The sequence below is a fragment of the Bradyrhizobium yuanmingense genome (assembly GCF_900094575.1).
In the GTDB taxonomy this organism is placed as follows: domain Bacteria; phylum Pseudomonadota; class Alphaproteobacteria; order Rhizobiales; family Xanthobacteraceae; genus Bradyrhizobium; species Bradyrhizobium yuanmingense.
Window position 1 is genome coordinate 286860 of sequence record NZ_FMAE01000001.1, and the last position, 57671, is coordinate 344530.

Annotated in this window: 51 protein-coding genes and 1 pseudogene (2 of these 52 cut by a window edge); 22 read left to right on the plus strand and 30 right to left on the minus strand. The window is 64.9% G+C overall.

Annotation, left to right across the window (positions count from 1 at the left end):
• The 3 genes from GA0061099_RS01235 to hpaR form a co-directional block, all read right to left on the minus strand.
• Positions 1–667: the start of a UxaA family hydrolase gene (locus tag GA0061099_RS01235; protein WP_036023043.1), read on the minus strand. The gene continues 857 nt to the left of window position 1, outside the view; 667 of the gene's 1524 nt are visible here — the first part of the coding sequence; it begins with the start codon at positions 665–667; its stop codon lies beyond the left edge, outside the window.
• A 97-nt stretch (positions 668–764) separates the two neighbouring features.
• A complete protein-coding gene (locus GA0061099_RS01240; RefSeq protein ID WP_036006167.1) occupies positions 765–1541 on the minus strand; it encodes an HpcH/HpaI aldolase family protein in 777 nt (258 codons plus the stop codon).
• Positions 1542–1657: 116 nt separating this feature from the next.
• Complete coding sequence (hpaR, locus tag GA0061099_RS01245; RefSeq protein WP_036023041.1) at positions 1658–2176, minus strand: homoprotocatechuate degradation operon regulator HpaR; 519 nt, start codon at positions 2174–2176, stop codon at positions 1658–1660.
• Between the two features lie 111 nt (positions 2177–2287).
• Here hpaR and hpaH point away from each other — a divergent pair, with 111 nt between their 5' ends.
• From hpaH to GA0061099_RS01275, 6 genes are all read left to right on the plus strand, one after another.
• Positions 2288–3094, plus strand: a complete 807-nt coding sequence (gene hpaH / locus GA0061099_RS01250) for a 2-oxo-hept-4-ene-1,7-dioate hydratase (RefSeq protein WP_036006171.1) — start codon at positions 2288–2290, stop codon at positions 3092–3094.
• A 20-nt stretch (positions 3095–3114) separates the two neighbouring features.
• The gene (locus GA0061099_RS01255) at positions 3115–3513 is read left to right on the plus strand and encodes a 5-carboxymethyl-2-hydroxymuconate Delta-isomerase (protein WP_036023039.1); all 399 of its coding nucleotides are present in this window, start codon (positions 3115–3117) and stop codon (positions 3511–3513) included.
• Positions 3506–5044: a 5-carboxymethyl-2-hydroxymuconate semialdehyde dehydrogenase gene (hpaE, locus tag GA0061099_RS01260; RefSeq protein WP_036023037.1), complete on the plus strand. Its 1539-nt coding sequence runs from the start codon at positions 3506–3508 to the stop codon at positions 5042–5044. Before GA0061099_RS01255 ends, hpaE begins: the two co-directional genes overlap by 8 nt.
• Positions 5045–5178: 134 nt before the next feature.
• Positions 5179–6162 (plus strand): 3,4-dihydroxyphenylacetate 2,3-dioxygenase, encoded by a 984-nt coding sequence (gene hpaD / locus GA0061099_RS01265; protein WP_036023035.1) that lies wholly within the window; start codon positions 5179–5181, stop codon positions 6160–6162.
• Positions 6162–7031 carry a fumarylacetoacetate hydrolase family protein gene (locus GA0061099_RS01270; protein WP_036023034.1) on the plus strand — a complete coding sequence of 290 codons (870 nt, stop codon included), beginning with the start codon at positions 6162–6164 and terminating at the stop codon, positions 7029–7031. Before hpaD ends, GA0061099_RS01270 begins: the two co-directional genes overlap by 1 nt.
• A gap of 25 nt (positions 7032–7056) precedes the next feature.
• The gene (locus tag GA0061099_RS01275) at positions 7057–8682 is read left to right on the plus strand and encodes a thiamine pyrophosphate-dependent enzyme (RefSeq protein ID WP_036023033.1); all 1626 of its coding nucleotides are present in this window, start codon (positions 7057–7059) and stop codon (positions 8680–8682) included.
• On the opposite strand, the gene GA0061099_RS01280 is transcribed toward GA0061099_RS01275, so the two are convergent.
• The 5 genes from GA0061099_RS01280 to GA0061099_RS01305 all read right to left on the minus strand — a co-directional run bounded on the left by GA0061099_RS01280 (position 8660) and on the right by GA0061099_RS01305 (position 13793).
• Complete coding sequence (locus GA0061099_RS01280) at positions 8660–9901, minus strand: MFS transporter (RefSeq protein WP_036023032.1); 1242 nt, start codon at positions 9899–9901, stop codon at positions 8660–8662. The two genes, GA0061099_RS01275 and GA0061099_RS01280, sit on opposite strands and share 23 nt — an antisense overlap.
• Before the next feature lie 53 nt (positions 9902–9954).
• Complete coding sequence (alkB, locus tag GA0061099_RS01285) at positions 9955–10608, minus strand: DNA oxidative demethylase AlkB (RefSeq protein ID WP_036023030.1); 654 nt, start codon at positions 10606–10608, stop codon at positions 9955–9957.
• Between the two features lie 9 nt (positions 10609–10617).
• Positions 10618–11364, minus strand: a complete 747-nt coding sequence (locus tag GA0061099_RS01290) for a 2OG-Fe(II) oxygenase (RefSeq protein WP_036023029.1) — start codon at positions 11362–11364, stop codon at positions 10618–10620.
• A gap of 400 nt (positions 11365–11764) precedes the next feature.
• The gene (locus GA0061099_RS01300; protein ID WP_036023028.1) at positions 11765–12451 is read right to left on the minus strand and encodes a DUF2848 domain-containing protein; all 687 of its coding nucleotides are present in this window, start codon (positions 12449–12451) and stop codon (positions 11765–11767) included.
• A complete protein-coding gene (locus GA0061099_RS01305) occupies positions 12444–13793 on the minus strand; it encodes an amidase (protein ID WP_074447499.1) in 1350 nt (449 codons plus the stop codon). The genes GA0061099_RS01300 and GA0061099_RS01305 overlap by 8 nt, the downstream gene beginning before the upstream one ends.
• Before the next feature lie 176 nt (positions 13794–13969).
• Between GA0061099_RS01305 and GA0061099_RS01310 the strand changes: the two genes are divergently transcribed.
• The 3 genes from GA0061099_RS01310 (at position 13970) to GA0061099_RS01320 (ending at position 16629) form a co-directional block, all read left to right on the plus strand.
• Entirely contained in the window at positions 13970–14383 is a 414-nt protein-coding gene (locus tag GA0061099_RS01310) for a Zn-ribbon domain-containing OB-fold protein (RefSeq protein ID WP_027558650.1), read from the plus strand.
• 4 nt (positions 14384–14387) lie between these two features.
• Entirely contained in the window at positions 14388–15527 is a 1140-nt protein-coding gene (locus tag GA0061099_RS01315) for a thiolase C-terminal domain-containing protein (protein WP_036023024.1), read from the plus strand.
• Positions 15528–15714: 187 nt separating this feature from the next.
• Entirely contained in the window at positions 15715–16629 is a 915-nt protein-coding gene (locus GA0061099_RS01320; protein ID WP_036023023.1) for an SDR family NAD(P)-dependent oxidoreductase, read from the plus strand.
• Between the two features lie 70 nt (positions 16630–16699).
• On the opposite strand, the gene ppc is transcribed toward GA0061099_RS01320, so the two are convergent.
• Complete coding sequence (gene ppc / locus GA0061099_RS01325; protein ID WP_074447500.1) at positions 16700–19498, minus strand: phosphoenolpyruvate carboxylase; 2799 nt, start codon at positions 19496–19498, stop codon at positions 16700–16702.
• A gap of 870 nt (positions 19499–20368) precedes the next feature.
• Entirely contained in the window at positions 20369–20566 is a 198-nt protein-coding gene (locus GA0061099_RS39710; RefSeq protein ID WP_141697546.1) for a hypothetical protein, read from the minus strand.
• 155 nt (positions 20567–20721) lie between these two features.
• Between GA0061099_RS39710 and GA0061099_RS01330 the strand changes: the two genes are divergently transcribed.
• The 3 genes from GA0061099_RS01330 to GA0061099_RS01340 all read left to right on the plus strand — a co-directional run bounded on the left by GA0061099_RS01330 (position 20722) and on the right by GA0061099_RS01340 (position 23907).
• Positions 20722–21828, plus strand: a complete 1107-nt coding sequence (locus GA0061099_RS01330) for a TRAP transporter substrate-binding protein (protein ID WP_081492898.1) — start codon at positions 20722–20724, stop codon at positions 21826–21828.
• Between the two features lie 94 nt (positions 21829–21922).
• Complete coding sequence (locus tag GA0061099_RS01335; RefSeq protein WP_085968941.1) at positions 21923–22486, plus strand: TRAP transporter small permease subunit; 564 nt, start codon at positions 21923–21925, stop codon at positions 22484–22486.
• 26 nt (positions 22487–22512) lie between these two features.
• Positions 22513–23907, plus strand: coding sequence for a TRAP transporter large permease (locus GA0061099_RS01340; protein WP_225127319.1), 1395 nt, complete (start codon positions 22513–22515; stop codon positions 23905–23907).
• A 73-nt stretch (positions 23908–23980) separates the two neighbouring features.
• Here the strand turns inward: GA0061099_RS01340 and GA0061099_RS01345 are convergent, their stop codons facing one another.
• The 3 genes from GA0061099_RS01345 to GA0061099_RS01355 form a co-directional block, all read right to left on the minus strand.
• Positions 23981–24385, minus strand: a complete 405-nt coding sequence (locus GA0061099_RS01345; RefSeq protein ID WP_036023017.1) for a YccF domain-containing protein — start codon at positions 24383–24385, stop codon at positions 23981–23983.
• Positions 24386–24556: 171 nt separating this feature from the next.
• Positions 24557–26101, minus strand: coding sequence for an acyl-CoA synthetase (locus GA0061099_RS01350; protein WP_036023015.1), 1545 nt, complete (start codon positions 26099–26101; stop codon positions 24557–24559).
• A gap of 140 nt (positions 26102–26241) precedes the next feature.
• Positions 26242–27051: a crotonase/enoyl-CoA hydratase family protein gene (locus GA0061099_RS01355; RefSeq protein WP_036023014.1), complete on the minus strand. Its 810-nt coding sequence runs from the start codon at positions 27049–27051 to the stop codon at positions 26242–26244.
• Positions 27052–27167: 116 nt separating this feature from the next.
• On the opposite strand from GA0061099_RS01355, the gene GA0061099_RS01360 reads away from it, so the two are divergent.
• Positions 27168–28040, plus strand: coding sequence for an SDR family oxidoreductase (locus GA0061099_RS01360; protein WP_036023013.1), 873 nt, complete (start codon positions 27168–27170; stop codon positions 28038–28040).
• 297 nt (positions 28041–28337) lie between these two features.
• Positions 28338–29915: a fatty acid--CoA ligase gene (locus tag GA0061099_RS01365; RefSeq protein ID WP_074447501.1), complete on the plus strand. Its 1578-nt coding sequence runs from the start codon at positions 28338–28340 to the stop codon at positions 29913–29915.
• A gap of 142 nt (positions 29916–30057) precedes the next feature.
• On the opposite strand, the gene GA0061099_RS01370 is transcribed toward GA0061099_RS01365, so the two are convergent.
• A complete protein-coding gene (locus GA0061099_RS01370; RefSeq protein WP_036023009.1) occupies positions 30058–31332 on the minus strand; it encodes an acyl-CoA dehydrogenase family protein in 1275 nt (424 codons plus the stop codon).
• A gap of 211 nt (positions 31333–31543) precedes the next feature.
• Between GA0061099_RS01370 and GA0061099_RS01375 the strand changes: the two genes are divergently transcribed.
• Complete coding sequence (locus GA0061099_RS01375) at positions 31544–32323, plus strand: enoyl-CoA hydratase-related protein (protein WP_036023008.1); 780 nt, start codon at positions 31544–31546, stop codon at positions 32321–32323.
• Positions 32324–32575: 252 nt separating this feature from the next.
• Here GA0061099_RS01375 and GA0061099_RS01380 read toward each other — a convergent pair whose 3' ends face one another.
• Genes GA0061099_RS01380 through GA0061099_RS01390 form a run of 3 tightly spaced genes read right to left on the minus strand, consistent with a single transcriptional unit; the run spans position 32576 to position 34728 of the window.
• A complete protein-coding gene (locus GA0061099_RS01380) occupies positions 32576–32953 on the minus strand; it encodes a DUF6285 domain-containing protein (RefSeq protein WP_036023007.1) in 378 nt (125 codons plus the stop codon).
• Positions 32954–32956: 3 nt separating this feature from the next.
• Positions 32957–33943 carry a phosphotransferase family protein gene (locus GA0061099_RS01385; protein WP_036023006.1) on the minus strand — a complete coding sequence of 329 codons (987 nt, stop codon included), beginning with the start codon at positions 33941–33943 and terminating at the stop codon, positions 32957–32959.
• Positions 33940–34728, minus strand: a complete 789-nt coding sequence (locus GA0061099_RS01390) for an enoyl-CoA hydratase/isomerase (RefSeq protein WP_036023010.1) — start codon at positions 34726–34728, stop codon at positions 33940–33942. Before GA0061099_RS01390 ends, GA0061099_RS01385 begins: the two co-directional genes overlap by 4 nt.
• Positions 34729–34896: 168 nt before the next feature.
• On the opposite strand from GA0061099_RS01390, the gene GA0061099_RS01395 reads away from it, so the two are divergent.
• From GA0061099_RS01395 to GA0061099_RS01410, 4 genes are all read left to right on the plus strand, one after another.
• Positions 34897–35676: an SDR family NAD(P)-dependent oxidoreductase gene (locus tag GA0061099_RS01395; RefSeq protein ID WP_036023005.1), complete on the plus strand. Its 780-nt coding sequence runs from the start codon at positions 34897–34899 to the stop codon at positions 35674–35676.
• A 105-nt stretch (positions 35677–35781) separates the two neighbouring features.
• Positions 35782–36162, plus strand: a complete 381-nt coding sequence (locus GA0061099_RS01400) for a VOC family protein (RefSeq protein WP_036023004.1) — start codon at positions 35782–35784, stop codon at positions 36160–36162.
• A gap of 311 nt (positions 36163–36473) precedes the next feature.
• Entirely contained in the window at positions 36474–37751 is a 1278-nt protein-coding gene (locus tag GA0061099_RS01405; RefSeq protein ID WP_036023003.1) for an acyl-CoA dehydrogenase family protein, read from the plus strand.
• Between the two features lie 69 nt (positions 37752–37820).
• Complete coding sequence (locus tag GA0061099_RS01410) at positions 37821–38435, plus strand: flavin reductase family protein (RefSeq protein ID WP_036023002.1); 615 nt, start codon at positions 37821–37823, stop codon at positions 38433–38435.
• Between the two features lie 188 nt (positions 38436–38623).
• Here the strand turns inward: GA0061099_RS01410 and yghU are convergent, their stop codons facing one another.
• A complete protein-coding gene (yghU, locus tag GA0061099_RS01415; protein WP_036023001.1) occupies positions 38624–39496 on the minus strand; it encodes a glutathione-dependent disulfide-bond oxidoreductase in 873 nt (290 codons plus the stop codon).
• Positions 39497–39778: 282 nt separating this feature from the next.
• On the opposite strand from yghU, the gene GA0061099_RS01420 reads away from it, so the two are divergent.
• Positions 39779–40912, plus strand: a complete 1134-nt coding sequence (locus GA0061099_RS01420; protein WP_036023000.1) for a nitronate monooxygenase — start codon at positions 39779–39781, stop codon at positions 40910–40912.
• Positions 40913–41035: 123 nt separating this feature from the next.
• Complete coding sequence (locus GA0061099_RS01425; RefSeq protein WP_036022999.1) at positions 41036–42544, plus strand: acetyl-CoA acetyltransferase; 1509 nt, start codon at positions 41036–41038, stop codon at positions 42542–42544.
• Positions 42545–42684: 140 nt separating this feature from the next.
• Here the strand turns inward: GA0061099_RS01425 and GA0061099_RS01430 are convergent, their stop codons facing one another.
• The 6 genes from GA0061099_RS01430 to ltnD form a co-directional block, all read right to left on the minus strand.
• On the minus strand, positions 42685–44379 hold the full coding sequence (locus tag GA0061099_RS01430; protein ID WP_036022998.1) for a methyl-accepting chemotaxis protein: 1695 nt from the start codon (positions 44377–44379) through the stop codon (positions 42685–42687).
• A gap of 229 nt (positions 44380–44608) precedes the next feature.
• A complete protein-coding gene (locus GA0061099_RS01435) occupies positions 44609–46297 on the minus strand; it encodes a methyl-accepting chemotaxis protein (protein ID WP_074447502.1) in 1689 nt (562 codons plus the stop codon).
• 244 nt (positions 46298–46541) lie between these two features.
• On the minus strand, positions 46542–48233 hold the full coding sequence (locus GA0061099_RS01440) for a methyl-accepting chemotaxis protein (RefSeq protein WP_074447503.1): 1692 nt from the start codon (positions 48231–48233) through the stop codon (positions 46542–46544).
• A 168-nt stretch (positions 48234–48401) separates the two neighbouring features.
• Positions 48402–49676 (minus strand): 3-oxo-tetronate kinase, encoded by a 1275-nt coding sequence (gene otnK, locus GA0061099_RS01445; RefSeq protein ID WP_036025695.1) that lies wholly within the window; start codon positions 49674–49676, stop codon positions 48402–48404.
• Positions 49673–50455, minus strand: a complete 783-nt coding sequence (gene otnI / locus GA0061099_RS01450; protein WP_036025697.1) for a 2-oxo-tetronate isomerase — start codon at positions 50453–50455, stop codon at positions 49673–49675. Before otnI ends, otnK begins: the two co-directional genes overlap by 4 nt.
• 13 nt (positions 50456–50468) lie before the next feature.
• A complete protein-coding gene (gene ltnD, locus GA0061099_RS01455) occupies positions 50469–51386 on the minus strand; it encodes an L-threonate dehydrogenase (RefSeq protein ID WP_036025711.1) in 918 nt (305 codons plus the stop codon).
• Positions 51387–51492: 106 nt separating this feature from the next.
• Between ltnD and otnC the strand changes: the two are divergent.
• Positions 51493–52164 (plus strand): annotated as a pseudogene (otnC, locus tag GA0061099_RS01460) (3-oxo-tetronate 4-phosphate decarboxylase); the annotation flags it as partial.
• A gap of 288 nt (positions 52165–52452) precedes the next feature.
• Here otnC and GA0061099_RS01465 read toward each other — a convergent pair.
• From GA0061099_RS01465 to GA0061099_RS01490, 6 genes are all read right to left on the minus strand, one after another.
• Positions 52453–53157 (minus strand): ABC transporter ATP-binding protein, encoded by a 705-nt coding sequence (locus tag GA0061099_RS01465; RefSeq protein ID WP_036025699.1) that lies wholly within the window; start codon positions 53155–53157, stop codon positions 52453–52455.
• Complete coding sequence (locus GA0061099_RS01470; protein ID WP_036025702.1) at positions 53141–53872, minus strand: ABC transporter ATP-binding protein; 732 nt, start codon at positions 53870–53872, stop codon at positions 53141–53143. Before GA0061099_RS01470 ends, GA0061099_RS01465 begins: the two co-directional genes overlap by 17 nt.
• Positions 53869–54852 carry a branched-chain amino acid ABC transporter permease gene (locus GA0061099_RS01475; RefSeq protein WP_036004933.1) on the minus strand — a complete coding sequence of 328 codons (984 nt, stop codon included), beginning with the start codon at positions 54850–54852 and terminating at the stop codon, positions 53869–53871. The genes GA0061099_RS01470 and GA0061099_RS01475 overlap by 4 nt, the downstream gene beginning before the upstream one ends.
• Positions 54852–55730, minus strand: a complete 879-nt coding sequence (locus GA0061099_RS01480; protein WP_036025705.1) for a branched-chain amino acid ABC transporter permease — start codon at positions 55728–55730, stop codon at positions 54852–54854. The genes GA0061099_RS01475 and GA0061099_RS01480 overlap by 1 nt, the downstream gene beginning before the upstream one ends.
• Positions 55731–55905: 175 nt before the next feature.
• Positions 55906–57150, minus strand: coding sequence for an ABC transporter substrate-binding protein (locus tag GA0061099_RS01485; RefSeq protein WP_036025707.1), 1245 nt, complete (start codon positions 57148–57150; stop codon positions 55906–55908).
• Between the two features lie 89 nt (positions 57151–57239).
• Positions 57240–57671 carry the 3' portion of a putative hydro-lyase gene (locus tag GA0061099_RS01490; RefSeq protein WP_036025709.1) on the minus strand. It continues 384 nt past the right edge of the window, so the window shows 432 of its 816 coding nt (coding positions 385–816); its start codon lies beyond the right edge, outside the window; it ends in the stop codon at positions 57240–57242.

Genomic DNA, 57671 nt, shown 5'->3' on the forward strand with positions numbered 1-57671 from the left:
GTCCGGCGAGCTTCTGCTCTTCCATCAGGCCGCCGATCTGGTTCACCTCGCAGCCGAGGCCGAGCACGATGACGTGGGAGAAATTGACGTGCCTTGCATAGCCGCCGAGTGTGCGGCGGAGCAGTGCCAGCGGCTCGTTTTGTGTCATGCCGCAGCCGGTCTTGTGGGTCAGCGCAACCACGCCGTCGACGTTGGGGAAGTCAGCGAGCGGATTGTCGCCGGTGAACGGATTCTTCTTGAAGACGTCGGCGACGAGGCTGGCGACATGCGCGCTGCAATTCACCGAGGTGAGGATGCCGATATAGTTGCGCGTGGCGACGCGGCCGTCCGGGCGGCGGATGCCTTCGAAGGTCGCCGGCAGGTCGAAATTCGGCGTCGGCTTGACGTCGACGCAATAGGCGTAGTCCTTGGCGAAATCGCCCATGCCGCAGTTCTGCGTGTGCACGTGCTGGCCCAGCGCGATCGCCTGGGTGGCAAAGCCGATGATCTGGCCGTAGCGCCTGACGGGCTCGCCCACCGCGATCGGCTTGATCGCGACCTTGTGGCCGGAGGGAATGCGCTCGACCGTGGTCACGCCGTCGGCGACCAATGTTCCCGGCGGCAGGCTCGCGCGCGCGATCAGCACGCCATCATCGGGATGCAGGCGGATGACGGGGCTGATGGTCATGGCGGGTCTCCTTTGGAGGCGAATAGCGAATAGCGAGTGGCGAATGGAAAAGGGAGTAGCCCTATTCGCTACTCCCCATTCGCCATTCGCGAGTTTCTCAGGCCTTGCCGCCCGAATCCTTGCGGGTCGCGTTGACCTGCATCTTGGCGTAGGTGGTCATCAGGCCGACTTCGTTGGACAGCGTCACCAGCTTGAAGCCCATGTTGATGGCGCGCGCTGCGCCTTCGGCGCCGCTGCAATGGATGCCGGGGTTGAGGCCGCGCTTGCCGCACTCCTTGATGATCTTCTCGTAGATCGCGAGAATCTCGGGCTCGCTGCGGTCGAGCTTGGGCTCGAGGCCATAGGAGAAGCCGAGATCGGACGGGCCGATATAGACGCCGTCGATGCCTTCGACGTCGAGGATCGCTTCCATGTTCTCGACGGCGGTCCGCGTCTCCATCATCGGCAGCAGCACGATCTCGTCGTTGGCCGTCTTCTGATAGGAGCCGGCGGTGCCGTACATGCCGGCGCGGATCGGGCCGTTGGAGCGCACGCCCTTGGGCGGATATTTCGAATAGGAGACCAGGTTCCTGGCTTCCTGCGGCGTGTTGACCATCGGGCAGATCACGCCATAGGCGCCGCCATCGAGCACCTTGCCGATGATGCCGGGCTCGTTCCAGGGCACGCGGACCATCGGGGTGACCGGATGCTTGTCCATGGCCTGGAAGCACTGCACCATCGAGAGATAGTCCTGCACGCCGTGCTGCATGTCGACGGTGACGCTGTCGAAGCCGCACTGCGCGATCATCTCGGCCGAGAAGCCGGAGGGGATGGCGAGCCACGCGTTGACGACCGCCTTGCCCGACTTCCAGATCTCTTTGACTTTATTGGCCACGTTGCCTTTCCTTCCCTGTTGCTCTCACTTCGCCGCGGATCGGGTTGGGCCGCACTTTGAGCGAAAAAAAGCGTCAATGTCCATGGCTCTCGCCGCGCACGCACGCATATCTGGTTTCACTCCCCGGCTATTGTCTCGTCCGCGCCGCCGAGCCCCGCAAGGCTCCGTTCGAGCTCGCCGAGCATCTCCTGCAATTCGGCGAGCTTGCGTGCGCCGAAGCGCCGCGTGATCTCGGCATAGATCGCCTCTGACGTCGGCGCGACAGAGGCCATCAGCTTCAGCCCCTCCTTCGAGATGGAGACCATGCTGCGGCGCTGATCCGCTTTCGCCGTCTTGCGCTCGATCAGGTTGCGCGCCTCGAGGTCTCGCAAGATGCGCGACAGGCTCGGCCCGAGCAGGAACGCGGTGCGCGCGAGTTCCGTGACCTCGACCGCCTCGATCGCCGCCAGTGCGCGCAGGATGCGCCATTGCTGCTCGGTCAGGCCGTGCTCGCGCAGCGAGGGACGAAACTGCCGCATCACAGCTTCCCGGGCCCGCAGCAGCGACATCGGCAGCGAACGCGAGAAATCGCGCATCGGCACCTGGCGCGTAGCAGGCGGGTGACCGTTGACGGGATCGGCGGATTTCTTCGTCATGACGCCCTTTCAAGCCGCAAAACGTTTGCAGTGCAGCAAGCCGAATTTGTGTTTGACGCATTCACTTAACATGTTAAGTATCTCGCGGCACCACGATTTGTAAGATCACAAATGGCGCTTTCCAACGACGATATCCAAGCTTGTGCGAGGCGTCTGCACCAGGCGGAGAAGACCCGCACGCAGATCCGGCAGCTCTCGCAGGACTTCCCGGACATCAGCATCGCGGAGGCCTACGCGATTCAGAAGGCCTGGGTCGACGTCAAGATCGCCGAGGGGCGCGTGGTCAAAGGCCACAAGATCGGCCTGACCTCGAAGGCGATGCAGAGCGCGCTTGGCATCGACGAGCCGGATTCCGGCGTGCTGCTCGACGACATGTTCTTCGCCGATGGCGGATTGGTGCCGACCGAGCGCTTCATCGCGACGCGCGTCGAGGCCGAGCTCGCCTTCGTCATGAGCAAGCGCCTTTCTGGGCCCGACTGCACGCTATTCGACGTGCTCAACGCCACCGACTTCGTGGTGCCGGCGCTGGAGATTTTGGATACACGGATCGAGCGCGTCGATCCCAAGACCAAGGCGACGCGAAAGATCTTCGACACCATCGCCGACAATGCGGCGAATGCCGGCATCGTGCTCGGGGGGCGGCCGATCCGCCCGCTGGATGCTGACCTGCGCTGGATCGGAGCGCTGTGCTTCAAGAACGGCCAGCTGGAAGAGACCGGCCTTGCCGCCGGCGTGCTCAACCATCCCGCGACTGCCGTCGCCTGGCTCGCCAACAAGATCGCCCCGCTTGGGCTGGCGCTGGAGCCGGGCCAGGTCGTGCTCGCCGGCTCGTTCATCCGTCCGATCGAGACCCGCAAGGGCGACACAATCCAGGCTGATTATGGCGCCTATGGCTCGGTCAGCTGCTACTTCGCCTGAAGACAGGGAGTGAAACCGCGATGCCGCATTTCACCATCGAATATTCGGCCAATCTCGACGGCCGCCTCGACATCGCCGCGGTGTGCGAGGTCGTGCGCAAGGCAGCTAGCGAGACCGGTATCTTCCCGCTCGGCGGCATCCGCGTTCGTGCCATCCGCTGCGAGCACTATGCGATTGCGGATGCAAAGCAGGATTACGGCTTTCTCGACATGGTGCTGCGCATCGGCGAGGGCCGCGACCTGCCTACCCGCCAGAAGGCCGGCGAGCACGTCTTCCAGGCGCTCTCAAGACATCTCGATCCCGTCTTCGCCGCCAGCAAGTTCGCCCTGTCGTTCGACATGCAGATCAACGACAAGGACACCAGCTGGAAGCGCAACAACATTCACGACGCCCTGAAAGCGGAGGCCGCTCATGGATAAGCCCACGCCGAAAGCCGATCTGTTCCAGGCCAACCGTGACCGCCTCGCGCCGCTTTTGAAGACTCTGCGCGCGGACGGCATCGGTCACATGATCGACGGAAAGACCGTCGCCTCGATCTCCGGCGAGACGTTCGAGACCAGGTCGCCGGTCGATGGTGCCGTGCTCGCCAGTGTCGCGCGGGGCAAGGCCGAGGATATCGACGCGGCGGCGACTGCGGCTGCGCTCGCCTTCAAGTCCTGGCGCGACATGGGTCCGGCCATGCGGAAGAAGCTGCTGCATCGGGTGGCCGACGCCATCGAGGACAACGCCGACGACATCGCCGTGCTCGAATGCATCGACACCGGCCAGGCCTATCGCTTCATGGCCAAGGCCGCGATCCGCGCCGCCGAGAATTTCCGCTTCTTCGCCGACAAATGCGCTGAGGCGCGCGACGGCCTCAACACGCCGAGCGACGAGCATTGGAACGTCTCCACGCGGGTGCCGATCGGCCCGGTCGGCGTGATCACGCCATGGAATACGCCATTCATGCTCTCGACCTGGAAAATCGCCCCGGCGCTTGCGGCCGGCTGCACGGTCGTGCACAAGCCGGCCGAATGGTCGCCGGTGACGGCCTCCATTCTCGCCAGGCTCGTCAAGGAAGCCGGCGTCCCCGACGGCGTGCTCAACACCGTGCACGGTTTCGGCGAGGAAGCGGGCAAGGCGCTGACCGAGCATCCCGCCATCAAGGCAATCGGCTTCGTCGGCGAGAGCGCGACCGGCTCGGCCATCATGATGCAGGGCGCGCCCACGCTGAAACGCGTGCATTTCGAACTCGGCGGCAAGAATCCGGTGATCGTGTTCGACGATGCCGATCTCGACCGCGCGCTCGATGCCGTCGTGTTCATGATCTACTCGCTCAACGGCGAGCGCTGCACCTCTTCCAGCCGCCTGCTGATCCAGCAGAGCATCGCGAAAGAATTCGTGGAGAAGCTGACGGCGCGGGTGAAGGCGCTCAAGGTCGGCCATCCCCTCGATCCCGCCACCGAGATCGGCCCGCTGATCCACGAGCGGCACTTGGCAAAGGTCTGCTCGTATTTCGACGTGGCGCGCCAGGACGGCGCGACGATCGCGGTCGGCGGCAAGGCCTATGACGGGCCCGGCGGCGGGCATTATGTCGAGCCGACACTGGTGACCGGGGCGCACGGCAAGATGCGGGTGGCGCAGGAGGAGGTGTTCGGGCCGTTCCTCACCGTGCTGCCGTTCCGCGACGAGGCGGACGCGGTCGAGATCGCCAACGACATCCGTTACGGTCTGACCGGCTATGTCTGGACCAATGACATGGGACGCGCGCTGCGCGTTGCCGATGCGCTGGAGGCCGGCATGATCTGGCTGAACTCGGAGAATGTCCGCCACCTGCCGACGCCGTTCGGCGGCATGAAGGCTTCAGGCATCGGGCGCGACGGCGGCGATTATTCGTTCGACTTCTACATGGAAACCAAGCACGTCTCGCTGGCGCGGGGCACGCACAAGATTCAGAAGCTGGGAATCTAGCGGCGGTGTCATTCCGGGGCGGCTCGAAGGGCCGAACCCGGAATCCATCGAGCAGCAGAGTTGGTGGATGAATGGATTCCGGGTTCGTGCTTCGCACGCCCCGGAATGACGAAGCCGAGAGAGGGGAAACGCACATGCCGGTACCGCAACACGTCTTCGAGCCGCCGTTCAACATCATTCGCTCGAGCCACGTCGTGCTCGACGTCACCGATTTGAAGCTGAGCCGCGAGTTCTACGAAAGCATGGTCGGCCTGCATGTCGAGGACGCGGACGACGAGGTCGTGTACCTGCGCGCGGCCGAGGAGCACCAGCATCACTCCCTGGTGCTACGGAAAGCCGCCGCGCCGGCTTGCGCCCGGCTCGGCTTCAAGGTCGGCAACGACAAAGATCTCGACAAGGCCGCCGCGTTCCTGTCCGAGAACGGCCTCGCCTACGCCTTCGTCGACCAGCCGTTCCAGGGCCGCACGCTGCAATTCACCGATCCCTTTGGCTTTAGAATCGAGCTCTACGCGGCGATGGAGCGGCGGCCGCATCTCTTGCGTCGCTACGACCTCTATCGGGGCTGCCACCCGCAGCGGCTCGACCATTTCAACGTCTTCGCCGCCGAAGTGCAGGACACCATGGAATTCTACGCCCGGCTCGGCTTTCGCCTCACCGAATATGCCGAGGAGGACGGGCCGGACGGGCGCATCGCCGCGGCCTGGATGCATCGCAAGGGCAATGTCCACGATTTCGCCATCACCAACGGCAAGGGTCCGCGGCTGCACCATTTCGCCTATTGGACGCCGACGGCGATGAACATCATCCATCTCTGCGACGTCATGGCTTCGCGGGGCTTCGTGAAGAACATCGAACGCGGTCCGGGACGCCACGGCATCTCGAACGCGTTCTTCCTCTATGTGCGCGATCCCGACGGACACCGCCTCGAGCTCTACACCAGCGATTATTTCACCGGGGACCACGACCACGAGCCGCTGCGCTGGTCGCTGCGCGATCCGCGCCGTCAGACGCTGTGGGGCGCCCCTGCCCCGCGTTCCTGGTTCGAGCAGGGCTCGCCGTTCACGGGGCAGGCCGTGCGCGAGCCGAAATTCGTGGCCGATGTGCTGGTGGCGGATTGATGAAGCTGCCTCGTCTCGCCACCTATTCCGTCAAGGGTGATGTCAGCTATGGCGCCGTCCTGGAGGGCGGCATCGTCGATCTCTCCGCGCGTCACGCCAGAGACTATCCCACGCTGCGCGAGGTGATCGCTGCGGGCAAGCTGATCAGCTTTGCCGAAGAGGCCGCTGGCCGCAAACCGGATCACGCGCTCACTGAGATCACCTGGCTGCCGCCGGTCCCGGCGCCGGAGAAGATCATCTGCATCGGCGTCAACTATCCCGACCGCAATGCCGAGTACAAGGACGGCCAGGAGGCGCCGAAATATCCGAGCATGTTCATGCGCTCGCCCCGCTCCTTCGTCGGCCACGACACGCCGCTGGTGCGCCCGCGCGCCTCCGCGCAGCTCGACTATGAGGGCGAGATCGTGCTGGTGATCGGCAAGCCAGGCCGGCATATCCCCGAAAGCACAGCGCTCGATCACATCGCGGCGCTGACACTGTGCAACGAGGGCTCGGTGCGCGACTGGCTGCGCCACGCCAAGTTCAACGTGACGCAAGGCAAGAACTTCGATTCCAGCGGCAGCCTCGGCCCGTGGCTCGTGCCCTACACGCGGGAATCGCAGGTCGCCGACATCAGGCTCACCACGCATGTCAACGGCGAGCTCAGACAGGATGATCGCACCAGCCGGCTGATGTTTTCGTTCCGCTATCTCCTGAACTATATCTCGACCTTCGCAACCCTCGTCCCCGGCGATATCATCGTCACGGGCACGCCGACCGGCGCGGGTGCGCGGTTCGATCCGCCGCGATATCTGAAGCCCGGCGACATCGTCGAGGTCGAGGCCGAGGGGATCGGACGCTTGCGCAACGGCGTGGTCGACGAAGCCTGAACAACAAGCGAAATGGAATAGCCAAATGACCAGCCTCACCGGCGGCGAAGCGATCGTAAGCGGGCTTGTCGCCCACGGCGTCGACACCGTGTTCGGCCTGCCCGGCGCGCAGGTCTACGGCCTGTTCGACGCCTTCCACCAGGCCCAGCTCAAGGTGATCGGCGCGCGGCACGAGCAGGCCTGCGGCTACATGGCATTCGGCTATGCGCGCTCCAGCGGCCGGCCCGGCGTGTTCAGCGTGGTACCCGGCCCGGGCGTGCTCAATGCCAGCGCGGCGCTGCTCACCGCGTTCGGCTGCAACGAGCCGGTGCTGTGCGTCACCGGCCAGGTGCCGACTTCGTTCCTGGGCAAGGGTCGCGGCCATCTGCATGAGATGCCGGACCAGCTCGCAACCTTGCGCACCTATGTGAAATGGGCCGAGCGCATCGAATATCCCGGCAATGCGCCGACGATCGTGGCACGCGCGTTCCAGGAGATGATGTCGGGACGGCGCGGCCCCGCCTCGGTCGAGATGCCCTGGGACGTCTTCACGCAGCGCGCGGCAACAGTGCCTGCGCAGGTGCTGGAGCCGCTGCCGGCGCCGCAGCCCGATCCTGATATGATCAAGCAGGCCGCCGCGCTCATCAGGACCAGCAAGGCGCCGATGATTTTCGTCGGCAGCGGCGCGATCGAAGCGGGTGAGGAGATCCTCGAACTCGCCGAGATGATCGATGCGCCCGTGGTCGCCTTCCGTAGCGGCCGCGGCATCGTCTCCAATGCGCACGAGCTCGGGCTCACCATGGCCGCGGCCTACAGGCTGTGGCCGAACACCGATCTCATGATCGGCATCGGCACGCGGCTGGAGCTGCCGACCATGTCGCGCTGGCCGTACCGGCCCGCTGGCCTGAAGAGCATCCGCATCGACATCGATCCGGTCGAGATGCGGCGGTTCTCGTCCGACACTGCGATCGTCGCCGACGCCAGGGCCGCGACCCGCGATCTCGCTGCCGCCGTGGGCAAGGCCGGCTACAGCAAGACCTCCGGACGGCGCGGCACGATCCGCGAGGCCACCGCGGCCGCGCAAGCCGAGATCCAGCGGGTCCAGCCGCAGATGGCCTATCTCAACATCCTGCGCGAGGTACTGCCGGCGAACGCGATCGTCACCGACGAACTATCGCAGGTCGGCTTCGCCTCCTGGTACGGCTTTCCGGTGTACCAGCCGCGCACCTTCATCACCTCGGGCTACCAGGGCACGCTCGGCTCGGGTTTCCCGACCGCGCTCGGCGCCAAGGTCGCCAATCCCGACAAGCCGGTGGTGGCCATCACCGGGGACGGCGGCTTCATGTTCGGCGTGCAGGAGCTTGCCACCGCCGTGCAGTTCAACATCGGCGTGGTGACGCTGGTGTTCAACAACAACGCCTACGGCAATGTCCGCCGCGACCAACGCCAGCATTTCGATGGCCGCGTAGTGGCGTCCGACCTCGTCAATCCGGATTTCGTAAAGCTCGCGGCGTCCTTTGGCGTGACTGCTGCGCGCGTCACCGCGCCGGAGCAGTTCAAGGCGGCGATGGAGAAGGCGCTTGGCCACGGCGGGCCGGTGCTGATTTCCGTCGAGGTGCCCAGGGATTCCGAAGTCAGCCCGTGGGCCTTCATTCACCCGCCGAAGCCTTGAGGCCGGACCTTCCCTGCAGCCGCGCGGCTGCAATCACCAGCAGACCGGCGCCTGCGACCGACCAGCAGGCGACCGGCGCCCAGTGCAGCAGCGGCGCGTATTCCGGCATCTTCTGCAGGCCGCCGGCAACCGCCGCCATCCGCGCGAAGGTGCCGAGGGCAAGCGCGGAGAAGACGAGGCCCGTGACCTTGCCTTCCGCGCCGGTCGAGCCGATCGCGAGCGCAGCCGAGACCGCGCTCATCAGCATGCAGCCCCAGGCAGCTCCGGCGAGAAATTGCGCGGCGATCAGCATGTTGAGATTGCCGGCGAACTCGGCCGCCGCAATCGCCACCGCACCGAACAGGCCGGCGGCGCCCATCACGACGAGGCCGCCGCGATGCTTGACGACGAGGCTTGCCGGAAACATCGCGATGTTGAAGCCGATCCAGAACACCGGCATCAGCCATTGCAGGTCGCCGGGAGCTGCAAAGCGCAGATAGAACGGTGCGCTGTTCATGGCAAAGTGCAGCTGGTAGCCGAGTGCGAGCGCGACCATCGCGACGATGAAGGCGATCGGGACGAGACCGAGCGGCTCTGCCGCTTCGTCCGGTGTGGGCGGAACGGTGTCGCGCGCCACGTCGTGCTCGATCCTGGACAGCCCGAGCGCGGTCAGGAGCAGCACCACGCTGGAGATCACGAACGGCAACCGCGCATCGTGCTCGCGCAGCACCACGCCGAGATAGGGCGAGAGCGCGCCGGCGACGCCGTAGCCGAGCATGGTCAGCGCGGCGAGGAACGGCACCTGCGGCTTGGCGCGGTACTTGCCGAGCAAGGTCAGCGGCGGCGCCCGCAACGCGGAGGACGTGATCGACCAGACCACGATCAGCGCGATGAACCAGCCCTGCGCCGCCGCACCGGCTCCGGCAACGAACGGAAGCGCGACGAAGGCGCCGCAGGAGATCGCGGTCACGAGGGCGACGAACAGGCCGAGCCTGCCGACATGGGGCGCGAGCTTGTCGGCGGCGATTCCCATCGCGGTGTCCGCAATGGTGAAGATCGCCTGATCCAGCATCAGGATGAGGATCACGGCGGACGGCGCGATGCCGACCTCTGCGGCCAGCTTTGGCAGGTAGACAACGTAGGTCGTCCAGCCCAGCGTGAACACCAATTGCAGGCCTGCGAGATAAAGCCCCGTGCGGTTCGCCGTGCCCGTGCCGGTCGAGTTCTGTGTGGTGGTCATGTCGCCGCCTCCCCGCCCGAAGCTTAGACGAGCGAAGGCGGCGAGGAAACGCGTCAGCGCGTCCTGCGGAAGGTCAGATTGATCCGCTTCCGGCCGAGCAGCGGATGCTCGCCGTCGGCGAGCGGCGCGACGCCGTGATAGGCGAGCCTGCTGGCCCCGCCCCAGACCACCACGTCGCCATGGACGAGGCGGAAGCGGCGCGGCTTGTCATTGCGCGCGAGGCCGCCGAACAGGAAGGTCGCGGGCAGGCCGAGCGAGACCGAGACGATCGGCGCGGAATAGTCCAGCTCGTCCTTGTCCTGGTGCAGCGACAGCCGCGTGCCGGGCTCGTAGCGGTTGACGAGGCAAGCATCGGGCGCAAAGCCTTCAAAGCCGCCCTGCTCCGCGGCGCCGCGGGCGAGATCGGCCAACAGCGGCGGCATCGCCGGCCATGGCGCACCGGTGCGCGGATCGATGGGATCATAGCGATAGCCGGTGTGATCCGTGATCCAGCCGCGCTCGCCGCAATTGGTCATCGCCACCGACATCAGATGGCCGCCCGGCGTCGTCATCCGCCGGAACGGCGATTGCGCCACGATGGCGCGCACGGCGTCGATCAGCCCGCTCTCGATCGGCTTGACGAAGCCGCGCAGCAGCACGGCCCCATCGGCGATGTTTTCGCGCGACGGTTGGGCTTCTGCGACGCTATCGAACAAATCAGCCGTCAACGGCTCCGCTCATTTGGCATCGTGAAAAATCACACCCAGCGTGTGGCGCTGGCCGGACCTGATCCGGCTGACGCCGTGGCGGAGATTAACGCGGTAGGTGCCGCGTGTCCCCTGCACCGGACGATGATGCACAGCGAAGGCGACCGCATCGCCCTGTGCCAGCGGCACCACCTCGGCGCGGGACTGCATGCGCGGGCGCTGCTCGGTCAGCACGAACTCGCCACCGGTGAAGTCGCGTCCGGGCTCGGAGAGCAGGATCGCGACCTGGAGCGGGAACACGTGCTCGCCATAGAGGTCCTGGTGCAGGCAATTGTAATCACCGGCCTCATATTGCAGCAGCAGGGGCGTCGGCCGCGCCTGCCCGGCATCGTGGCAGCGCTTCAGGAACGCCGCGTGTGCGGCGGGATAGCGGATGTCGATCCCCATCGCCTCGTTCCAGCGATTGGCGACGGCTTGAAGATGCGCGTAGAGCGCCGGGCGCAGCTGCGCGATCAGATCGGGCAGCGGATAGGCGAAGTACTTGTACTCGCCGCGGCCGAAGCCGTGGCGGCCCATCACGATGCGGCTGCGGAAGTGCGCATCGTCCGGGTAGAGCGCGGCGATGGCGCGGCATTGGTCAGGCGTCAGCAGGTTCTTCAGGACGGCGCAGCCCTGGGTGTCGAGCTCGGCGGTGATCTGCGGCCAGTCGAGGGCGTCGACATGGTCGGCGAGGTTGGGAACGGAGTCTGGTGCGGAAACGCGTTTCGCGATGGCCATAGCAATCATCCCATTCACATCCGTCATTCCGGGGCGCGACGAAGTCGCGAGCCCGGAATCCATAACCACGATCGGGAGTATGGATTCCGGGCTCGCGCCCAAGTGGGCGCGCCCCGGAATGACGGGAGTGGGTGTCGCAGATCCCGGGCGCCACAACCACCCGATTTCCGATGATCGTCTCCACCGTCATTGCGAGGAGCCCTTGCGACGAAGCAATCCAGACTGGTTCCGCGGAGACCCTGGATTGCTTCGCTTCGCTCGCCGACGCGGAGAGAGATCAGCCCCTCACCGGCAGTTTCGTAGGGTGGGCAAAGGCGCTCTTGCGCCGTGCCCACGTCTTCGCAATACGTGGGCACGCTTCGCTTTGCCCACCCTACAAGGCCGTCGCTTGTGGCGCGAGTTACCCCCTCACCGGCAACGTCGCCACGTCGTAGCCGTGCCTGATCGTTCGCTTCAGCACGGGGTCTTCCAGCTCGAAGTCGAAGCGGTCGGCCGGGCGGATGCCGCCCTTGGCGGCGAACGTGCCGCCGAACATGGCGCAGCCGTCGGGAAACTTGCCACCGTCAAAGCCGCGCGCGATGAGGTCGGCGACCGGCAGCATCGCATCCAACGTGCCCTCCTGGTAGAGCACGCGCTCGCCTTTGATGGTGGCGTAGGAGCGCAGGATCATCTTGTCCCAATGACCGATGACGTCCTCGAACTCCCACAGCGTCGAGGCGATCGGCTTGTCGCACATCTGCTTGGAGACCGTGACGCTGTAGGCCTCGACCTTGCGGTCGGTGTGATCGGAGCCGCAGCCGACGAAGATGCGGCCCTGCCAGCCGATGAGCACGAATTCGACCTCGCCGGAGGAATCGCCACCGGTGCATTCGATGCTGTCCTCCTGGGTCAGCCGGCGCGCCGAGGCGCGATAGTAGATCGGCGTCGAGGCTGGGCGGGCGATGCCCATCTCCTCCAGCTCGGCGATGTGCTTGTCGCGCGCGACCGTGTCGCGGCCGGTCCAGCCGGCGATGACCAGCTGGTCGATCGCCAGCGTCAGCGGCGTGGTGGTGTCCTGGGCATCGACGGTGAACGTGAGATCAAACACGAATGACGGCCTCCATGCCGGCAGCAAGCTCGAAGATACGGCGGTCCGAGCCGCCTGCGCCCGCCAGCATCAGGCCGACGGGAACGTCGCCCTCGCGATGACAGGGCAGCGAGATGGCGCAACCGTCGATCAGGTTGATCAGGCTGCAATTGCGCAAGGCGCGGATGTTCTCGCGGGTGAACGCCTGATCGTCGGCGAGGTCGGCGATCTTCGGCGGTGTGTTGGGCGTGGTCGGCAGCACCAGGGCGTCATAGGGCGCGATGCGCGCATTGACGCGCGCGATCAGCGAGCGGCGTTCGTTGAGCAGGTCGATGTAGTCGGCCGCGCTCTGCGCCTCGCCGCGCATGATGCGCACCGCCACCCTGGGATCGTAGACGTCGCCCTTGGCCGTGATCAGATAGCGGTGCCAGGCATAGCTCTCGGACGCCGCGAAACCGCCCTTCGCGTTCATCGGACCGACGTCATGGAACTCCGCCATCTCGATACGCTCGACGATGGCGCCGTGATCGGACAGCGTCTTCAGCGCGCGCTCGAAGGTCTTGGCCACCTCTGCGTCGAGATCGTCGAGCGCGATCGTGGTGGGCACCGCGAGGCGCATGCCCTGGATCGGCCGCGGCCTCAAGGCGACGATCGGCTCGGCCGCGAGCACGGCATCGAGTATGGCACAGCAACTGACCGATCGCGCCAGCGGCCCGATGCTATCGAGCGAGAACGACAGCGGCACCGAGCCGTCGAGCGGCACGCGGCGCTGCGTCGGCTTGTAGCCGACGATGCCGTTGAAGGCGGCCGGAATCCGGCAGGAGCCGCCGGTGTCGGTGCCGAGCGCGCCATGCGCCATGCCGTCGAGCACGGACACCGCCGCGCCGGCGGACGAGCCACCGGGCACGTGGCCTTCCGAGCGGTTCCAGGCCCCCTTCGGCGTGCCATAATGCGGATTGATGCCGATGCCGGAATAGGCGAACTCGGTCATGTTGGTGCGGCCGATCACGACGAAGCCGGCCTTGCGCAGCCGCGCCACCGTCGCGGCATCGTGCTCGGCAGGGGCTGAGTCATCCAGCGCGCGCGAGCCGGCGCGCGTCACCTGGCCCTTGATGTCGAACAGATCCTTGATCGAGACCGGGATGCCCGCATAGCGCGACGGCGCCGCCTTGGCCTTGCGCAAGCCATCCATCGCATCGGCCGCCGCGAGCGCGGCGTCCTTGTCGACATGGATGAAGGCGCGCTGGCCCTCGCCCGCGGGGTCGGCGATCCTGGCGAGGCAGGCCTCGACCAATTTGCGGGAGGTGATGCGGCCGCTTTCGAGGTCTTCGGCAAGCTGCGCCAGTGTCGGAAAATCAGACATGTCTGTCTCACGGAATATTTCGCGCGCAATCTATAGCGCTGGCTCAGCTCGACACAAGCATTGTGCGCATGATGGCATGCATGCGCATTGCTGGACCGTTGACGCGCCATGGTCGATTGTCGCATCAAGTTCGAAACCGGCGGGCGCGAGGCCTGCTTTTGGGAGGAGCCGCCCACATGGCCGAACCGCAGCGCGCGCGACCGAAACCGACGCCGGAGACCCAGCATTTCTGGGACGGCACCAAGGCCGGCGAATTGCGCCTGCAGCGCTGCGATGCCTGCGCCCATGTCTACTTCCCGCCGCGCCCGTTCTGCCCCTCCTGCGCCTCGCGCAAGGTCAGCATCTTCAAGGCCAGCGGCAAGGGCTTTCTCTACAGCTACGTGATCAACCATCGTCCGGCCGCGCCGGGCTTCACGCCGCCTTACGCCATCGCGGTGGTCGAGCTCGACGAGGGCCCGCGGATGATGAGCAACATCATCGACTGCCCGCAGACACCCGAGGCGCTCGAACTCGACATGAAGCTCGAGGTCGCGTTCCAGGAGCTCGACGACAAGATCACCCTCCCCGTCTTCCGCCCGGCGAAGGGGTAAGGTCATGCGCAAGAACCAGGTTGCCGTCGTCGGCGCGGCCGAGACCACTGAGCTCGGTGTCATTACCAACGCCTCGCAGCTCCAGCTGCACGCGGATGCCGCGCTCAACGCCATTGCCGACGCCGGGCTGAAGCTGTCCGACATCGACGGCTTTGCCACCGCGGTCGAAACGCCGCAGCAGGTCTGCCACTATCTCGGCATCAAGCCGACCTGGGTGGACGGCACCTCGGTCGGCGGCTGCTCCTTCATGCTGCATGTCCGCCACGCCGCGGCGGCGATCGAGGCGGGTCTGTGCAAGACGGTGCTGATCACCCACGCCGAGAGCGGCAAGTCGATGATCGGCAAACTGCCGCGCTCGACGCCGGCCGACAGCCTCAACGGCCAGTTCGAGGCGCCCTACGGCGTCTACGGCCCGCCAAGCATGTTCCCGATTCCCGTGCTGCGCTTCATGAAGACCTACGGCATCACCCACGAGCAGCTTGCCTCAGTGGCGGTGGTGCAGCGGGAATGGGCGGCGAAGAATCCGCGCGCGATGATGAAGGAGCCGATCACGGTCAACGATGTCCTCAACTCGCGCATGATCGCCTATCCGTTCCGGCTTCTGCAGTGCTGCCTCGTCACCGACGGCGGCGGCGCGCTGATCCTGACCTCGGCCGACCGCGCCAGGGATTTTCCGCGCAAGCCGGTCTACATCATGGGCACCGGCGAGAGCGTCGAGACGCCGATGGTCAGCCAGATGGAGACGTTCAACTCCTCGCGTGCGTTCAAGACCGCCGGGCCGCTGGCGTTCAAGGAAGCCGGCATCGCGCACGGGGATGTCGACCATCTCATGATCTACGACGCCTTCGCGCATCTGCCGTTGTTCGGACTCGGCGACCTCGGCTTCATGCCTTACGAGGAAACCGGCCAGTTCATCGCCGACGGCAACACGCGTCCCGGCGGGAAACTGCCGCTCAACACTAATGGCGGCGGCCTGTCCTACATGCATTCGGGCATGTACGGCATGTACGCGCTGCAGGAGAGTGTGCGTCAGATGCGCGGGATCGCGCCGGCGCAGGTGCCGAACGCGAAGATTTCGGTGTGCCACGGCGTCGGCGGCATGTTCGCGGCGAGTGGCACGATCGTGTTTACGAACGAGAGGTAATGCGCCGCTCGCCTCTCCCTCTCCCCGTTCTTACGGAGAGAGGGTTGGGGTGAGGGGCCTCTCTCCACGGATGAGATGGCTGCGAGACCTGTACCCCCTCACCCGGATCGCATCTTCGATGCGATCCGACCTCTCCCCGCAAGCGGGGCGAGGTAAGAAACGCCGGAACGCATAGCGGAGAACCCACATGAGCAAATCACTGCAAGACAAGGTCATCATCGTCACCGGCGCAGGCCGTGGCATCGGGCGCGAGATTGCGCTTCTGTGCGCGGCCGAGGGCGCCAAGGTCGTCGTCAACGATCCCGGCGGAGCCGCCGACGGCGCCGGCGCGAACGCGGCGCCTGCCGAGGAGGTGGTCGAGGAGATCAAGAAGCGCGGCGGCACGGCGGTCGCCAATTTCGAGAGCGTCGCGGAAGCCATTCCCGCCAGCAAGATCGTGAAGACCGCGACCGATCATTTCGGCCGGCTCGACGGTGTCGTCAACAATGCCGGCATCCTGCGCGACATGATCTTCCACAAGATGAGCGTGGAAGCGTTCGAAGCCGTCATCAAGGTACATCTGATGGGCTCGTTCTACGTCAGCCACGCCGCAGCGCGCATCTTCCGCGAGCAGGAGTCGGGCTCGTTCGTGCACTTCACCTCGACCTCCGGCCTGATCGGCAATTTCGGACAAGCCAATTACGCGGCGGCCAAGCTCGGCATCGTCGGGCTGTCGAAGTCGATCGCGCTCGACATGGGCCGCTTCAACGTCCGCTCCAACTGCGTCTCGCCGTTCGCCTGGACCCGCATGATCGGCACCATCCCGACCGAGACCGACGCCGAGAAGGCGCGTGTCGAGAAGATCAAGCAGATGGGCCCGGAGAAGATCGCGCCGCTCTGCGGCTACCTGCTCGGCGATTCCGCCAAGGACGTCACCGGCCAGATCTTTGGCGTGCGCATGAACGAGATCTTCCTGTTCAGCCAGAACCGTCCGATCCGGTCGGTGCAGCGGAACGAAGGCTGGACTCCGCAGTCGATCGCGGAACACGGCATGCCGGCGCTGAAGGGCTCGTTCTACAAGCTCGATCGTTCGGCCGACATCTTCACCTGGGATCCGGTGTGAGGTAGCGCGAATCGGGAGTGGCGAATGGCGAATAGGGTTTCTATTCGCTACTCGCCATTCGCAATTCGCCCTACCCCGTATTCCGCAAGCCCGCCGAAATCCCGTTGATCGTCAGCTGGATCCCGCGCAGCACCTGCTCGTCGGGGTTCTGCGCGCGGTGCTCTCTCAAGAGCTCGACCTGCACGTGGTTGAGCGGATCGAGATAGGGGAAGCGGTGGCGCACGGAGCGCTCCAGCAGCGGGTTGCCCTGGAGCAGCCGGTCCTGGCCCATGATGTCGAGCAGCGTCTCGATGCAGGAATGCCATTCGCGGCGGATGCGGCCAAAGATTTTTTCGCGCAAGGCTTCGTCCGGCACCAGTTCGGCATAGCGCGAGGCGATCGCGATCGAGCTCTTGGCCAGCACCATGTCCATGTTCGACAGCAGCATGCGGAAGAACGGCCATTCCTGGTAGAGCTCTTTCAGGAACGGCATGCCCTGCTCTGGATGCTCCGCGATCCACTGCTCGACCGCGCTGCCGAAGCCGTACCAGCCCGGCAGCATCAGTCGGCATTGCGCCCACGAGAACACCCAGGGAATCGCGCGCAGATCCTCGATCGCGCGGGTCTTTTTGCGCGAAGCCGGACGGCTGCCGATGTTGAGCGTGGCGATCTCGTTGATGACGGTGGACGACCAGAAGTACTCGACGAAGCCTTCGGTCTCGTAGACGAGGCCGCGATAGGCCTTGAAGGCGAGGTTCGAGAGTTCGTCCATCGCGGTCAGATATTCGCGGCGCGGCGCGCTCTGGCGCGGATGCAGCAGACTTGCCTCCAGCGTCGCCGCGGCGAGGATTTCCAGATTGTTGCGGCCGACCTCGGTGTTGGAATATTTCGACGAGATGATCTCGCCCTGCTCGGTGATGCGGATCTGGCCGTTCACCGCGCCGCCGGGCTGCGCGATGATGGCGTCATAGCTCGGCCCGCCGCCGCGCCCCACGGAGCCGCCGCGGCCGTGGAACAGACGTAAGCGCACGTGGTGCCGCTCGAACACTTCGACGAGGCCGATCTCGGCCTTGTAGAGCTCCCAGCCCGAGGTGACGAAGCCGCCGTCCTTGTTGCTGTCGGAGTACCCAAGCATGACCTCCTGCACGCTGCCGCGGCTGTCGACGAGCCGGCGGTAATCGTGCAACGACAGCATGCGGTCCATGATGCTGCTCGAAGCCTGCAAATCCTCGATGGTCTCGAACAGCGGCACGATGTTGATGGCGCTGCGGCCGGAGGGATGGACGAGGCCGACCTCCTTCAGGAGCACGGCGACCTCGAGCATGTCCGACATGCCCTTGCACATCGAGATGATGCATTGAGGAATGGCGTCCGAGCCGAATTTCGCATGCGCTTCCGCGGCGGCATGGAACACGTTGAGCTCGCCCATGGTCTCGTCGCTGTATTTGACGAAGGGCGAGACCAGCGCGCGCGTCGAGCGCAGCTCGTTCGTCAGCAGCGAGATGCGGGCGTCCTCGCCAAGCGCGAGATAGGACATGCCGGGATTGGCGGCGTCGATCAACTCGGCGATGGTGCGCTCGTGGACGGCCGAGTTCTGGCGAATGTCGAGCCGGGCCAGGTGAAAGCCGAAGCAATCCACCGCGCGGCGCAAGAGCCGCAGCCGGCCGCGCGCGATGACGCGGGCGTTGTTGGAGATCAGCGAGCGATGCAGCACGTCGAGATCGGCCAGCAGCTCCCTGACGCTCTCGTAAGGCGCCGCTTTGCCGACAGGCCGGCGCGTGATCTCGACTTCGAGCTTTTCGGCCGTCGCGGTGAGGCGGGCATAGATGCCTGAGACGGCCAGGCGATAGGGCTCGCCGCTCCGATGCGGCGAGGTGTCCGGGGAGCGCTCCGCCAGGGTGCGCAGCTCCTCGGAGACGTCGGCGAGATGGGCTGCGATCGACAGCTCCGCGCCGAGCACGTGCAGCTCGTTCAGATAGAACTGCATCACCCGGCTCGACTGCAGCCGCAGCGTGCCGCGCATCACGTCGGCGGTGACGAAGGGATTGCCGTCGCGGTCGCCGCCGATCCAGCTGCCCATGCGCAGGAACGAGGCAAGGTCGCCGGCCGCCTGCTCGCCGCTCTCCTCCAGCCGATCCTCCAGCGCGTTGATGAGCCGCGGCACCTCGCGCAGGAAGGTGTAGTCGTAGAACGACAGGCCGTTGGCGACCTCATCCAGCACGGTGAGCTTGGTCCGGCGCAAGAGGTTGGTCTGCCACAGCGTCAGCACCTCGCGGCGGAGCTGCTCGTCGCTGGCAGCCGCCTCCTCCGCGGTCAGTGCAACCCGCTCGCGGCGATCGAGCAGGGCTGCGATCTCCATCTCGCGGTCCATGGTGCTCTTGCGGCGGACCTCGGTCGGATGCGCGGTCAACACCGGGCTGACCAGCGCGGTCTTGAAGAAGTTGCGGAGCTGGTCGGGACCAATGCCCGCCGCCTTGGCGTGCGCCAGTGTCTCCGCCAGCACGCCGGAGCCGCCATTCTTGGCCGCCGCGCGCGCGCGCATCTGACGGATGTTGTTCTGGTCCTCGGCGATGTTGGCAAGGTGCGAGAAATAGCTGAAGGCGCGGACGATCCGCACCGTCTCGGAGGTCGACATGCTGTCGAGGATCTGCTCGAGCTCGCGGCGGGCGAGCCGGTCCTCGTCGCGGTGAAACCTGATCGAGGTCTGCCTGATGCGCTCGACCAGGTCGAACACGTCGGCGCCCTCCTGGTCGCGCACGGTGTCGCCCAGAATGCGCCCGAGCAGGCGGATATCGTCCCGCAGCCGGGCATCGGCCTCCATCGCCTGGACATCCTCAGGGCGGTTGGGGCGCTGCTCAGTGCTGTCGGATGGTACGGTCTGGAGGGACATGGCTCGCTCCCCTGCTCGCGCCCTTGGCGGCCCGGTCCGGCGGAGTGTGCGATACTTTTCTACCGCAGTGCAAGATGAAGTTGGGGCGACGCACCGTGGATCGGAGTGCGACGACCTCGTGTCCCGGACAAGCAGCAACGCCTTCTAGCGTTGCTGCGCCGAGCGGGGACCCAGGAGCCTCAGAGCACATCGCCGCAATGGGCCCCGGCTCTGCAGCGCACCACGCCGCGAAGGCGCGGCGCACTGCGCTGCGTCCGGGGCACGAGAAAATAGCTAGTCGTATAATAAGCATGCCTTCGCGGTCTCGCGGCGCAGGCGCCCGAAGTTTTGCTTTCCGTTTCGCCCTCATCGAGAAGCAAGGGCGCAGGGAAGGCCGGGCGCCAGCCGGCACCCAAGGTCCGCACGCGACAAGACGCACGCGGGGTGACCACAGGTGATGCCGGAACATCCCGGCCTTCCCTGCGCAATGGTTTTACGGCTTATGGCGCGCTCTCCCCGGGGAGCGATGCACTATTGCCCCCGTCGCCTTGCGGATCACTGATGCGCGCACCCGGTCGGGCCGCTTCACCACCGCAAGCCTTGACGCACAGACCCCGGGCGTCAGGACCACACGCTTTTGCCGTCCGCGGACGTCTCTCCCGGACTGTCGGAAGCTCGCGCGTGCTCGCCCCCAATGCCGAAAAGCAACGTTGTGACCACACCGTGTCGTGCCGCGGATCGCGATGGCTCACGGGTTTGCCCGCCCTGCCATCCCGTCACGCGCCGGCGCTGCCGCGTCCATCGCATCCTGGCCTACGTATCGTGACGATCGCGAAACGTCCCTTTGACGAGCCGGGATGTGCTGCGGTTTACCCGAAACAGCGAATTCGGTCAATCAGAATATTTGAACTCCCGCCACTTGACCTGCATTGGCGTGTTTTGCCCGTCGGGCAACGCGAGCATGGTGTGCGCCGCATCGCCTGGCCGCGTCCCGCCGCAGCCAAAGGCGCCCCCGGCGTCTGGTTTGCCACCGACAGCCAGCGCAACAAACGAATGAGGTTCGTGGCCAAGAGCTGACGTCTCGACCATGTCCAATTCCAGCGCTTGCTACGGCCAGAAAGCAAGATGACAACTTGCGGCGATGGTGGCAGAATGATGACAGACGTGGTTTGAAGATTTGGCGACCAAGAACAACGAAGAGAATAGTTCGCCGCGGTCACGTTGTCCAAGGGAGGAGATGGCTCATGAAACGCATGTTTCTGGGACTGGTCGCCGTTGCCCTGATCGCTTCGGCGTTTGTCTTATCCACCACAACAGTCATGGCGCAGACGAAGGTGTTGAAGATGCAGGCCACATGGCCGGCGTCGCTCACGCTCTATGACAACTTCACCTATTTCGTCGATCGAGTGAACAAGCTGTCAGCCGGCGCGCTGAAGATCGAGGCGATGCCCGCCGGCCAGGTCGTGCCGGCGTTCGAGGTGCTGGACGCAACCAACAAGAAGGTGCTCGACGGAGCGCATGCGTGGGCCGGCTACTGGACCGGCAAGAACAAGACCGCGATCCTGTTCACCGGCGGTCCCGGCGGCACCTTCGGCATGGACTTCATGGACGTGATGGGTTGGCTCTATCACGGCGGCGGCCTCGAGCTTTACAACGAGTTTTATCAGAAGGAGCTCAAGCTCAACCTCGTCGTGTTTCCAATCCTGCCTGCAGGGCCGCAGGCGTTCGGCTGGTTCAAGAAGCCGATCCAGACGGTCGAGGACATGAAGGGCATGAAATGCCGCCAGACCGGCATGTCCGGCGAAGTGTGGCAGGCGCTCGGCTTCACGGTGGTCAACATGCCGGGCGGAGAAATCATTCCCTCCGCGCAACGCGGCGTGATCGATTGCGCCGAATGGGTCGGCGGCATCGAGGACATGCAGCTCGGCTTCCACAACGTCTGGAAGTATCACTATTCACCCGGCTTGCATGAGAACGTGACGGTCGGCGAGCTCGTCATCAACGGCGATGTGTGGAAGGAGCTCAGCCCGCAACATCAGGAGATCATCAAGTCGGCGGCCAACGAGACATTCCTCGTCTGGTGGACCAAGTGGCAGCGCCAGAACGCCGATGCGCTGATTGAGATGCAGCAGAAGCACGGCGTACAGATCCTCCGCACGCCGACGGAGATCCTGCTGGCCTTCATCAAGAAGTGGGACGAGATCGCGGCCGCCGAGGGCGCCAGGAACCCGTTCTTCAAGAAAGTGCACGACTCGCAGAAGGCGTATGCCAGCGCTGTGGTCCCGTACAAGAGGTCTTACTTCCCGCCATACTCCTTCATGGCGAACTACTACTTCCCAACCGAGAAATAGGACTTCCTCCGAGGGCGGCCGATTTGACCGCCCTCAATTCGCACGCAGGCGGCCTGCTTTGCGCCGCACGAATGATCGGCGAAAGGGGCGAGGCATGGCTGAGATAACAGGCGGGCAGCCACCGGCGCTTCTGGCTATCATCAGGATGATCGACGGCTTCACGGACCGGACCGGCACGATCATCTCGTGGCTCTCGGTGCCGCTGGTTCTCGCCGTCGCCTATGAGGTTGGGGCGCGTTACCTGTTCAACGCGCCGACCATATGGGCCTACGACGCAACCTACATGCTGTACGGCTCGCTCTTCATGCTTGGCGCCGCTTACGCGCTGCACAAGGGTGCTCATATCCGTACCGACTTCTTCTGGGAGAAGTTCTCGATCCGTAGGAAGGGCTGGATCGATACGATCTCCTATGTCGTCTTCTTCTTCCCGAGCCTGATCATGCTGTTCCTGATCAGCTGGAACGAATTTCACTACGCCTGGCTGATCAACGAGACTTCGGACCAGACTCCCTGGCGGCCCGTGCTGTGGCCGTTCAAATTCGTCGTGCCGCTCGCCTGCCTCCTGCTGCTGGTCCAGGGCGTGTCCGAGTTGATCAAGAGCATCTACATGGCGCGCACCGGCGTCGAGCTGGAGCATAAGGAGAAAGTCGAGATATGACCGCAGAAGCGCTCATCGGCCTCATCATGCTGCTGGTGCTGCTGGGCGCGATCTTCATCGGTGTGCCGATCTCGTTCACGTTGCTGTTTCTCGCCTTCTCGTTCGGCTACTGGGGCATGGGCGGGACGGTCTTCGAGCTTGGTTACTTCCAGACCATCGGCATGATGAAGGAAGAACTTCTCGCCGCCGTACCGCTGTTCATCTTCATGGGCTTCATCACCGAGCAGGCGGGACTCATGGAGCGCCTTTTTACGGCGTTCCGCATGCTGCTTGCGCCGGTGCGCGGCGCACTCTTCCTCGTCGTCATCCTGACCTCGACCGTGTTCGCGATGGCGACAGGCATCGTCGGCGCAGCCGTCACCGTTCTTGGCATCATGGCATCGCCAATCATGACGAAGGCGGGCTATGATGCCAAGCTTTCAGCGGGCACCATCACGGCGGGCGGCACGCTCGGTATTCTCATTCCCCCGTCGGTCATGCTGATCGTGATGGGGCCGGTGCTCGGGGTTTCGGTCGCCGATCTCTATGCTGCAGCCTTCGGACCGGGCTTTCTGCTGGCCGGCGTCTACATCATCTATCTGATGGGCCGCTCCTTCATCAATCCCAAGCTCGGGCCGCCAGTGCCAAAGGATGAGCGGATCTACTCCGCTGGATACATTGCACGCGAGGTGGCCGTCGGAACGCTGCCGCTGCTCGGGCTCATCACGGCGACGCTCGGCTCGATCATCGGGGGGCTTGCGACGCCGACGGAGGCCGCCGGCATCGGCAGCGTCGGCGCGCTGATCCTGGCCATCGCATATCGCAGGTTCTCGCTCAGCGGACTGCAACGGGCGCTGATCTCGACGATGGCGACGTCGAGCATGGTCCTCCTGCTGGCGGTCACGTCGAACATTTTCGGTGCGGTGTTCGCCCGCCTTGGCTCAGCGAACTGGATCACCGAGACGATGCTCGGCCTGCAGTTGCCGCCGAGCCTCATGCTGATTGTCGTGCTCCTTCTCATTTTCCTGCTGGGGTGGCCGTTTGAGTGGCCGGCCATCATCCTGGTGTTTCTGCCGATCTTCTATCCTGTCGTGAAAGGCATGGGCATCGACCTCATATGGTTCGGAGCGTTGGTTGCGGTGGTGCTGCAGACCGCCTTCCTGTCGCCGCCCGTCGCCATGTCAGCGTACTATCTCAAGCAGGTGGTCAAGGGCTGGAGTCTCGGAACGATCTACGCTGGCATGTTCCAGTTCATGGTGCTGCAGGTGATCTGCGTTGGCCTGATGATTGCCTTCCCCGGCATTGCGACCTGGTTCCCGCACACGCTGCATGAAGCATCTCGCAGCCAGGTGATCCCGGAGGAGTACAGAAAAATCCTGGAACAGCAGAAACAAGCACCGTCCCTGGAAGACGAGGACTGGTTGACACCAAAAAAGAAGTAGCCCGCGCGATTGAGTCCGCGACGGCGCCACACGGCTCCGCTCTGCCGCCGAACGCCGACGTTGAGGCCACGTCCTAAGCCGGCACGATCACCTTGCCGATCGGCCAGAGCGCGATGCCGGCGAGCTTCAGATGGGCCCAGGCGAACGGGATGCCGATGATGGTGACGGCGAGGACGAGCGCGGTCAGGAGGTGACCGAGTGCGAGCCACCAGCCGGCGAGCACGAACCAGATGATATTGCCGATCACCCCGAGCGGGCCGGTGCCGATATCCTCGACGCCGGTGACATCGTAGCGGTTGACCGCCCGGGAGCCGAACGGCAGCAGCGTGTAGACGGCGATGTTGAACGCCGCCCGCGCCCAGGGCAGGCCGATGATGGTGATCGCCATGACAACGGCCGCGATCAGCCAGCCGAACGCCATCCAGGCGCCGCCGATGAGGATCCAGAGGATGTTGAGCAGGATGGAAACGGGGGCCATGGGACGATCCGGAGGTGGATGATCCCATCCATATAGGCTCGGAATTTGTCCGTGCTAGGACGCTTCCAGCGCGCGGGGCGTAGCCCGGATGGAGCGAAGCGTAATCCGGGATGATCTTTCCACGGCGAGAGATCCCGGATTACGCTTCGCTCCATCCGGGCTACGAAGTAGCTAGATCTTCCGGCCCGCCTGCTCCCAATAGGGATCGCGCAGGCGTCGTTTGAAGATTTTTCCGGAATCTTCGCGCGGCAGGCCGGTGCGGATCTCGATGTGCTTGGGCACCTTGTAGTCCGCCAGATGCGCCTTCAGCGCGGCGCGGACATCGGAAGCAGCGAGCGTGACCCCGGGTTGCGGCTCCACCACCGCCATCAGCGCCTCGCCGAACTCGGCGTCGGGGATGCCGAACACGGCGCAATCATGCACGCCGGGCACCGCATGCAGCACGGATTCGATCTCGGCCGGGTAGATGTTGACGCCGCCTGATATCACCATGTCGCGCTTGCGGTCGCAGATGAAGACGTAGCCGTCTTCATCGATATAGCCGACGTCGCCGGAGGTGATGAAGCCGTCGCGGTCGATCTCGGCGCGCTTCTCCGGCTTGTTGTGATAGGTGAAATCGGCCATCTCGGCCATGCGCGAATAGATCTCGCCGATCTCGCCGACCCCGAGCACGCTTCCATCCTCGCCGATGAAGCGCAGCTCGGCGCCGGGCGAGATCCTGCCGACGGTGCCGGGCTTCTTCAGCGCGTCCTCCGACGTCGCGAAGGTCACGGCGCTGGATTCGGTCGAGCCGTAGAACTCGTAGATCACCGGCCCCCACCATTCGATCATGGCGCGCTTGACGTCGGCCGGGCACGGCGCGGCGGCGTGGATGACGTGGCGGAGCGAGGAGACGTCGTACGTCCTGCGCACCTCCTCGGGCAGCTTCATCAGGCGGATGAACATGGTCGGCACCATGAAGATGGTGTCGATCTTGTAGTGCTCGATCGCCTGCAGGAATTCCTCCGCCTCGAAGCGCGGCATCAGCACCAGCACCCCGCCGAGCTTGCCGGCGCGGATGCCGAACGAGTTCGGCGCGGAATGATAGAGCGGCCCCGGCAGCAATGCGCGGGCGCCGGGCTTGAGCCCATAGATCATCGCACGCATGCGCTCACCGGCAGCCTGCTGCTCCGGCGTCGGCGCGTTGCGGCGGACGCCCTTGGGATGGCCTGTCGTGCCCGACGTGTAGATCATGTTCATGGGCTGCGGCACGATCGGGCCGTCATAGGGCGGGTGTTGCGCGAGCCAGGCTTCGAAATCGATCGCGAAGTCCGGCGTCTTCAGATGATCGGGATCGATCTTGTAGTTGGAGCGGATTTCCGGCGGCGTCGGCACGCTGAGCACGGTGACTCCCTCAGGAATCGCATCGCGCAAACCGTGCAGCATGTCGGCATGAGCGATCAGCACGGCGGCGCCGGAATCCTTCAGGATGTAGGTGATCTCCTCCGGTTTGAAGTGCCAGTTGATCGGCACGCCATAGGCGCCCAGCCGCATCGCGGCGTAGGCGGCTTCCAGGAAGGCGATGTCGTTGCGCATCAGCATGCAGACGCAATCGCCCTGGCGGACGCCGATCTTGGCGAGGCCGGAGGCGATGCGGTCGGCGCGCTCAGTGACCTCGGCGTGAGAGCGGCGGCGCTCGCCGGAGACGATGCCGAGGAAGGGGGGCGTTTGGTTCATTGTTGTTTTTCTTTGTTGTTGTTTGTGCCGTCATTCCGGGTCGATGCGCAGCATCGAACCCGGAATCCATTTCACAGCGAACGATGCGGCTCGATGGATTCCGGGCCTGCGCCTACGGCGCATCCCGGAATGACCCAAAGCTAATCCGCAAAATTCGGCGCGCGCTTCTCCAGGTTGGCGCGCACGGCCTCGGTCTGGTTGGGGCTGCCAATCAGCTTCTGCTGCTCGACGGATTCGGCGAGCAGCGCCGGGCCCGGATCGACCGAGAGATTGTTCAGCATCCGCTTCGCCGCGCGGATCGCATCGGGGCTTTTTCCTGCGATCTCGCGCGCGACATCAAGCGCCGCAGCGCGCGGATCGTCGCAGATGCGCGTGGCGAGGCCGTAGGTCATCGCCTCTTGCGCCGAGAAGATGCGCCCGGTGTAGGTGAGATCGCGCAGGATGTCGTCGCGTACCAGCGAGGCCAGGATCGGCGTGCCCGCCATGTCGGGCACGAGGCCCCATTTGATCTCCATGATCGACATGCGCGCATCCGAGCTGAGAAAGCGCATGTCGGCGCCGAGCGAGAGCTGGAAGCCGCCACCGAAGGCGACGCCGTGCACGGCCGCGATCACGGGCATCGGTAGCTGGCGCCAGCCCCACACCGCCTGTTGCGCGAAGTTGGCCTTGCCGTATGTGCGCACCGTGAGATCGCGATTTTCGCCACCCGGAATTCCGTTGCCACCCTTCTCCTTCATGGCGGCAAAACGCCCCATGTCCAGCCCGGCGCAGAAGGCGCGGCCTTCGCCCGAGAGCACGACGGCGCGCACGCCCTTCGCCTTCGACAGCCGGTCGGTTGCGGCGACGAGGGCCTCGAACATGGGCTGATCCAGCGCGTTCATCTTGTCGGCGCGCACCAGGCGCACATCGGCGACGCCTTCCGAGATCGAGATCGAGACGCGATCTTCCATGGACGAATTCTCCCCTAGTTCCTGCCTGTTCTTGTTCAGTGCCGCTTTACAGGACGCCGGCGGCCGGATTTAGTCAATCGACCAATTAACTGACAATCCCTACGGGGGAAACAGCCATGTTCAAGGAAAATCTTCTGGCCGGCCGGCGCATTCTCGTGACCGGCGGCGGCACCGGTCTCGGCAAATCGATGGCGGCGCGCTTTCTCCAGCTCGGCGCCGAGGTGCACATTTGCGGTCGGCGCAAGATCGTGTGCGACGAGACCGCAACCGAGCTGATGGATCTCTATGGCGGCCGCGTCACCAGCCACGGCGTCGACATCCGCAACGCGCTTGCGGTCGAGGAGATGATCGAGAGCATCTTCCGCGATGGCCCCCTCACCGACCTCATCAACAACGCCGCGGGCAATTTCATCTCTCGGACCGAGGAGCTCTCGCCGCGCGGCTTCGATGCGGTCGCCAACATCGTCATGCACGGCACTTTCTACGTGACACATGCGGTCGGCAAGCGCTGGATCGCCTTGAAGCAGCCCGGCAACGTCGTCTCGATCACCACGACCTGGGTGCGCAACGGCTCGCCTTACGTGGTGCCCTCGGCGATGAGCAAGTCGGCGATCCACGCCATGACGATGTCGCTTGCCACCGAATGGGGACGACACGGCATCCGCCTCAACACCATCGCCCCGGGCGAAATCCCGACCGAGGGCATGAGCAAGCGCATCAAGCCCGGTGACGAAGCCGGCGCGCGCACCAGGGCGATGAACCCGATGGGCCGGGTCGGCACCATGGAGGAACTGCAGAACGTCGCGGTGTTCCTGATCTCCGGCGGCTGCGACTGGATCAACGGCGAGACCATCGCCATGGACGGCGCCCAGGCGCTCGCCATGGGCGGCAACTTCTACCAGCTCCGCGACTGGAGCGACGACGACTGGAAGACCGCGCGCGAGAGCATCATGGCTCAGAACGAGAAGGACCGCGCGAAGCGGGGGTGACGGCGCATTGCAAATGCGCGGACGTGTAAGGGGCTGACGTTTTCACCACGCCCCCAGTTGTCGTCCCCGCCTAGTGCGCAAAGCGCAAGGGGGCGGGGACCCATAACTACAGGGAGCAGTCGTGGCGCGAGACAGGTAACTGCGTGTCTTCGCCAAACAACTTCCTGTGGCTATGGGTCCGGATCTGCGCGCGCTTGAGGCGCGCGCTTGTCCGGGACGACAGCGGAGCCCATCTTGTCTTCACCGGCGGATGACGCCACACTCCCGGGCATAAAAACAAACGCCTGCGGGAGAAACATGTCCACACAGAAACTGGCGAACCTCGCCGACATGGTGCGCGAGCGTGCAAAGAGCCGCGGCAGCGCCATCGCCTATGAATTCGAGGGCCGCACCACGAGCTTCGCCGACTTCGACATCAAGACCAACAAGGTCGCGAACGCGCTCCTCGCAATGGGCGTGAAGAAGGGCGACCGCATCGCCTATCTCGGCAAAAACAGCGACATCTATTTCGAGCTCCTGATGGGGGCGATGAAGACAGGCGTCGTGATGGCGCCGGTGAACTGGCGGCTGGCAGGGCCCGAGGTCGCCTTCATCGTCTCAGATTGCAAGGCGCCGGTGCTGTTCGCCGGGCCGGAGTTCATCACTCAAGTGCGCCAGATCAGGGAGCAGATACCAAGCGTGCGCACCGTCATCACCACCGAGGGCGGCGCGCCGGAATGGCCGGATTTTACGGCATGGCGCGATGCGCAGAGCGGCGATGATCCGAAGGTGCCGATCGACACCACGGACATCGCGATCCAGCTCTACACGTCGGGCACGACGGGCAAGCCGAAGGGCGCGATGTTGTCGCATGCCAACTTCCTCAACCTGGTGCAACCCGGCAATGCCGAGGACAAGCCGGAGTGGAACCGGTGGTCGACCGACGATGTCTCGCTGGTGGCGATGCCGATCTTTCACATCGGCGGTTCGGGGTGGGGCGTCATGGGGCTCTATCACGGCGCCCGCGGCGTGATCGCGCGCGAGTTCGACCCGACCGAGGTTTTGGATTTCTTCGAGCAGTCGGGCATCACAAAACTGTTCATGGTGCCGGCGGCGATGCAGTTCGTGGTGCGGCAGCCACGCGCCAGGACGGTCGACTTCTCGCGGCTGAAATACATGCTGTACGGCGCCTCGCCGATTCCCGCAGCGCTGCTGAAGGAATGCATCGAGGTCTTCAAATGCGGCTTCGTGCAGCTCTACGGCATGACCGAGACCACCGGCACCATCGTCGCGCTGCCGCCGGAGGATCACGTCGAGGGGCTGGAGCGGATGCGCTCGGCCGGCAAGGCGCTGCCGGGCGTCGAGATCGCGATCCTGGATCCGGACGGCAAGCCGCTGCCGCCGCGGCAGGTCGGCGAAATCGCAACGCGCTCGGGCTCCAACATGGCCGGCTACTGGAACCTGCCGGAGGCGACCGCATCCACGCTGCGCAGCGACGGCTGGCTGCGCACCGGCGATGCCGGCTACATGGACGAGGACGGCTATCTCTACATCCATGACCGCATCAAGGACATGATCATCTCCGGCGGCGAGAACATCTATCCGGCCGAGGTCGAGAGCGCTCTGTGCGACCACCCCGATGTCGCCGAAGCCGCCGTGATCGGCGTGCCTGACGACAAATGGGGCGAAGCCGTGAAGGCGATCGTGGTGATGAAGCCGGGCAAGCAGGCGACTGCCACCGAGATCATCAACTTCACCCGGACGCGCATCGCCGGCTACAAGACGCCGAAGAGCGTGGAATTCCTGCCTGCGCTGCCGAGGAATCCGTCAGGCAAGATCCTGCGGCGGCAGCTGCGCGAGCCGTATTGGGCGGGGAAGGATCGGCGGGTGAATTGATCCGCGGTGCCGTAGGGTGGGTTAGCCGTAGGCGTAACCCACCTCTTTGCAATCCACGCGGATTGCGCTGGTGGGTTACGCCCTGCGATCGCGCTTCGCGCAATCGCAGCGCTAACCCACCCTACGATAGCAGTGCGAGCCTCTAATGCTTCCCCGGCCCCATATAGCCGAATAAGAACCCCGCCACTTTCCGCATCTGGATCTCCTCGCTGCCTTCGGTGATCCGATAACGGCGATGGTGGCGATAGATGTGCTCGAACGGCTTGTGGCGTGAATAGCCCATGCCGCCATGGACCTGCATAGCGCGGTCGGCGGATTCGCAGCAGAGGCGGTTTGCCCAGTAGTTGCACATCGAGACCCGGTCGGACAGGGTGCGCTCGATTTGCTCCTCGTCGAGCTGGTCCATTTCCCAGGCGGTCTTACGGATCAGGAGGCGCAGCATCTCCGCTTGCGTGGCGAGCTCGACCAGCGGGAACTGGATCGCCTGGTTCTCGGCCAGCGCCTTGCCGAACGGTTTGCGCTCACGCGCGTATTTCACACTCTCGTTGATGCAGTAGACCGCGGCGCCGAGCGAGCTTGCCGCTTGCCGGATACGGTTCTGGTGGACGAAGCATTGCGCCAGCGACAGTCCGCGGCCGACCTCGCCGAACAGCGCATCCTCCGGCACGAAGACGTCGGTGAAGCTGACACGCGGATGGTCGGTCGGCATGTTGAAGGTCCACATGTACTCCTCGACCCTGACGCCGGGACTCTTGGCCGGCACTAGGAAGCAGGTGATGCCGCGGGCGTCGCCATCGTTGCCGCTGGTGCGCGCGAACAGCGCGCAGTGCGTGGCGACATGCATGCCTGTCGTCCACATCTTCTCGCCGTTGATGATCCAGCCCTTGACGTTGTCGCGCGTGGCTGCCACCGCGCGCGTCTCCATGTGGGTGGCATCCGATCCGTGATGCGGCTCGGTCAGGCCAAAGGTGATGCGGTACTTGCCCCTGATCGAGCCGTCGATCATCGCCTTCTGGTCGTCGCGGCCGTAGCGGTCGAGCATGGTGACGACGGGGAAGTTGCCGACGATCGAATGCTCGTTCTGGAGGTCGTTGTGCAGGCCGAGACCCTTTGCGGCAAAATGCTCACGGATCACGGCCATCCAGAGGTTGGAGCCGTCCTTGCCGCCATATTGCTTCGGCACAGGAAAGCGCAAATGCCCGGCGGCATCCGCGAGGTCCTTGGCCTTGCGCAACAGCGCCTCCCATTCGTGGCGCGGGAGGCCGCCATTCTCGAAATCGGTCCGCGCCCATTCGCGGCGATGGTCGAAGAAGCGGATGTTGTCGTCGGCCCGTTCCAGCGGCTTGATCTCGCGTTCGATGAAACGGTCGAGCTCTCCGAGATAGGCGACGAGATCGGCAGGCAATGAGAAATCCACAGGTTCTCTCCCGGATTGATTTTATCGTTTTGCGTTAAGGCGCTGGGCGCATTCTTGCTTGGTGCGATTAAGGTGAGAAGAGCGCGTGCAAGTCAAGCAAGCCGAGATGTGAGGAGCGCAAGGCGCGCCCGCGCAATTCGATGGTGCTCTGGCGCACCCGCACGGTAGTATGGGGCCAATATTCCTTCGAAAGAAAATCCGGGAGCGCGCGATGGAGCTGAAATTCTCAAAGGTGGAACGCAAGGGGCCGATCACGATCGTGACGCTGTCGCGGCCCGAGGTCTACAACGCGCTGCACACCGATGCGCATTTCGAGCTTCAGAAGGTGTTTGACGATTTCTCCGGAGATCCCGAGCAGTGGATCGCAATCGTCACCGGCGCCGGCGACAAGGCGTTCTGCGCCGGCAACGATTTGAAGTGGCAGGCGGCGGGCGGAAAGCGCGGCTGGGACAAGGGCGGCTTTGCCGGCCTGACCTCGCGCTTCGACTGCGACAAGCCGATCATCGCCGCGGTGAACGGCGTCGCGATGGGCGGCGGCTTCGAGATTGCGCTCGCCTGCGACCTCATCATCGCCGCGGAGAACGCGACCTTTGCCCTGCCCGAGCCGCGCGTCGGCCTTGCCGCGCTCGCCGGCGGTCTGCACCGGCTGCCGCGGCAGATCGGGCTGAAGCGCGCCATGGGCATGATCCTCACCGCGCGCCATGTCAGCGCCAAGGAAGGTCTCGAGCTCGGTTTCGTCAACGAGGTGGTGCCGCAGGGCGAGGCGCTCGCGGCCGCGCTGCGCTGGGCCGAGATGATCGCCAAGAATTCGCCGATGTCGATCCGGGCCTCGAAGCAGGCGATTCAGAAGGGGCTTGGCGTGTCGCTGGAGCAGGCGATCGCGGAGCAACGCGATTATCCGGCCGTGCAGGCGATGGTCGCCTCGCAGGATTACATCGAGGGCCCGAAGGCATTTTCCGAGAAGCGGCCGCCGAAATGGGTGGGGAAGTAGGAAACGGGTCTCCCCACTCGTCATTCCGGAGCGCGCCGACAGGCGCGAGCCCGGAATCCATTGAGCGACAGAACGTGCGGATGAATGGATTCCAGGTTCGTCGCTTCGCGACGCCCCGGAATGACGGCGGAGAGAGGAGCGCCCCCTCTCTCAACACTGTCATTGCGAGCGTAGCGAAGCAATCCAGGCTGCCCAGCAGAGACAGTCTGGATTGCTTCGTCGCAAGGGCTCCTCGCAATGACGGGGAGAGAGCTATCCGCCCCGCCCCAGCTCGCGCTTGTAGGACGCGTAGTTCGGCTGATCCACCGCGAGCTTGTCCATCGTGGTCGCCCAGAGATGCTCGGCGAGACCGGGGGTCGCGAGATCGACTTCTCCCCTGGCGATGCGCTCGGCGAGCACGCGGTTGAGTTCGGCGATTGAGCCATCCAGGCCGAGCAGCGCGCGCAGGCGCTCCACCTCCTTCGCATCGCTTCCCTCCTCCCGCGTCAGCTGCCGCGTGACGAGGTCGAGGATGTTGATGGCGACGCGCAGCTTGAAGGCTTGGTGGCCGGAGATCAGCGGCGTGATGTCGCTGCGGAGGAAATCGGCGACTGCCTTGGTCAGCTCGATCGGGGTCGGCTCGTCCTGCATGTGTCAGCTCCCGCGCGGCGCCAGAAGCCGCAACAGATCGATCTCGGTCTCGCTGGCGCGGCGGCCGATCATGGCGCGCTCCATGGAATGGTCGGGCCCCTCGCGAAAGCGCTGCATCATGCCGCCGCACATGATGCCCCAGCGCAGCGTGCCCATCACTTCCCAGAACTTGACGCGCTCAGGGTCGACCTTGCGGCCCGAAGCCTCGTAACCGGCGAACAATTCCTCGCGCGAGCCAAAGCCGCCGACGGGCTTGTCGATCTCGCCGAAGCGCCAGGAGTTCACGCAGACCCAGCCGAGGTCCTCCATGGGATCGCCGAGATGGGCGAGTTCCCAGTCGAGCACGGCGCGAACGCCATCCGCGCCGATGATGAGATTGCCGTTGCGGAAATCGCCGTGCACCAGCGTGGTCTCGACTGAGGGACCCGGATCGTGATCGCGGAGCCAACGCAGCGCCAGCTCGAACACGGGCTTGGGCCAGTTCAGGCTGCGATAGTCGCGCTCGAACTCGGCGATCTCCTGGGTCGCGCCCCTGCTGCGCAACGCAGGCAATTTGTCCTGCGGCAGCCGATGCAGACCTGCGAGAATGCCGCCAATCTGCCGCGCCAGACGCGGCCGCGCCGCCGCATACTCTTGATCGCGAAGAATCTTGCGCGCGATGGTCTCGCCCTCGACGCGCTGCATGATGAAGCCGGTGCCGAGATCGTCCTCCGGCACCAGCACATGCAGGACGCGGGGCGACGGCACGCCGGCCTCATAGGCGAGCTGCATCAACTGCGCTTCCGCGGCAAGACCGGCCGCGCGGGTCGGCGCGGCGCCATAGCCCTTTGGTGAGCGCCGCAGGATCGCGCCGATCGGCCCGTCGGGATGGGAGATGTCGAAGCGCCAGGTTTCCTGGCTGGCGCCGCCGGAGAGCTTTGCCGCACAGGTCGCGCCGGTCGCCCCTTTGCACCAGCGCTGGACGCTGCGTGAAAGCGCCGCCTCGATCATTTGCCCTTGAACTGCGCGGGCCGCTTCTCGAGGAAGGCGCCGACGCCCTCGCGGAAATCCTCGGTGTCGCCGGCGCGGAGCTGGCACTGGAATTCCAGATTGAGCTGATCCTCGAAAGAATTTTCCGGGCTGTCCCAATAGAGCTTGCGGATCAGCGACAGCGCCACGGTCGGCCCGCTGGCGAGATCGCGCGCCAGCTTCATCGCTTCCTCCATCAAGACGCCGTCATCATAGACGCGGTTGACAAGGCCCCATTCTAGCGCCTTCTCGGCCGGCAGGCGCTCGCCCATCAACGACAATTCGATCGAGCGCGCGCGGCCGACGAGGCGCGGCAACAGCCAGGTCGAGCCGCAATCCGGCACGAGCCCGATGCGACGGAAGGCTTGGAGGAAGTAAGAGGACCGCGCGCACAAGATCATGTCGCCGAGCAGCGCGAAGCTCATGCCTGCGCCGGCGGCCGGGCCATTGACCGCGGTGACGATCGGGCAATGCAGATTGCGGATGCGGCGCAGGAAGGGGTGGAAGCCGGTCTCCAGCGTCAGGCCGGCCTTGGTCTTCTTCGACTGGTTGTTGCGGCCCTGCAGATTGGCACCCGTGCAGAACGCCCGCCCCGCTCCGGTCAGCACCACGCAGCGTACCTCGTCCTTTTTCTCCTCGATCGCATCGAGCGCCTCGGAGAGGCCGCCCAGCATGTCCACGGAGACCGCGTTCATCACCTCTTGATGGTCGAGCTTGAGGATCGCTACCGCGCCATCGAAGTCGAGCGTGACGTGTTTGAACTGCATGATGTCCTCGTCAGTTGCGGCCCGCGCCAGTTTCGCATGCCGGAATTCGTTTTGCCGGGGCGCATATTTGATTTTTGGCGCGGTCTTGTCCATGGTGATCGGAGCATAGCAAGCAATCTTGTGCGCAGCGGCTGAGAGGCCGCAGACCCAAGAAACAGGAAACGCGCCATGAACCTCTTCGACCTCTCCGGCCGCGTCGCCGTGATCACCGGTGGCAATGGCGGCATCGGGCTCGGCATCGCACAGGCGCTCGCGGGCCAGGGCTGCAACGTCTCGATCTGGGGCCGCAACGCTGACAAGAACAAGGCCGCCGCTGCGAGCATGGCCGGCGCTCCCGGCAAGGTCGAGAGCCGCGTCTGCGACGTCACCGATCCGGCCTCGGTCAATGCCGCGATGAAGGCGACGCTCGATTCCTTCGGCCGGGTCGACGGCTGCTTCGCCAATGCCGGCATCGGCGGCGGCGGCCGGCGCGCCTTCATCGAGCGCACCGAGGAGGAATGGCGCACGATGTTCGCGACCAATTTGGACGGCGTGTTCCACGCCTTTCAGGCCGCCGCGAAGCACATGACCGAGCGCGCCAATGCCGGCGATCCCTTCGGCCGGCTGGTTGCGACCTCGAGCCTCGCCTCGATCTTCGGCACCGCGCGCAACGAGCATTATGCCGCGACCAAGGCCGCCATCAACGCGCTGGTGCGCGCGCTCGGCGTCGAGCTGGCACGTCACGGCGTCACCGCCAATGCGATCCTGCCGGGCTGGATCAAGAGCGACATGACCGCAGGGCTCATGGCGAACGACAAGTTCGTAGCCAACGTGATGCCGCGGATTCCGATGCGGCGCTTCGGCGAAGCCTCCGATTTCGGCGGCATCGCGGTGTATCTGATGAGCAAGGCGTCGTCGTATCACACCGCGGATACGTTCGTGATCGACGGCGGCTATACCGCGTTTTGATTCTCGTAGCCCGGATGGAGCGCAGCGAATCCGGGACGGCCAAAAGCAAGCAGACCCGGATTTCGCTCTGCTCCATCCGGGCTACAACACTGAGGGAACGGGCAAATGTTTTCACACGTCATGATCGGTACCAACGACCTGGACAAGGCCAAGGCGTTCTACGACCAACTGCTCGGCACGCTCGAGGTGCGGCCGGCCAGGGTCGACGGCCACCGCATCTTCTACATCACCAAGACCGGAGTGTTCTCGGTATCGAAGCCGATCAACGGCGAGCCGGCGACCTGCGCCAACGGCGGCACGATCGGCTTTGCCGCCAATTCGCCGGAACAGGTCGATGCGTGGCACGCGGCGGGCGTTGCAGCCGGCGCAAAATCGATCGAGGATCCGCCCGGCATTCGCCAGGGCCCGGGCGGCAAGCTCTATCTGGCCTACCTGCGCGATCTCGATGGCAACAAGATCTGCGCGATGCATCGGATGGCGAACTAGCCACATCCACTGCTGTCATTCCCCGCGAAGGCGGGGAATCCAGTACGCTGCAGCTACTCTGTTCAATCACTGCCGTCTCGGAGTACTGGATCGCCCGCCCCAGTGCGCAAGTGCGCACAAGGCGGGCGATGATGGCGGAGAGCGTGGCGCGAGCGTGCCCAGCGCGTCGCTCCCATTCAAACAACATTTCAAACGGCCTTGCGATATTCCATCGCATGGCATGGCCTCACGCGTGAAAATGCGCCCTCGCACTTTGCCGACGCTGCGACTATTCTTGCGCACAACACATTCTAGCGATCCCGGGAGGACCAATGACAAAACACACCTACATTCCCCGCACCACCAACTACACGCTCAATCCCGGCGACGAGCTCAACGACTTGCGGATGTCGGACCAGGTCCGGCCGCTTTACGATCACGTCAAGAAGTTCATCCGCGATACCGTCGAGCCGATGTCGATCGAGTTCGCCAAGGCCGGCGAAGGCAAGGAAGATCGCTGGAGTTTTACGCCGAAGCAGCTCGAGGTGCTGGAGAAGGCCAAGAACAAGGCCAAGCAGGAAGGCCTCTGGAACTTCTTCCTGCCCGATGACGAGACCGGCCAGGGCCTGAAAAATCTCGACTACGCCTATATCGCGGCAGAGCTCGGCAAGAGTCCGCTGGCCTCGGAGACCATGAACTGCTCGGCGCCCGACACCGGCAACATGGAAGTGCTGGAACGGGTCGGCACCAAGGAGCAGAAGGAGAAATGGCTGAAGCCGCTGCTCAACGGCGAGATCCGTTCGGCCTATGTCATGACCGAGCCGAACGTCGCCTCCTCCGACGCCAAGAACATCTCGACGACCGCAAAACTCGTGGGCGACGAATGGGTGATCAACGGCGAGAAGTACTACATCTCGGGTCTCGGCGATCCCCGTTGCAAGATCCTCATCGTGATGGTGAAGACCAATCCGGACGCGGCGCCGAGCAAGCAGCAGTCGCAGATCCTGGTGCCGCGCGACACGCCCGGCGTCGAGGTGCTCGGTCCCATGTACGTGTTCGGCCAGGACCACGCCCCGCGCGGCCACATGCACATGCGCTTCAACAATGTGCGCGTGCCGAAGGAGAACATCCTGCTCGGCGAAGGCCGTGGCTTCGAGATCTCGCAGCTCCGCCTCGGCCCCGGCCGCATCCATCACTGCATGCGCACCATCGGCAAGGCCGAGAAGGCGCTCGACCTGATGGTGCAGCGTGGCCTCACGCGTGAGGCCTTTGGCAAGAAGATCGCCCATCTCGGCGGCAACATGCAGATCATCGCGCAGGCGCGCTGCGAGATCGAGGCGATGCGGCTGATGGTGCTGAAAGCGGCGAAGGCAATGGACGTGCTCGGCAACAAGGAGGCTCGCGTCTGGGTCTCCATGGTCAAGGCCATGGTGCCCGAGCGCGCCTGCAAGATCATCGATCAGGCCATCCAGATGCACGGCGCCACCGGCATCTCGCACTGGACCCCGCTCGCCGAGATGTATCAGGACGTGCGGCACCTGCGCTTCGCCGACGGTCCGGACGAGGTGCACTGGATGGTGGTGGGCCGCCACGAGCTGAGCATGGCGTGAGCCGCTCTCTTGGCGCGCGTCGGCCTCTCCCCGCCCACGGGGAGAGGCGCAGAAAGAAACGGAGCCACCATGGACTACGCCGCCAGCGAGCTGACGCCACGCGAGCGCTACAAGGTGCTGACGTCCTTCATTCTGCCGCGGCCGATCGCGTGGGTGACCACGCTCGGGCCGACCGGCGTGGTCAACGCCGCCCCGTTCAGCTTCTTCAACGCCTTCTGCGAGGATCCGCCGCTCTGCATGTTCGCGGCCAACCGCAAGCCGAACGGCGAGGACAAGGACACGTTTCTCAACATCCAGCGCACCGGTGAATTCGTGGTCAATCTCACGGACGAGCCGCTGGCGCGGGCGATGCACGAGTCCAGCGGCGATTTTCCGCCTGAGATCAGCGAACCCGACTATCTCGGGCTAAAGCTCGCGCCCTCGGCGAAGATCGCCGTGCCCCGGCTGGCCGACACGCCCTGGGCCATGGAGTGCAAGCTCTGGAAGCTGATCGACGTCAACGACGATCGTCGCCTGATCATGGGCGAAGGCCTCCACTTCCACATCCGCGACGAGCTCTGGGACGACAAGGCGATGCGGGTGCACATGGACCGCTATCACCCAATCGGCCGCATGTTCGCCGACCGTTACTGCCGCACCGATGACCGCGTGGTGTTTCCGGCGGCGGAGGGCATGAAGAAATAGGCCGCAGCAACGGTGCGCTCCCTCGCCCCATGGGGCCGCGACGAGCTTGGCTCGCGCTGAGAGGGTTGGAGTGAGGGGCTTTCTCCACGCGCGAGACTGTCGAGGGACCTGTACCCCCTCACCCGAATTCGATCTGCGATCGAATTCGACTTCTCCCCACTTGCGGGGAGAGGTGATGAACCCGTTAGCTACGTCGCGGGCACGAGCTTGTCCTGGGTCTTGGTCTCGAAGTCGCTCGCGTCGTGGCGCTCGTGGAGCTGGCTGGCGGGATCGCCGGAGACCCGGTTGACCATGCGGCCGCGCTTCACGGCGGGGCGCTGCGCAATCTGGTCGGTCCAGCGCTGCACGTTCTTGTAGTCCTGCACCGACAGAAATTCGCCGGCGCCATAGACGAGCCCCTTGGCGAGCGCGCCATACCAGGGCCACACCGCCATGTCGGCGATGGTGTAGTCCTTGCCCGCGAGATATTCGTTGTCAGCGAGACGCCGGTCGAGCACGTCGAGCTGGCGCTTGGTCTCCATTGCGAAACGGTCGATGGCGTATTCGATCTTGGTCGGCGCATAGGCGTAGAAGTGGCCGAAGCCGCCGCCGAGATAGGGCGCACTGCCCATTTGCCAGAACAGCCAGGACATCGCCTCGGTGCGGGCCTTGACGTCCTTCGGCAGGAAGGCGCCGAACTTCTCGGCGAGGTAGAACAGGATCGAGCCTGACTCGAACACCCGGACAGGCTCGGGGCCGGAGCGATCCATCAGCGCCGGGATCTTGGAATTTGGATTGATGTCGACGAAGCCGCTGCCGAACTGATCGCCATTGCCAATCTTGATCAGCCAGGCGTCATATTCGGCGCCCTTGTGGCCGAGCGCCAGGAGCTCCTCCAGCATCACGGTGACCTTGACCCCGTTCGGCGTCGCCAGCGAGTAGAGCTGAAGCGGATGCTTGCCGACTGGCAGCTCCTTGTCGTGGGTGGGCCCGGCAATCGGGCGGTTGATGTTGGCGAATTGCCCGCCGTTCTCCTTGTTCCAGGTCCAGACTTTGGGCGGCACGTAAGGGGCATCGGTCATGCGGGGCTCCGGGCAAAAAGATGCGTCTGCATTAATTAGCCCGCAAACGGCCGATGACAAGGGCGCCGCAATGCATTGCCGGATGGGACAACTCTGCGTTTTGTCATGGCAGCCCCTCCCCTCCGTCATTCCGGGGTGCCCGCAGGGCCTGCGGCGCGCGGATAGAGCGACGTCTATACACAAGATGCCTCGCCAGATCCGGCATGTCATCGATCCGCTAGCGTCACTTTGCTTTGCCCGCGAAAGCAACGAGAATGCGAAGCCTGCCGCCGGGAGAGAGCCATGAAATCGCCGATCTGCGACATGCTGGGGATCGAATTCCCGCTGCTCGCCTTCAGCCATTGCCGCGACGTCGTTGCCGCCGTCAGCCGCGCCGGCGGCTTCGGCGTGCTGGGCGCGACCGTGCATACGCCGGATACGCTCGAGCGTGAGCTGAAATGGATCGACGATCACGTCGACGGCAAGCCCTACGGCATCGACGTGCTGATCCCGGAAAACATCTCGACGGCCGGCGAGAAGGACGTCACCTGGAAGAGACTGGAAGCGCGCGTGCCGCAGGAGCACCGCAACTACACGCGCGATCTCCTGAAGAAGTACGACATCGAGCTGACCACCACCGAGGTCGCGGACAACCAGCCGCAGCCGTTCGACGGCAAGACCGCGCTTCAGCTGCTCGAGGTCTCCTTCAATCATCCGATCCGCCTGATCGCCAATGCGCTGGGCGTGCCGCCGAAGGCGATGATCGAGATGGGCAAGAAGCACGGCGTGCCGGTTGCAGCGCTGGTCGGCGCCAAGGAGCACGCGCTGCGCCAGGTCGCGGCCGGCGTCGATATTCTCGTGGTGCAGGGCACCGAGGCCGGCGGCCATTGCGGCGAGGTCTCGACCATGGTGCTGGTGCCGGAGGTGATCAAGGCGATCAAGACTATCCGAGACGTGCCGGTGCTGGCGGCCGGCGGCATCATGACGGGACGGCAGATGGCGGCCTGCATGGCGATGGGCGCGGCCGGCGTCTGGACCGGCTCGGTGTGGCTGGCCACGGTCGAGTCCGAGACAAGCGAGATCTTTCGCGAGAAGATGATCGCGGCATCCTCGCGCGATGCGGTGCGTTCGAAGGGCCGCACCGGCAAGCCGGCCCGGCAGCTCCGCTCAGTCTGGACCGACGCCTGGGACCGCGCGCCGGATAGCCCGGGCGCGCTTCCGATGCCGTTGCAAAGCATCATTAGCCGCGACGCCTTCCATTCGATCGACCGAGCCGCCGCAAGCGGCAACGCCAAGGCGCGCGATCTCGTCAGCTATTTCGTCGGCCAGGGCGTCGGCCTGATCGACAGCGTGAAATCGGCGGGTGCGGTGGTACAGGAGTTCAAGCAGGATTTCGCCGAAGCCGTCGAGCACATGAATGCGCTGGTGGCGGAGTGACGATCCCACTTGTCATTGCGAGCGCAGCGAAGCAATCCAGACTGCCTCCGCGGAAAGATCCTGGATTGCTTCGCTGCGCTCGCAATGACGAACAACTGACATCGTGAACTGAAGCAAGAAGAAATGACCAATATCCCCGAAGACCGCATCCCCGTCATCGTCGGCATCGGCGAGATCGTCGATCGCCCGAAGGAGATCGCCGAGGGTCTCGAACCGCTCGACCTGCTCGAACAGGCGCTGCGGCGGGCTGAACAAGACGCCGGCGCAAAGCTGCTCGGCGAGGTGCAATCGCTCGACGTCGTCAATTTCCTGAGCTGGCGCTATCGCGATCCGGAGCAGCTTTTGGCTCAGCGCCTCGGCATCTCGCCCGCGCATTGCTATTACGGCCCAGTCGGCGGCGAGAGCCCGATCCGCTACATCCACGAGGCGGCCAAGCGCATCGCGCGCGGCGAGTGCAGCGTGGCGGCGGTGTGCGGCGCGGAAGCGCAATCGAGCGCTACCAAGGCGGAGCGCGCCGGCGTCAAGCTGCCGTGGACGCCGTTCGCCCATGACGTCGAGGAACCCAAGCGCGGCGCGGCGTTCCAGAAGCCCTTAGCAGTGAAGCTCGGCGTATTTCGGCCTGTGACCGTCTATCCGTTCTATGAGGCGGCCTCCTCGGCGCATTGGGGGCAGACGCCGCGCGAAGCCATGGCGGAATCAGGCACGCTGTGGTCGCGCTATTCGGAAGCCGCCGCGGAGAATCCATACGCCTGGCTGAAGCGGCGTTATGCGCCGGAGGAGATCACGACGCCGACCGCAGACAACCGGCTGATCGCCTGGCCCTACAACAAGCTGATGGTGGCCAATCCCAGCGTCAACATGGGCGGTGCGCTGCTGCTCACCAGTCTCGCCAAGGCACGCGCGGCCGGGATCGCCGAAGACAAACTGGTCTACCCGCTCGGCGGTGCCTCGGCGGAAGAGCCGCGCGACTATCTGATGCGCGACCAGTTTTACGAGAGCCACCCGCAGAATGCCGTGCTCAAGAGCGTGATGGACCTCGCCGGCGGCGACCGCAAGACCTTCGACGCGATCGAGCTCTACAGCTGCTTCCCCTGCGTGCCCAAGATGGCGCGGCGGACGCTGGGCTTGGGCCCCGACGTGCAGCCGACCGTGACCGGTGGCCTCACCTTCTTCGGCGCGCCGCTCAACACCTACATGACGCATGCGGCCTGCGCGATGGTGCGGCGACTGCGCGACGGCGCCAAGCTCGGCCTGCTCTATGGCCAGGGCGGCTTCGTCACCAAGCACCACGCGCTGGTGGTGTCGAAGACGGCGCCGCGCGAGGTGCTGGTGCAGGAAACGAGCGTGCAGGCCGATGCCGACCGCAACAATCGCGCAGTGCCGGACTTCGTCGCGGAGGCCACTGGCAAGGGCAAGGTCGAGACCTTCACCGTGCTTTACGGCCGCGGCGGCAATATCGAGCATGGCGTCGTGATGCTGCGGACAGAGGACGATCGCCGCACGCTGGCGCGGGTCCCGGCGAGCGACGGCGCGACGCTGGCGCATCTGCTCGCCATGGATCGCACCCCGGTCGGCTCGCTCGGCGAAATCGCTATGGCAGAAGATAACGTGCCCGAGTGGCGGGTGGCGTGATCTCGTAGGGTGGGCAAAGCGAAGCGTGCCCACGGCCTTCGTGTGATCCGGAAAGAATGGTGGGCACGGCGCAAGAGCGCCTTTGCCCACCCTACGAGATCTCAGCCCTTCGGCGCCTGTTTTTCCGACGCGGTCGAGAGTCAGGCGGCGCGAACCGAGTTCAGGAACTTGCCGACCTCGAGCTTGAGGCGGTTGGAATCGCGGGACAGCATCTGGGCCGCCGACAGCACCTGCGTGGACGCTGATCCCGTCTCCGAGGCGCCGCGCTGCACGTCGCCGACGTTGGACGAGACCTGCTGGGTGCCCAGGGCGGCCTGCTGCACGTTGCGGGCGATCTCCTGGGTCGCTGCGCCCTGCTGCTGCACGGCCGTCGCGATGGCCGAAGCGATCTCCGACAGACGCGCGATGGTGCCGCTGATCTCCCCGATGGCGCTGACCGAATCCTGCGTCGCCGCCTGGATGCCGCCGACCTGCTGGCCGATCTCGCCGGTGGCCTTGGCCGTCTGCTCGGCGAGCGCCTTGACCTCGGAGGCCACCACCGCGAAGCCGCGGCCGGCTTCGCCAGCCCGCGCCGCCTCGATGGTAGCGTTGAGTGCCAGCAGGTTGGTCTGGCCGGCAATCGCATTGATGAGCTCGACGACATCGCCGATCCGCGCCGCAGCCCGCGACAGCTCGCTAACACGCTCGGTGGTGGCATGCGCCTGGCTGACCGCCTCGCTCGCGATCCGGGAGGAATCCTGCACCTGCCGCCCGATCTCGCGCACCGAGGACGACATCTCCTCGGCAGCCGAAGCCACCGAATGGACATTGCTGGAGGCGGCCTCCGAGCCGGACGCAACTACCGTGGCCAGCTCCTGCGCCCGGCCCGCGGTCGAGGACAGGGTCGAGGCCGATGCCTCAAGCTCGGTCGCGGCGGCCGATACGGTCTCGACGATTTCCCCGATCGCCGCCTCGAAACCGTCGGCAAGCTTGGTCATGTCGGCCTTGCGCTGCGCCTCGGCGCGGCGCTGCACCGCCTGCACCTCGTCGCGGCTGAAGCGGACGATGGTCTGCACGGTCTGAAGGTTGCGCAGCGCCTCGCCGATCTCGTCGTCGCGGTCGATGACGATGCGGTTGTCGAGCTTGTCCTGCACGAGGTTGACCAGGGTGTCGTTGAGATGCTGCATCGGCCCCTTGATCGCACGCATGGTCGCAAGGCCCGCGAAGCCGGCGATGGCGGCCCCGGCAACAGCCAGTAGCGACAGGATCAGGCTGGCCGAACCGCCGGTGGAGACCGCACCACCGACGCCAAGCGCAAGCATGAACAGCGTCTGGAGCGCCATCATCGTGACCAGGCGCGCCTTCAGCGTCCCGGTGAAGATGCCGAAGTGGTCGAGCCAAGAGCGGCGGCGGATGATGCCGGCGTCGATGCGATAGCCGTGCGGCTTCTTCTCGCGGATGGCGGCATAGACCTCTTCGGCGAGCTTGCGCTGATCGGCCGGCAGCCTGGTGCGGATCGAGGTATAGCCCTTCACCTCGCCGTTCTCGCGGATCGGAGAAGCCGTCGCCAGCACCCAATAGAAGTCGCCGTTCTTGCGTCGGTTCTTGACTGCGCCGAGCCAGGGCTTGCCGGCCTTCAGCGTGTCCCAGAGATTGTCGAATGCCTCCGGCGGCATGTCGGGGTGGCGGACGATGTTGTGCGGCTGGCCCATCAGTTCCGCCGACGTGAATCCGGCGGCAGCGAGGAAGTCCTCGTTGAAGTAGGCGAGCTTGCCCTTCAGGTCGGTCCGCGAAACGATCAACGTCTCATCACTGACCGGATATTCAACGGTGGTGACGGGAAGATTCTTGCGCATCAGAGCCCCCAAACAATGCGATATGCGTTCATTCCAGACAGGACGGCCGCTGTTCGAGGCGTCTTCCCTCAATTCTCGTAAGGCGAATTTAACTATCCATGAAATGGGCGCCCCGTATGTTTACGGTCGGCTCCCCATGATCCTACCGCCAGACGACATCACGCTACCGCAGAAAAAAAGAGCGGCGCTTTTGGCACCGCTCCTGGTTTGATCAATCCACGGCCGCGCCTTACGCGGCGCGGACGTTGGTCAGGAACTTGCTGACCTCACTCTTCAGCCGGCCGGAATCGTTCGACAGCATCTGCGCCGCGGACAGCACCTGCGAGGAGGCCGTGCCGGTCTCGGTCGCGCCGCGCTGCACGTCCGTGATGTTGGACGACACCTGCTGGGTGCCATGCGCCGCCTGCTGAACGTTGCGGGCAATCTCCTGCGTCGCGGCGCCCTGCTCTTCCACCGCAGCGGCGATGGCCGACGAGATCTCCGACAGGCGCTCGATGGTCGAGGAGATCTCCTTGATGGCGCCGACGGAATCGTTGGTCGCCGCCTGGATACCGGAGATCTGCTGGCCGATCTCGCCGGTCGCCTTCGCGGTCTGCTCGGCGAGCGCCTTCACCTCGGAGGCGACGACGGCAAAACCGCGGCCGGCTTCGCCTGCGCGCGCCGCCTCGATGGTGGCGTTCAGCGCCAGCAGGTTGGTCTGGCCGGCGATGGTGTTGATCAACTCGACGACGTCGCCGATGCGCGCGGCCGCCTTGGACAATTCGCTGACGCGCTCGGTGGTGGCACGGGCCTGACCGACTGCATCGCCCGCCATCCGCGCCGATTCCTGCACCTGGCGGCTGATCTCGCCGACCGACGAGGCCATCTCCTCGGTCGCCGAGGCCACCGACTGCACGTTGGTGGAGGCTTCCTCCGAAGCGCCGGCCACCGTGGTCGCGAGCTTCTGGGACCGCTCGGCCGTACCTGTGAGGGTGGTGGCCGATGCTTCCAGCTGGGTCGATGCCGACGACACTGTTCCGATGATCTGGCCGACGGCGCTCTCGAAGTCGTCGGCGAGCCTGACCATGTCGCGTTTGCGCTGCTCGGCATTGCGACGCTCGGTTTCAGCCTGTTCCGCCTTCAGCCGCTCAACCTCGATGGCATTGGTCTTGAACACCTGGACCGCCTGAGCCATCTCACCGATCTCGTCCTTGCGTTCGATACCCGATACGATCACCGAGGTGTCCCCATTCGCGAGAACACCCATCTCGGTCGTGATGCGCTGGATCGGGCGGGTGACCGCGAAGGCGACGCCGAAGGCGCCCACGAGCGAGAGCAGCAGGGTGACGAGGCCTCCGATCAGCATGGCCATGGTGGCGCTGGACGAGGCGGCGTCGGAGGCAGCCGCCCGCACTGACAACAGCGACCGCTCTTCCCTGTCCATTTCCTGGACGACGGCGCGGAGGCCATCCATCGACTTCTTGCCGGCTCCGGAAGCCTCGAGCTCACGCGCCTTCGCCTGGGTTGCCGGATCCTTCATCAGCGCGATTTCGCGCTGCGCGACGTTGGTTGCCCAGTCGTTGGCAAGCGCCTTGACCTGCTCGAGTCGCTTCTGCTGCGTGGCGTTGTCCGAGGTCAGGCTGCCGACTTTGGCCGCCGCAGTCTGAAATTGTTTCAGCCCGGCTTCGTAAGGAGCGAGAAAGCCGGCATCGCCAGACACGAGATAGCCGCGAACGCCGGTTTCCTGATTGACCATCGCACCGACAAGCTCGGAAAGCTGCTCCAGCACCTGATAGGTATGCACTGTCATCTTCGCCGTGGAATTCATTACGCTCAGCGAGTTGTAGATGGCTGCGGTGCTGCCGGCGACGACGAGACAGATCGCCGCGAATACGGCGGAAACCTTAATGGAAATACGAAGGTTGTTGATCCAAGACATTAAATCCTCCCCAATGCTGACGGTCGGGAGTTGCTGGTCCGGACCGGCTCCGATCGTGCTACGACTTCCGCCACGATCTTACCGTCGCTCAGGATTGTTAGGTTTAACGACGCTACGCAGTAGTACGGAGCTTTCGCTGAAGAGTACGTCGCAATTCTACGGGCATATCGACAGCGCAACGCGCGCAGGAAAAACTATGAGCGGCGCCGATGGCGCCGCCCTTGCTTGTGGAACCCACGTCTGTCTACGCGGCGCGGACGTTGGTCAGGAACTTGCTGACCTCGTTCTTCAGCCGGCCCGAATCATTCGACAGCATCTGCGCCGCGGACAGCACCTGCGAGGAGGCCGTGCCGGTCTCGGTCGCGCCGCGCTGCACGTCCGTGATGTTGGACGACACCTGCTGGGTGCCATGCGCCGCCTGCTGAACGTTGCGGGCGATCTCCTGCGTCGCGGCGCCCTGCTCTTCCACCGCAGCGGCGATGGCCGACGAGATCTCCGACAGGCGCTCGATGGTCGAGGAGATCTCCTTGATGGCGCCGACGGAATCGTTGGTCGCCGCCTGGATACCGGAGATCTGCTGGCCGATCTCGCCGGTCGCCTTCGCGGTCTGCTCGGCGAGCGCCTTCACCTCGGAGGCGACGACGGCAAAACCGCGGCCGGCTTCGCCGGCGCGCGCCGCCTCGATGGTCGCGTTGAGCGCCAGGAGATTGGTCTGGCCGGCGATGGTGTTGATCAGCTCGACGACGTCGCCGATGCGCGCGGCCGCCTTGGACAATTCGCTGACGCGCTCGGTGGTGGCACGGGCCTGACCGACTGCATCGCCCGCCATCCGCGCCGATTCCTGCACCTGGCGGCTGATCTCGCCGACCGACGAGGCCATCTCCTCGGTCGCCGAGGCCACCGACTGCACGTTGGTGGAGGCTTCCTCCGAAGCGCCGGCCACCGTGGTCGCGAGCCGCTGCGAGCGGTCGGCGGTCGCGGTCAAGGTCGAGGCGGAGGCCTCTAACTGGGTCGAGGCCGATGACACGGTCTGGACGATCTCGCCGATCATCGTTTCGAATTCGCGGGTGATGTCGTCGACGCGGCGGCCGCGCTCGATCTTGGCTTCGGCGTCGGCCGCGGCGGCTTCGTCGGCGGCCTTCTTGGCGATCAACGCCTCCTTGAAGATCTGGAGCACGTCGGCCATGGCGCCGATCTCGGTCTTCTCGCCGCGATGCGGGACTTCGGCGGAGAGGTCGCCTCGGCCCAGGGCCTGCATCGGCAGGGTGATCGAGTTGATGCCGCTAGAGACGTCGCGGACGAGATAGAAGCTGACGGCGATGCCGATGACGATAGCAGCGCCGAGAATGGCCGAGACCAGCATGAAGGCGTAGGCGTAACTGTCGGCGGCGTCCTGGGCGGCCTGTTCTCCGCCTTTGGTGTTGAGCTCGATGTCCTTGGTCAGGACCTCGTCTGCCTGAAGACCGAGCTTGTTGACGGTCTTCGTATTCAGCTCCCGGGCCTCGTGTGGGATCTTGCCGGCTTCCTTGCGCGAGAGCGCCATCACCTCTTCGGTGCCCCTCTTGTAATCGTCCCAGAGCTTTGCCCATTGGGTGTAGAGCGCCCTCTCCTCCGGCGAGGTGATCATCGGCTCGTAGCGGCTGCGGTATTTGGCAAGCGCCTCGAGCACCGTCACGGCCGTCTTTTCGTTGGCGAGCTTCTCGTCCAGCGTGTCGGAAAGCATGTGCTGGCGGACCACGTTGCGATAGGTGATGACGCTCGCCCGAAGCTCGCCCAGCACCCGCACGCTGGGCATCCAATTCATCGTGATGTCGACCGTGTTGGCGTTCATCGACCGCATTTTCATGATGGCGAGCAGGCCCATGCCGGCCATCGCGACGAGCAGGAATGCCACGACACTGATGATCTTGGCGCGGATGGAAATATTGGCGAACATAATCGGATCTCGTTGTGCTGGCGCGGATGCGCGTCGAAGCTCTAAGAATCAACCAAAGAGGAGCTGCGGCGACATCTGAGCGCAGAGCACCTGCGCAAATGTTAACTGCGGCTCCGTACGAGTACCGAAGCCGAAAGAAATGAACGATGGACTAAGGAGGCTCTGCGCTCAGCGCATGAGCCTAAGCGCGTCGGAGAAGAAGTCCGGACCGCCAAAGTTTCCAGATTTCAAAGCGAGCAACATCTCGCCGGAGCTTGCACCGACCGCGCGCAGCACCGGGACTCCCGCCGCGATTTCTACTCCTACGAGAAATCCAGGAATTTTCAACCGATCGACCACGGCGCCGGATGTCTCGCCACCGGCGACGATCAAGCGACGGACGCCGGCCTGCACCAGACCCTCGGCGATGCCGGCCATGGCCTGCTCGATGGCGTGGCCTGCGGCATCGCGGCCATGGCGTGCCTGCACGGCCGCAACGGCGTCCGGCGTCGCGCTCGAAGCGATCAGCACCGGACCTTGCGCAAGCCGCGGCCTCGCCCAGTCCAGCGCACGCTGCGCTTCAGCGGCGCCCGCGACGATCCGCTCCGGATCGAGATGAAGCACCGGCATGATGCGTTCGGCGCTGGCGATCTGCTGAAGCGTCGCCTGCGAGCAGCTGCCGGCAAGGCATGCCGCCAGGCCGCCGACGGCCGCGCCGGTTTCGCCGCTCGGCGCCGGCTTCACCTTGCCCGTCGACACCAGCGCGCGCGCAAGCCCGAGGCCCATGCCGGACGCGCCGACCGACAGAAGATGTTCAGCGGCGACGAGACCGATGGTCTCGAGGTCGCGGTCGAACACGGCGTCGATGATCGCAGCACCGATGCCCCTGGCGGCGAGCTCGGCCAGCCGTGCCCGCACGGCCTCCGCGCCGCGCGCGACGGTGGCGAGATCGACGAGGCCGATCTGCGTGCTGCTCTGGCGCGCCAGCACGCGCACCAGGTTGGAATCATGCATCGGGTTGAGCGGATGGTCCTTTAGCGGGCTCTCGCTGAGCGGCACGGCGCCGACGAACAGATTGCCCTGATAGACGGTGCGCCCGGTCTCCGGAAAGGCAGGCGTCACCAGCACGGCTCCCTCGTCGCAATCGGCGCGCAGCGCATCCATGACCGGACCGATATTGCCGGCGTCGGTGGAATCGAAGGTCGAGCAGATCTTGAACAGCACGTGGCCCACGCCGCGGCCGCGCAGCCATGTTTCAGCGGCGCGCGAGCGCGACACCGCGAGGCCGGCTTCGATCGAGCGGCTCTTCAGTGACACCACGACGGCATCGACCTCGGGCAGCGCGAGATCGTCGGCGGGCACGCCGATGGTCTGGACGGTGCGCAGGCCGGCGCGCGTCAGCGTGTTGGCGAGATCGGAGGCGCCGGTGTAATCGTCGGCGATGCAGCCTAACGCTGGGGTCACGGCTTCACTCCCGCATAGGGCTTGAACCAGGCGAGGCCATCGGTGGTCTTGCCGCGCGGATTGTATTCGCAGCCGACAAAGCCGGCATAGCCGAGCCGGTCGAGCTCATCGAACAGGAACGGATAGTTCAGCTCCTCGCCATCGGGCTCGTTGCGCGAGGGAATGCTCGCGATCTGGATGTGGCCGATGATCGGCATCATCTCGCGCAGCCGCATCGTGACGTCGCCATGGATGATCTGGCAGTGATAGATGTCGAACTGGAGCTTCAGGTTCGCAAGCCTCAGCTCCTGGATCAGATCCCGCGCAAAGCCGAAATCGTTGAGGAAGTAGCCGGGCACGTTGCGCGCATTGATCGGCTCGATCACGATGTCGATGCCGTGCGGCGCGAAGAACTCGGCGGCCCAGGCCACCGATTTGTAGAAGGCCTCGATCGCGACGCGCTCGCCGCGATTGGCGATGCCGGCCATCAGGTGCAGGCGCTTGACGCCCGTCGCCTTGGCATAAGGCAGCGCCGTCTCCAGGCTCGCCTTGAGATCGGAAAAGCGCGATGGCAGCGCCGCAAAGCCCTTCTCGCCGGCGTTCCAGTCGCCCGGCGGCAGGTTGAACAGCGCCTGGGTCAGGCCGTTGCGCTTGAGCCGTTCGCCGACGGCCTCGGCGGCATGCTCGTACGGAAACAGGAATTCCACCGCGGTGAAGCCCGCTTGCGCGGCGGCGTCGAAGCGGTCGAGGAACGGCACCTCGGTGAACATCATCGAGAGATTGGCGGCGAAACGGGGCATTGGAGATCCTCTGTTACTTGTCGCCGGGCAGCTTGACGCCGGTGACCTGCGCATACATGCGCGCGACCGATGCGTCGTCGTCGCGGCCCATGCCGGCGGCCGATGTCATCAGGAACATCTGGAGCGCGGCGGCGGAGACCGGCACGGGGAATCGGGCCGTGCGCGCCATGTCCTGGATGATGCCGAGGTCCTTGACGAAGATCTCCACCGCGCTTCGCGGCGTGTAGTCGCCGTCGAGCACATGCGGCATGCGGTTCTCGAACATCCAGGAATTACCGGCCGAGGCCGTGATCACCTCGTAGACCTTGCGGATGTCGAGGCCCTGCTTGGCTGCGAACGCCATGGCTTCGCTGGCGGCGGCGATGTGAACGCCGGCGAGCAGCTGATTGATCATCTTGAACGCAGCGCCCTGCCCGGCGGCATCGCCGAGCTCGTAGAGCTTTGCAGCCATGGCATCGAGCGCCGGCCGCGCCTTGGCAAAGGCGGCCGAGCTGCCGGAGGCAAGAATCGTCAATTCGCCTTGCGCGGCGCGCTGCGCCCCGCCGGAGATCGGCGCATCCAGATAGTGCCGGCCGGTCGCCTCCAGCTGCTTGGCAAGACGGCGCGCCACGTCGGGATCCATCGTCGCCGAGGAGACGAACACGCTGTCCTTGGGCATGGTCTCGGCGGCGCCATCCTTGCCGAACAGGATGGTTTCGGTCTGCGCGGCATTGACCACCACGCTGACGACGATGTCTGCGTCCTTGGCCGCTTCGGCCGGCGTCTTGGCCCCCGCGCCGCCGTCCTTCACGAAGCGCGCGACGGCATCCGCCGAGACGTCGCAGCCGGTCACGGCATGGCCGGCGCTCTTGAGCGAGGTCGCCATGCCAAATCCCATCGAGCCGAGCCCGACGACGGCAATACGCTGATTTTGTGAGGTGGAGGCGGACATATGCAACTGACCCTTGCGAGCGTTTCCCGGATGGCCGCCCTTTGCGGCAGCTTGGCAACCGAATAACACGGCTTGGCCGCGCTGCCAAAGCGTGAGACAAGCAGGCATGACGGCCATGAGCAATGAGACATTGCTGCGCGAGGACATCTGCCGCTTCGGACGGTCCCTGTTCGAGCGCGGGCTGACGCCGGGCTCCTCCGGCAATATCAGCGTCAAGCTGGACGATGGCGGCTGGCTGGTGACGCCGACCAACGCCTCGCTCGGCTTCCTCGATCCCGCAAGACTATCACGGCTGGACCAGCAGGGCCGGCTGGTTTCGGGCGATGCGCCGACCAAGGAAGTTCCGCTGCACAATGCGCTCTACGACACGCGCGGCAGCGCGCGGGCCATCGTGCATCTGCACTCCACGCATTCGGTGGCGCTGTCGATGCTGCCCGAGATCGATCCGCGCGCCGCGCTGCCGCCGATGACGGCCTATTATTTGATGAAATGCGGCGCCACCGCGCTCGTGCCCTATTACCGCCCTGGCGATCCCGCGGTCGCAGATGCGATCAAGGGGCTGGCTGGGAAGTACTCATCCGTGCTGCTCGCCAATCACGGCCCGGTCGTCGCCGGCGACACGCTGGAAGCGGCGGTGTTCGCGACGGAAGAGCTGGAGGAGACGGCGAGGCTGTACCTGCTGCTGCGCGGGATGAACCCGCGGTACCTATCGCCGGAGCAGGTGACAGATCTGGTGAAGGTGTTCGGGGTGACACTGCCGGAGCATGGGCACGAGCATGTAGCGATGCAGGCAACGAGCCCGACGGACGCAGAGGTTGAAGCAGCGGCCCGGGTCCTTGATCGGGCCGGGCGTCACTATCGTTGGTGGCCAGAGACAAGCCCGGCATATGACGAGATCGGCAAGGCAGACCCGATTGCCAAAAGCGAATTTGATGGAATCGTCGAGCAAATGTTGAAGGCCGCTTCCGCGGCGAAGAAAGCGTAGCCCGCATGAGCGAAGCGACATGCGTGACCACCTGCCCCGGATATCGCTGCGCTCATCCGGGCTACGGTAGCACGCTCGGAGCTACAGCCCCAGATACGCCTTCCGCACATCCGGATTGCCTTTGATCTCCGCCGCCGAGCCCTGCATCAGCACACGGCCGGTCTGCAGGATGTAGGCGCGGTCGGCGATCTCCAGGCATTCGGCCATGCGCTGCTCGACGATGAGGACGGTCATGCCGGAGTCACGGATGAGCTTCACCGCCTGGAAAATTTCGTCGACCAGCTTCGGCATGATGCCCTGCGAGGGCTCGTCCAGCATCAACAGCCGCGGACGCGTCATCAGCGCGCGGCCGATGGCGAGCATCTGCTGCTCGCCGCCGGAGAGCGTCTCGGCGCGCTGCTCCAGGCGCTCCTGAAGGCGCGGAAACAGCTTGAAGACGAGATCGAGCGGCTCTTCGCGGTTCGCTTCGCCCCTGTAGAGATAGCTGCCGAGGCGAAGGTTGTCGCGCACCGACAGACGCGGAAATAGGCGGCGGTTTTCCGGCACATAGGCGATGCCGGTGGCCGTGATGTGATGCTGCGCCATGCCGTCGAGGCGCTTGCCGTCGAACGTCACCGTGCCGGAACGCGGACGCTCGGCGCCGGCGATGGATTTCAGCAGCGTCGACTTGCCTGCGCCGTTGGCGCCGGCGACGCAGACGATCTCGCCCTTCTGGACCTCGATCGAGACCGCGGAGATCGCGACCAACCCCTGATAGGCGGTGGTGACTTCACGCACCGACAGCATGACGATCTCCCAGATATGCCTTGATCACCTTGGGATCGCGCACGACGTCGGCGGGCTTGCCCTCGACCAGCACCTTGCCGAGGTCGAGCACGATGGCGCGATCGACCAGCGGCATCACAATCTCCATGACATGCTCAACCATCAGCACGGTGATGCCGGCATCGCGCACCTTGCGCACCAGCGCCACGCCGGTCTGCGCTTCGGTCGGCGTGAGACCGGTGAGGACTTCGTCGAGCAGCAGCAGTTTCGGCTCGGTCGCGAGCGCACGGGCGACTTCGAGCCGGCGCTTCTCGGCCGGCACGAGGTCGCTCGCGAGCACGTCGGCGCGCGCGGCAAGGCCGGTGAACTCCAGCACTTCATGCGCCTTGCGGCGCGCCTCGCGCATCACGGTGGTACGCACGAGGGCACCGACGATGACGTTGTCTATGACCGTCATGGTCTCGAAGCTCTTCACGACCTGAAAGGTGCGGCCGATGCCCCGCCGGCAGCGCATCGCCGCCGGCATGCGGGTGACGTCCTCGCCGTCGAACCAAATCGAGCCTTGCGTCGGCGGCAGCACGCCGGCGATCAGATTGAACAGCGTCGACTTGCCGGCGCCGTTCGGGCCGATCAGGCCGACGATCTCGCCGCGGCCGACCGAGATCGAGACGTCGCTGTTGGCGACGAGGCCGCCGAAGCGCTGCCAGACGCCGCGGGTTTCGAGCAGCGCGCTCATCGGGCAGCTCCCGTCTTCTTCGGGCGTGAAAACAGGCTCAGCAGGCCGCGCGGCAGGGCCAGCGAGATCAGAACGATCAGCGTGCCGTAGACGATGAGGTCGACACCCCGCCCCGAGCCGCCGAACTTGAAGCGCGTCAGCTCAGTCAGCGGGATCAGGATGGCCGCCCCTAACACCGGCCCCCACAGGGTGCCGATACCGCCGAGCACGGCCGGCAGCGCCATCAGCAGCGAAAACTGAAAGCCCATGACGCTTTCCGGATCGATGTAGGAGACGAACTGGGCGTAGAAGCTGCCGCCCACCGCGACAAGGAAGGCGGAGACCGCGGCCGCACCCATCTTGGAATTGAACACGTCGACACCGAGGCTCTCGGCCGCCTCCGGGTTGTCCTTGACGGCACGCCACCAAAATCCCCACTTGGAGTTTTCCAGCCACCATGTCACGAACCAGGCGAGGCAGCACAGCGCCAGCGCGAAATAGAAGTAGGGCAGCTTGGTGCGCAGAAACTGGAATTTCAGCCAGCTGTCGCCGCGGATCGGAATGGTGATACCCATCGCGGCACCGGCCCATTCCCAGTTGTGGAACAAAAGCAAGCCGATCTCGGCGATGACGATGGTGGCAATCACGAAGTAATGGCCGCGCAGGCGGAAGAAGGGATAGCCGAGCCCCATCGCGATCAGCGCCGACACCACTCCGCCCGCCAGCATGCCGAACCAAGGCAGCACGCCGAACTTCGTGAACAGCAGCTCGGTGGTGTAGGCCCCGAGACCGAAATACAGCGCGTGGCCGAGCGAGATCTGCCCGCAATAGCCGGACAGGATATTCCAGCTCTGCGACAATCCCGCATACATCAGTGTCAGGATCAGGATGTTCTGGACGACGACGTCCTTCACGAACAACGGCGTCAGCGCGGCAATGGTAGCGAGCGCTGCGGCGATGATGAGGTCGCGGCGGCGCCGCGCTGCAAAATCCTTGTCCATCACATCGATCCAAACAGGCCGCGCGGCCGGATGAAGACGACCAGCAGATAGACCGAGTAGATGCCGACCGATTTCAGCGACGGCGGCAGCACCAGCGCGGTGACCGCTTCGACGAGACCGACGATGATGCCACCGGCGAAGGCGCCGAACACGCTGCCGAAGCCGCCGAGCGCCACCGTGACATAGGCGATCAGCGCAAAGGAGGCGCCGACGTCGGGATAGATGTAGAAGAACACCGCCATGATCGCGCCTGCGAGACCGACCAGCGCGGCGCCGAGCCCCCAGCCGAACGCGAAGACGCGGTTCTTGTCGATGCCGACAAGCGCGACTGCACCGGGATCCTCGCGGGTCGCTTCGATCGCGCGGCCGAAATCGGTTCGGTGGATGAAGAAGTAGAGACCTGCAAAAGCGGCGATCGAGACCAGCGCGCCGACCAGTTGCGGCTCCGGCAGAAAGATTCCGCCGACCGAGATGGTTTTGCCGCCGAGCCAGGATTGTGGGATGCTGCGATAGTCCGGCGTGAAGAAATACTGCGCAAGGCCGCGCATGACGATGGCGAGGCCGAAGGTGGTGAAGATCTGCACCATGCCGGCGTTGGCCTTGGCCCGCATGGCGAAACGTACAAGGAGCAGGTAGACGACCGCTCCGAATATGAAGAGTGCCGCGGCGACCAACGGCGCCGACAACAGCGGATCGATGGCGAAGAACGCGAACAGGAAGAAAGACAGATACATCGCGACCATCAGGAACTCGCCATGGGCGAAGTTCGTGACGTCCATCAGGCCGAAGATCAGCGCGAGGCCGACCGCGATCAATCCGTAGAGCAGGCCCATCAGAAGGCCGCTCGCGAGACTCTGGATAATGGCTTGGGCTGTCAACTCTGGTCCCCCGTTCGAAACGTCACGACAGGCTTCGTCATTGCGAGCGAAGCGAAGCAATCCAGAAATGTTTCGAAGGAAAGCAGTCTGGATTGCTTCGTCGCTTCGCTCCTCGCAATGACGGTGTGGGAGCAGCTTGCTTCCCACAGCGCCTGCTCCGCTGCCCCCGCAGCGCTTACTTCATCGGCCAGATCGCCTCGGCGATCGCGGCCTGCGGCGGGAAGATGGTGACGAACTTGCCGCCGACATATTGCAGCAGCACCGGATCGGCGTCGTTGTTCTGGCCCATCTCGTCGAACTTGACGCGCTTCCAGGGCATGATGGTCTTCTCGCCCGGGATGTCGGTCGCGGCCAGCGCGTCGCGGATCTTCTCGCCGTCGGTCGACTTGGCGCGGCTGATGGCGTCGGCGAGGATGATCAGGCCCATGAACTGCCGCGAGGTGAGGTCGTTGAAATCCTTGCCGGACCTGGCCTTGAACATCTCGTTGATCTTGCCGACCATCGGCCGCTTCTGCGCGAGGTCGAGCGAGAAGGTGCCGCGCGAGATCACGCCTTCGAGCTTGTCGCCGACGGCATCGTAGAGCGCCTTCTCGGAGAAGCCGGCGTCCTGCGCCACGATCGCATTCGGCTTGTAGCCGAGCTCGGCCATGGTCTTGACCAGGAGGATGCCGTCGGTGGTGTAGCTCGACGGCATCAGCACGTCGGCATTGGCGGTCTTGAGCTGCTGCACCTCGGCAGAGAGCGAGGGCGAGTTGGCGCGATACTTGATGTCGGTGACGATCTTATAGGCGCGCTCGCCGGCGATCTTGGTCTGGGCATTGCCGGAATCTGTGCCGAAGATGGTGTCCTCGTGGAACAGCGACAGCGTCTCGATCTTGGTGCCCTTCTTCTTCATGGCGTCGAAGAAGTCGAACATCGCAGCCGAGTACATCTCGTCGTGCGGCGAGGCGCGGAAGTAATATTTCAGGCCGCGGCGGTGCAGGCTCGGCGAGGAATTGTCGGCGGACAGGAACGGGACCTGATAGCGCTCGCAGATCTGGCTGACGGTGACGGCCACCGCGCTCTGGTAAGTGCCGATGACGGCGCAGACCTTCTCCTGCGTGATCAGGCGCTCGGCCTCGGCGCGGCCCTTCTGCGGATCGGCCTGATGGTCGGCGAACACGAGTCGGATCTTGGCGCCACCGAGGCCCGGCAGGCCTTCGCCCTTCGCCAGCGGCAGGTCGAAATCGCTGTCCTTGTTGATGACTTCGAGCGCGGTCTCATAGGCCTTCTGCGCGTCGACGCCCTGCTGCGCGCTGCCGCCGGAGAAGGGATAGATCACGCCGATCACGACTTCCGAGCTCTGTGCGCGCGCTGCCAGCGGCACTAGGACGGCAGTGGCGGTGGCCCCCAACAACACGTCGCGGCGAGTGATCGTCATGGCAAAGTCCCCTGTTACTGAATTTCGGCTGATCGAATGAAGCGATTGGTGGATGCGGTAAAGCCCGAAGAAGCAGCAGACGCTGCCCACTAAATCACGGCCATGTTTCTGTTCTTGAGATCGGTCACCAGCATCAGGCCGGGCGAATGCGTGATCGCGAACGGCAGTTTCGCGGCGTTGATGACCGATTGCGGCGTCACCCCGCAGGCCCAGAACACCGGGATCTCGTCGTCGGCGACCGGCACCGGATCGCCGTAGTCGGGCTTGGCGATATCCTTGATGCCGATCAGATGCGGATGGCCGAGATGCACGGGCGCGCCGTGCACGGCCGGATAGCGCGAGGTGATCTGCACCGCGCGGATCGCATCGGCCGGCTTGAACGGACGCATCGACACCACCATGGGACCGGCGAACGGACCTGATACACCGCAGGCGATGTTGGTGCGGTACATCGGCACGCGCACGTTCTTCTCGATGTGGCGGATCGGCATGCCCTCCTCGAGCAACGCCTCCTCGAACGA

Coding starts and splice junctions, on each gene's coding strand:
- ppc (WP_074447500.1), bottom strand. CDS start 19,498: ATGTCCCTCCAGACCGTACCATCCGACAGCACTGAGCAGCGCCCCAAC.
- GA0061099_RS01320 (WP_036023023.1), top strand. CDS start 15,715: ATGAGCAAATCACTGCAAGACAAGGTCATCATCGTCACCGGCGCAGGC.
- hpaR (WP_036023041.1), bottom strand. CDS start 2,176: ATGACGAAGAAATCCGCCGATCCCGTCAACGGTCACCCGCCTGCTACG.
- ltnD (WP_036025711.1), bottom strand. CDS start 51,386: ATGTCCGCCTCCACCTCACAAAATCAGCGTATTGCCGTCGTCGGGCTC.
- GA0061099_RS01275 (WP_036023033.1), top strand. CDS start 7,057: ATGACCAGCCTCACCGGCGGCGAAGCGATCGTAAGCGGGCTTGTCGCC.
- GA0061099_RS01340 (WP_225127319.1), top strand. CDS start 22,513: ATGCTGCTGGTGCTGCTGGGCGCGATCTTCATCGGTGTGCCGATCTCG.
- GA0061099_RS01310 (WP_027558650.1), top strand. CDS start 13,970: ATGGCCGAACCGCAGCGCGCGCGACCGAAACCGACGCCGGAGACCCAG.
- GA0061099_RS01270 (WP_036023034.1), top strand. CDS start 6,162: ATGAAGCTGCCTCGTCTCGCCACCTATTCCGTCAAGGGTGATGTCAGC.
- GA0061099_RS01280 (WP_036023032.1), bottom strand. CDS start 9,901: ATGACCACCACACAGAACTCGACCGGCACGGGCACGGCGAACCGCACG.
- GA0061099_RS01475 (WP_036004933.1), bottom strand. CDS start 54,852: ATGGACAAGGATTTTGCAGCGCGGCGCCGCCGCGACCTCATCATCGCC.
- GA0061099_RS01375 (WP_036023008.1), top strand. CDS start 31,544: ATGGAGCTGAAATTCTCAAAGGTGGAACGCAAGGGGCCGATCACGATC.
- GA0061099_RS01485 (WP_036025707.1), bottom strand. CDS start 57,150: ATGACGATCACTCGCCGCGACGTGTTGTTGGGGGCCACCGCCACTGCC.
- hpaE (WP_036023037.1), top strand. CDS start 3,506: ATGGATAAGCCCACGCCGAAAGCCGATCTGTTCCAGGCCAACCGTGAC.
- GA0061099_RS01345 (WP_036023017.1), bottom strand. CDS start 24,385: ATGGCCCCCGTTTCCATCCTGCTCAACATCCTCTGGATCCTCATCGGC.
- GA0061099_RS01255 (WP_036023039.1), top strand. CDS start 3,115: ATGCCGCATTTCACCATCGAATATTCGGCCAATCTCGACGGCCGCCTC.
- GA0061099_RS01330 (WP_081492898.1), top strand. CDS start 20,722: ATGAAACGCATGTTTCTGGGACTGGTCGCCGTTGCCCTGATCGCTTCG.
- GA0061099_RS01435 (WP_074447502.1), bottom strand. CDS start 46,297: ATGTCTTGGATCAACAACCTTCGTATTTCCATTAAGGTTTCCGCCGTA.
- GA0061099_RS01425 (WP_036022999.1), top strand. CDS start 41,036: ATGACCAATATCCCCGAAGACCGCATCCCCGTCATCGTCGGCATCGGC.
- otnI (WP_036025697.1), bottom strand. CDS start 50,455: ATGCCCCGTTTCGCCGCCAATCTCTCGATGATGTTCACCGAGGTGCCG.
- GA0061099_RS01430 (WP_036022998.1), bottom strand. CDS start 44,379: ATGCGCAAGAATCTTCCCGTCACCACCGTTGAATATCCGGTCAGTGAT.
- GA0061099_RS01410 (WP_036023002.1), top strand. CDS start 37,821: ATGGACTACGCCGCCAGCGAGCTGACGCCACGCGAGCGCTACAAGGTG.
- GA0061099_RS01360 (WP_036023013.1), top strand. CDS start 27,168: ATGTTCAAGGAAAATCTTCTGGCCGGCCGGCGCATTCTCGTGACCGGC.
- GA0061099_RS01470 (WP_036025702.1), bottom strand. CDS start 53,872: ATGAGCGCGCTGCTCGAAACCCGCGGCGTCTGGCAGCGCTTCGGCGGC.
- GA0061099_RS01400 (WP_036023004.1), top strand. CDS start 35,782: ATGTTTTCACACGTCATGATCGGTACCAACGACCTGGACAAGGCCAAG.
- GA0061099_RS01365 (WP_074447501.1), top strand. CDS start 28,338: ATGTCCACACAGAAACTGGCGAACCTCGCCGACATGGTGCGCGAGCGT.
- GA0061099_RS39710 (WP_141697546.1), bottom strand. CDS start 20,566: ATGGTCGAGACGTCAGCTCTTGGCCACGAACCTCATTCGTTTGTTGCG.
- GA0061099_RS01390 (WP_036023010.1), bottom strand. CDS start 34,728: ATGCAGTTCAAACACGTCACGCTCGACTTCGATGGCGCGGTAGCGATC.
- GA0061099_RS01290 (WP_036023029.1), bottom strand. CDS start 11,364: ATGGCCATCGCGAAACGCGTTTCCGCACCAGACTCCGTTCCCAACCTC.
- GA0061099_RS01420 (WP_036023000.1), top strand. CDS start 39,779: ATGAAATCGCCGATCTGCGACATGCTGGGGATCGAATTCCCGCTGCTC.
- hpaD (WP_036023035.1), top strand. CDS start 5,179: ATGCCGGTACCGCAACACGTCTTCGAGCCGCCGTTCAACATCATTCGC.
- GA0061099_RS01380 (WP_036023007.1), bottom strand. CDS start 32,953: ATGCAGGACGAGCCGACCCCGATCGAGCTGACCAAGGCAGTCGCCGAT.
- GA0061099_RS01350 (WP_036023015.1), bottom strand. CDS start 26,101: ATGAACCAAACGCCCCCCTTCCTCGGCATCGTCTCCGGCGAGCGCCGC.
- GA0061099_RS01405 (WP_036023003.1), top strand. CDS start 36,474: ATGACAAAACACACCTACATTCCCCGCACCACCAACTACACGCTCAAT.
- GA0061099_RS01335 (WP_085968941.1), top strand. CDS start 21,923: ATGGCTGAGATAACAGGCGGGCAGCCACCGGCGCTTCTGGCTATCATC.
- GA0061099_RS01305 (WP_074447499.1), bottom strand. CDS start 13,793: ATGTCTGATTTTCCGACACTGGCGCAGCTTGCCGAAGACCTCGAAAGC.
- GA0061099_RS01315 (WP_036023024.1), top strand. CDS start 14,388: ATGCGCAAGAACCAGGTTGCCGTCGTCGGCGCGGCCGAGACCACTGAG.
- GA0061099_RS01385 (WP_036023006.1), bottom strand. CDS start 33,943: ATGATCGAGGCGGCGCTTTCACGCAGCGTCCAGCGCTGGTGCAAAGGG.
- GA0061099_RS01465 (WP_036025699.1), bottom strand. CDS start 53,157: ATGCTGTCGGTGCGTGAAGTCACCACCGCCTATCAGGGGTTGGTCGCG.
- GA0061099_RS01440 (WP_074447503.1), bottom strand. CDS start 48,233: ATGTTCGCCAATATTTCCATCCGCGCCAAGATCATCAGTGTCGTGGCA.
- GA0061099_RS01395 (WP_036023005.1), top strand. CDS start 34,897: ATGAACCTCTTCGACCTCTCCGGCCGCGTCGCCGTGATCACCGGTGGC.
- GA0061099_RS01355 (WP_036023014.1), bottom strand. CDS start 27,051: ATGGAAGATCGCGTCTCGATCTCGATCTCGGAAGGCGTCGCCGATGTG.
- hpaH (WP_036006171.1), top strand. CDS start 2,288: ATGGCGCTTTCCAACGACGATATCCAAGCTTGTGCGAGGCGTCTGCAC.
- yghU (WP_036023001.1), bottom strand. CDS start 39,496: ATGACCGATGCCCCTTACGTGCCGCCCAAAGTCTGGACCTGGAACAAG.